At 60.3% G+C, this 57,289-nt stretch carries 52 protein-coding genes and 3 tRNA genes (1 of these 55 cut by a window edge); 11 read left to right on the top strand and 44 right to left on the bottom strand.

The annotated features are described in order from the left end of the window. The 4 genes from dnaE to proS form a co-directional block, all read right to left on the bottom strand. On the bottom strand, positions 1–500 hold the 5' portion of the coding sequence (gene dnaE, locus ACP154_RS11750) for a DNA polymerase III subunit alpha (protein ID WP_421858970.1). The gene continues 2,953 nt to the left of window position 1, outside the view; 500 of the gene's 3,453 nt are visible here — the first part of the coding sequence; its start codon is at positions 498–500; its stop codon lies off the left edge, out of view. 317 nt (positions 501–817) lie between these two features. Then, positions 818–1,507, bottom strand: a complete 690-nt coding sequence (locus ACP154_RS11745) for an ABC transporter ATP-binding protein (protein WP_421858973.1) — start codon at positions 1,505–1,507, stop codon at positions 818–820. Next, a complete protein-coding gene (locus ACP154_RS11740) occupies positions 1,500–2,843 on the bottom strand; it encodes a lipoprotein-releasing ABC transporter permease subunit (RefSeq protein WP_421858976.1) in 1,344 nt (447 codons plus the stop codon). The genes ACP154_RS11745 and ACP154_RS11740 overlap by 8 nt, the downstream gene beginning before the upstream one ends. After that, the gene (proS, locus tag ACP154_RS11735) at positions 2,840–4,168 is read right to left on the bottom strand and encodes a proline--tRNA ligase (protein ID WP_421858979.1); all 1,329 of its coding nucleotides are present in this window, start codon (positions 4,166–4,168) and stop codon (positions 2,840–2,842) included. The genes ACP154_RS11740 and proS overlap by 4 nt, the downstream gene beginning before the upstream one ends. Positions 4,169–4,297: 129 nt before the next feature. Between proS and ACP154_RS11730 the strand changes: the two genes are divergently transcribed. After that, entirely contained in the window at positions 4,298–5,248 is a 951-nt protein-coding gene (locus tag ACP154_RS11730; protein WP_421858981.1) for a DMT family transporter, read from the top strand. A 3-nt stretch (positions 5,249–5,251) separates the two neighbouring features. Here the strand turns inward: ACP154_RS11730 and ACP154_RS11725 are convergent, their stop codons facing one another. The 19 genes from ACP154_RS11725 to ACP154_RS11635 form a co-directional block, all read right to left on the bottom strand. Further along, positions 5,252–5,608, bottom strand: a complete 357-nt coding sequence (locus tag ACP154_RS11725; RefSeq protein WP_133723189.1) for a DUF1467 family protein — start codon at positions 5,606–5,608, stop codon at positions 5,252–5,254. After that, positions 5,605–6,045 carry a methylmalonyl-CoA epimerase gene (mce, locus tag ACP154_RS11720; protein WP_421858984.1) on the bottom strand — a complete coding sequence of 147 codons (441 nt, stop codon included), beginning with the start codon at positions 6,043–6,045 and terminating at the stop codon, positions 5,605–5,607. The genes ACP154_RS11725 and mce overlap by 4 nt, the downstream gene beginning before the upstream one ends. An 18-nt stretch (positions 6,046–6,063) precedes the next feature. Then, positions 6,064–7,737 (bottom strand): ribonuclease J, encoded by a 1,674-nt coding sequence (locus ACP154_RS11715; protein WP_421861468.1) that lies wholly within the window; start codon positions 7,735–7,737, stop codon positions 6,064–6,066. Then, positions 7,731–8,525 (bottom strand): type III pantothenate kinase, encoded by a 795-nt coding sequence (locus ACP154_RS11710; RefSeq protein WP_133723186.1) that lies wholly within the window; start codon positions 8,523–8,525, stop codon positions 7,731–7,733. The genes ACP154_RS11715 and ACP154_RS11710 overlap by 7 nt, the downstream gene beginning before the upstream one ends. Before the next feature lie 24 nt (positions 8,526–8,549). Then, a complete protein-coding gene (locus ACP154_RS11705; protein ID WP_421858987.1) occupies positions 8,550–9,311 on the bottom strand; it encodes a biotin--[acetyl-CoA-carboxylase] ligase in 762 nt (253 codons plus the stop codon). Beyond that, positions 9,286–10,737: an NADH-quinone oxidoreductase subunit NuoN gene (nuoN, locus tag ACP154_RS11700; RefSeq protein WP_421858990.1), complete on the bottom strand. Its 1,452-nt coding sequence runs from the start codon at positions 10,735–10,737 to the stop codon at positions 9,286–9,288. Before nuoN ends, ACP154_RS11705 begins: the two co-directional genes overlap by 26 nt. A gap of 12 nt (positions 10,738–10,749) precedes the next feature. Then, positions 10,750–12,297: an NADH-quinone oxidoreductase subunit M gene (locus tag ACP154_RS11695; RefSeq protein WP_421858993.1), complete on the bottom strand. Its 1,548-nt coding sequence runs from the start codon at positions 12,295–12,297 to the stop codon at positions 10,750–10,752. 6 nt (positions 12,298–12,303) lie between these two features. After that, positions 12,304–14,442: an NADH-quinone oxidoreductase subunit L gene (gene nuoL, locus ACP154_RS11690; RefSeq protein ID WP_421858995.1), complete on the bottom strand. Its 2,139-nt coding sequence runs from the start codon at positions 14,440–14,442 to the stop codon at positions 12,304–12,306. Between the two features lie 9 nt (positions 14,443–14,451). After that, positions 14,452–14,763 (bottom strand): NADH-quinone oxidoreductase subunit NuoK, encoded by a 312-nt coding sequence (nuoK, locus tag ACP154_RS11685; protein ID WP_009800975.1) that lies wholly within the window; start codon positions 14,761–14,763, stop codon positions 14,452–14,454. Next, entirely contained in the window at positions 14,763–15,371 is a 609-nt protein-coding gene (locus tag ACP154_RS11680) for an NADH-quinone oxidoreductase subunit J (protein WP_022699585.1), read from the bottom strand. Before ACP154_RS11680 ends, nuoK begins: the two co-directional genes overlap by 1 nt. A gap of 102 nt (positions 15,372–15,473) precedes the next feature. Then, complete coding sequence (gene nuoI / locus ACP154_RS11675; RefSeq protein ID WP_022699586.1) at positions 15,474–15,962, bottom strand: NADH-quinone oxidoreductase subunit NuoI; 489 nt, start codon at positions 15,960–15,962, stop codon at positions 15,474–15,476. A 16-nt stretch (positions 15,963–15,978) separates the two neighbouring features. Next, entirely contained in the window at positions 15,979–17,031 is a 1,053-nt protein-coding gene (nuoH, locus tag ACP154_RS11670; RefSeq protein ID WP_133723182.1) for an NADH-quinone oxidoreductase subunit NuoH, read from the bottom strand. Positions 17,032–17,036: 5 nt separating this feature from the next. Then, positions 17,037–19,148: an NADH-quinone oxidoreductase subunit NuoG gene (gene nuoG / locus ACP154_RS11665; protein WP_421858999.1), complete on the bottom strand. Its 2,112-nt coding sequence runs from the start codon at positions 19,146–19,148 to the stop codon at positions 17,037–17,039. Between the two features lie 9 nt (positions 19,149–19,157). Then, entirely contained in the window at positions 19,158–20,462 is a 1,305-nt protein-coding gene (gene nuoF / locus ACP154_RS11660) for an NADH-quinone oxidoreductase subunit NuoF (RefSeq protein ID WP_421859002.1), read from the bottom strand. 3 nt (positions 20,463–20,465) lie between these two features. Beyond that, on the bottom strand, positions 20,466–21,506 hold the full coding sequence (gene nuoE, locus ACP154_RS11655; protein WP_421859004.1) for an NADH-quinone oxidoreductase subunit NuoE: 1,041 nt from the start codon (positions 21,504–21,506) through the stop codon (positions 20,466–20,468). After that, positions 21,503–22,693 carry an NADH-quinone oxidoreductase subunit D gene (locus tag ACP154_RS11650; RefSeq protein WP_107713118.1) on the bottom strand — a complete coding sequence of 397 codons (1,191 nt, stop codon included), beginning with the start codon at positions 22,691–22,693 and terminating at the stop codon, positions 21,503–21,505. The genes nuoE and ACP154_RS11650 overlap by 4 nt, the downstream gene beginning before the upstream one ends. 5 nt (positions 22,694–22,698) lie before the next feature. Then, entirely contained in the window at positions 22,699–23,313 is a 615-nt protein-coding gene (locus ACP154_RS11645) for an NADH-quinone oxidoreductase subunit C (RefSeq protein WP_107713117.1), read from the bottom strand. Positions 23,314–23,337: 24 nt separating this feature from the next. Next, positions 23,338–23,901, bottom strand: a complete 564-nt coding sequence (locus ACP154_RS11640; protein WP_107713116.1) for a NuoB/complex I 20 kDa subunit family protein — start codon at positions 23,899–23,901, stop codon at positions 23,338–23,340. Between the two features lie 5 nt (positions 23,902–23,906). After that, entirely contained in the window at positions 23,907–24,272 is a 366-nt protein-coding gene (locus ACP154_RS11635) for an NADH-quinone oxidoreductase subunit A (protein ID WP_107713711.1), read from the bottom strand. Between the two features lie 331 nt (positions 24,273–24,603). Here ACP154_RS11635 and ACP154_RS11630 point away from each other — a divergent pair, with 331 nt between their 5' ends. The 4 genes from ACP154_RS11630 (at position 24,604) to ACP154_RS11615 (ending at position 28,830) form a co-directional block, all read left to right on the top strand. Beyond that, complete coding sequence (locus tag ACP154_RS11630; protein ID WP_421859008.1) at positions 24,604–26,076, top strand: efflux RND transporter periplasmic adaptor subunit; 1,473 nt, start codon at positions 24,604–24,606, stop codon at positions 26,074–26,076. Next, positions 26,073–26,756, top strand: a complete 684-nt coding sequence (locus tag ACP154_RS11625; protein ID WP_421859010.1) for an ABC transporter ATP-binding protein — start codon at positions 26,073–26,075, stop codon at positions 26,754–26,756. The genes ACP154_RS11630 and ACP154_RS11625 overlap by 4 nt, the downstream gene beginning before the upstream one ends. Beyond that, complete coding sequence (locus ACP154_RS11620; RefSeq protein ID WP_421859014.1) at positions 26,753–28,003, top strand: ABC transporter permease; 1,251 nt, start codon at positions 26,753–26,755, stop codon at positions 28,001–28,003. The genes ACP154_RS11625 and ACP154_RS11620 overlap by 4 nt, the downstream gene beginning before the upstream one ends. A 122-nt stretch (positions 28,004–28,125) precedes the next feature. Then, positions 28,126–28,830: a CPBP family intramembrane glutamic endopeptidase gene (locus tag ACP154_RS11615; protein WP_421859017.1), complete on the top strand. Its 705-nt coding sequence runs from the start codon at positions 28,126–28,128 to the stop codon at positions 28,828–28,830. A 150-nt stretch (positions 28,831–28,980) separates the two neighbouring features. On the opposite strand, the gene ACP154_RS11610 is transcribed toward ACP154_RS11615, so the two are convergent. The 3 genes from ACP154_RS11610 to ACP154_RS11600 all read right to left on the bottom strand — a co-directional run bounded on the left by ACP154_RS11610 (position 28,981) and on the right by ACP154_RS11600 (position 31,349). Further along, positions 28,981–30,969, bottom strand: a complete 1,989-nt coding sequence (locus ACP154_RS11610) for a methyl-accepting chemotaxis protein (protein ID WP_421859019.1) — start codon at positions 30,967–30,969, stop codon at positions 28,981–28,983. A 154-nt stretch (positions 30,970–31,123) separates the two neighbouring features. After that, positions 31,124–31,200, bottom strand: a tRNA-Asp gene (locus ACP154_RS11605). Between the two features lie 72 nt (positions 31,201–31,272). Continuing rightward, positions 31,273–31,349: transfer RNA gene (locus ACP154_RS11600), tRNA-Asp, on the bottom strand. Positions 31,350–31,513: 164 nt separating this feature from the next. Here ACP154_RS11600 and ACP154_RS11595 point away from each other — a divergent pair. Continuing rightward, positions 31,514–32,797 carry a hypothetical protein gene (locus tag ACP154_RS11595; protein ID WP_421859022.1) on the top strand — a complete coding sequence of 428 codons (1,284 nt, stop codon included), beginning with the start codon at positions 31,514–31,516 and terminating at the stop codon, positions 32,795–32,797. Between the two features lie 14 nt (positions 32,798–32,811). On the opposite strand, the gene ACP154_RS11590 is transcribed toward ACP154_RS11595, so the two are convergent. The 3 genes from ACP154_RS11590 to ACP154_RS11580 all read right to left on the bottom strand — a co-directional run bounded on the left by ACP154_RS11590 (position 32,812) and on the right by ACP154_RS11580 (position 34,426). Further along, the gene (locus ACP154_RS11590) at positions 32,812–33,030 is read right to left on the bottom strand and encodes a hypothetical protein (RefSeq protein ID WP_107713109.1); all 219 of its coding nucleotides are present in this window, start codon (positions 33,028–33,030) and stop codon (positions 32,812–32,814) included. A 128-nt stretch (positions 33,031–33,158) separates the two neighbouring features. Next, positions 33,159–33,234: transfer RNA gene (locus ACP154_RS11585), tRNA-Val, on the bottom strand. Positions 33,235–33,259: 25 nt separating this feature from the next. Continuing rightward, entirely contained in the window at positions 33,260–34,426 is a 1,167-nt protein-coding gene (locus tag ACP154_RS11580; RefSeq protein ID WP_421859025.1) for a bifunctional chorismate mutase/prephenate dehydratase, read from the bottom strand. Positions 34,427–34,668: 242 nt separating this feature from the next. Between ACP154_RS11580 and ACP154_RS11575 the strand changes: the two genes are divergently transcribed. Further along, on the top strand, positions 34,669–35,268 hold the full coding sequence (locus tag ACP154_RS11575; protein WP_421859027.1) for a peptidylprolyl isomerase: 600 nt from the start codon (positions 34,669–34,671) through the stop codon (positions 35,266–35,268). 3 nt (positions 35,269–35,271) lie between these two features. Here the strand turns inward: ACP154_RS11575 and ACP154_RS11570 are convergent, their stop codons facing one another. From ACP154_RS11570 to ACP154_RS11535, 8 genes are all read right to left on the bottom strand, one after another. After that, positions 35,272–35,700, bottom strand: coding sequence for a MarR family winged helix-turn-helix transcriptional regulator (locus tag ACP154_RS11570; protein WP_421859029.1), 429 nt, complete (start codon positions 35,698–35,700; stop codon positions 35,272–35,274). 174 nt (positions 35,701–35,874) lie between these two features. After that, complete coding sequence (gene lon / locus ACP154_RS11565; protein WP_421859032.1) at positions 35,875–38,280, bottom strand: endopeptidase La; 2,406 nt, start codon at positions 38,278–38,280, stop codon at positions 35,875–35,877. A gap of 391 nt (positions 38,281–38,671) precedes the next feature. Next, positions 38,672–39,943 (bottom strand): ATP-dependent Clp protease ATP-binding subunit ClpX, encoded by a 1,272-nt coding sequence (gene clpX / locus ACP154_RS11560; RefSeq protein WP_107713104.1) that lies wholly within the window; start codon positions 39,941–39,943, stop codon positions 38,672–38,674. 233 nt (positions 39,944–40,176) lie between these two features. Beyond that, positions 40,177–40,800 (bottom strand): ATP-dependent Clp protease proteolytic subunit, encoded by a 624-nt coding sequence (locus ACP154_RS11555; protein WP_022699608.1) that lies wholly within the window; start codon positions 40,798–40,800, stop codon positions 40,177–40,179. Between the two features lie 181 nt (positions 40,801–40,981). Continuing rightward, entirely contained in the window at positions 40,982–42,412 is a 1,431-nt protein-coding gene (gene tig, locus ACP154_RS11550; RefSeq protein WP_421859037.1) for a trigger factor, read from the bottom strand. Positions 42,413–42,629: 217 nt separating this feature from the next. Beyond that, positions 42,630–46,658, bottom strand: a complete 4,029-nt coding sequence (locus ACP154_RS11545) for a translocation/assembly module TamB domain-containing protein (RefSeq protein WP_421859039.1) — start codon at positions 46,656–46,658, stop codon at positions 42,630–42,632. Between the two features lie 2 nt (positions 46,659–46,660). Then, on the bottom strand, positions 46,661–48,364 hold the full coding sequence (locus ACP154_RS11540; protein ID WP_421859042.1) for an autotransporter assembly complex protein TamA: 1,704 nt from the start codon (positions 48,362–48,364) through the stop codon (positions 46,661–46,663). A 113-nt stretch (positions 48,365–48,477) separates the two neighbouring features. Then, positions 48,478–48,642, bottom strand: a complete 165-nt coding sequence (locus ACP154_RS11535; protein ID WP_421859044.1) for a hypothetical protein — start codon at positions 48,640–48,642, stop codon at positions 48,478–48,480. A gap of 141 nt (positions 48,643–48,783) precedes the next feature. Between ACP154_RS11535 and ACP154_RS11530 the strand changes: the two genes are divergently transcribed. After that, on the top strand, positions 48,784–50,040 hold the full coding sequence (locus ACP154_RS11530; RefSeq protein WP_421859046.1) for an ATP-grasp domain-containing protein: 1,257 nt from the start codon (positions 48,784–48,786) through the stop codon (positions 50,038–50,040). Continuing rightward, positions 50,037–50,711: a gamma-glutamyl-gamma-aminobutyrate hydrolase family protein gene (locus tag ACP154_RS11525; protein ID WP_421859049.1), complete on the top strand. Its 675-nt coding sequence runs from the start codon at positions 50,037–50,039 to the stop codon at positions 50,709–50,711. Before ACP154_RS11530 ends, ACP154_RS11525 begins: the two co-directional genes overlap by 4 nt. A gap of 46 nt (positions 50,712–50,757) precedes the next feature. Here the strand turns inward: ACP154_RS11525 and ACP154_RS11520 are convergent, their stop codons facing one another. From ACP154_RS11520 to ACP154_RS11505, 4 genes are all read right to left on the bottom strand, one after another. Beyond that, a complete protein-coding gene (locus ACP154_RS11520; protein WP_107713097.1) occupies positions 50,758–50,895 on the bottom strand; it encodes an entericidin A/B family lipoprotein in 138 nt (45 codons plus the stop codon). Between the two features lie 162 nt (positions 50,896–51,057). Beyond that, on the bottom strand, positions 51,058–52,632 hold the full coding sequence (locus ACP154_RS11515; RefSeq protein WP_421859053.1) for a sensor histidine kinase: 1,575 nt from the start codon (positions 52,630–52,632) through the stop codon (positions 51,058–51,060). Between the two features lie 26 nt (positions 52,633–52,658). After that, positions 52,659–53,237, bottom strand: coding sequence for a sigma-70 family RNA polymerase sigma factor (locus tag ACP154_RS11510; protein ID WP_421861470.1), 579 nt, complete (start codon positions 53,235–53,237; stop codon positions 52,659–52,661). A 40-nt stretch (positions 53,238–53,277) separates the two neighbouring features. Further along, entirely contained in the window at positions 53,278–53,490 is a 213-nt protein-coding gene (locus ACP154_RS11505) for a NepR family anti-sigma factor (RefSeq protein ID WP_421859055.1), read from the bottom strand. Between the two features lie 168 nt (positions 53,491–53,658). Between ACP154_RS11505 and ACP154_RS11500 the strand changes: the two genes are divergently transcribed. After that, positions 53,659–54,432 carry a response regulator gene (locus ACP154_RS11500; protein WP_107713093.1) on the top strand — a complete coding sequence of 258 codons (774 nt, stop codon included), beginning with the start codon at positions 53,659–53,661 and terminating at the stop codon, positions 54,430–54,432. A 202-nt stretch (positions 54,433–54,634) separates the two neighbouring features. Then, positions 54,635–55,360 carry a PRC-barrel domain-containing protein gene (locus tag ACP154_RS11495; RefSeq protein ID WP_421859058.1) on the top strand — a complete coding sequence of 242 codons (726 nt, stop codon included), beginning with the start codon at positions 54,635–54,637 and terminating at the stop codon, positions 55,358–55,360. A gap of 447 nt (positions 55,361–55,807) precedes the next feature. Here the strand turns inward: ACP154_RS11495 and ACP154_RS11490 are convergent, their stop codons facing one another. From ACP154_RS11490 to ACP154_RS11480, 3 genes are read right to left on the bottom strand one after another with little or no spacing between them, the layout of a single operon-like run. Beyond that, on the bottom strand, positions 55,808–56,611 hold the full coding sequence (locus ACP154_RS11490) for a formate/nitrite transporter family protein (RefSeq protein ID WP_421859060.1): 804 nt from the start codon (positions 56,609–56,611) through the stop codon (positions 55,808–55,810). An 11-nt stretch (positions 56,612–56,622) separates the two neighbouring features. Further along, positions 56,623–56,985 carry a hypothetical protein gene (locus ACP154_RS11485; RefSeq protein WP_421859063.1) on the bottom strand — a complete coding sequence of 121 codons (363 nt, stop codon included), beginning with the start codon at positions 56,983–56,985 and terminating at the stop codon, positions 56,623–56,625. 10 nt (positions 56,986–56,995) lie between these two features. Beyond that, on the bottom strand, positions 56,996–57,280 hold the full coding sequence (locus tag ACP154_RS11480; RefSeq protein ID WP_107713089.1) for a hypothetical protein: 285 nt from the start codon (positions 57,278–57,280) through the stop codon (positions 56,996–56,998). Positions 57,281–57,289: the final 9 nt, after the last annotated feature.

The raw sequence follows: 57,289 nt of genomic DNA, 5'->3' as shown, positions 1-57,289 counted from the left end.
AAATGCGCCCGCAGGCGCGTCAACACGTCCTGCGCCAAGCCTTCACGACCAGTGCAGACAAAACGGTTGAGCACGCCCTCAAATCCGCCCGTCAGGCAGATCAGCCCCTCACTGTGTTCGAGCACTTTTTCAATCGGCGCATGAGGCTCGTCTGTGGCGGCGACATCGAGATAGGCCGCTGAAGACAGCTTCATCAGATTGGCGTAACCCTCTTGAGATTGCGCCAGCAAAACCAGCGTGCCGTCCGGCTTCGCACGCTCCCCCGGACGCGGGGCCTCGACCTGAACTGATAGCGTCACCCCCGTAATCGGCTGGACGCTCTCGCCCGAGAGCACTTCGGAAAACTCAAGCGCGCCGAACAGATTGTTGGAGTCGGTGATCGCCGCCGCCGGCATGGAGAAGGTTTTGCACAGCGCCGCCGTCTCCTTGATCCGGATCGCCCCTTCCAGCAGGGAATAGGGCGACCGGACGCGTAAATGGACGAAGGGGGCATCGCTCACGACGGGCGCTCCAGATCTGGCGGACTCACCACTTCATTCTAACGCCCGCCCGGCGTCGAGGTCAGCCTGCGATTGCGGCGGAGAGGCTGAGCGCCACAGCGATGAAGCCGACGATGACGGCGGCGGATGTCATATCTTCAATGAGGTTACGCATGGGGACAACTCCTTGATCAGCTGCGCTTAACCACAGCCATTCCCGTTTTGTTCCATTGCATATTTTCTGCTTTTGTTCCGCCCGTCAAGCCGTTTTTGATTCGAATTGAAAAGCTGCGGAAAACCCGCAACTTGGAACATTCTATGAACGGAGTCGGAGAGCGTCAGGCGCTTTTGAACGGGACCACGTGACCGCGATCCAGCGTCACGACACGATCCATGCGCGAAGCCAGCTCGTGATTGTGCGTGGCGATCAACGCCGCCGCCCCTGCCCCACGGCAGGCGTGTGCGAGCGCTTCAAACACCTGATCAGAGGTCGCGGGATCAAGATTGCCCGTCGGCTCGTCTGCGAGAAGAATGCGAGGCGCGTTCACCAAGGCCCGTGCAATCGCAACGCGCTGCTGTTCGCCGCCCGACAATTGCCCCGGACGGTGGCGCAAGCGTCCGCCCAACCCCAGAGCAGTGAGTTGGCTCTCCGCGGCCTCGCGCGCAGCTTTATGGCTCGCTCCAGAGATCATGCGCGGCAAGGCGACGTTATCCAGAGCGTCCAGTTCAGGCAGCAGGTGGTGGAATTGATAGACGAATCCCACCTCACGACGGCGTAACGCCGTGCGCTCGCTCTCTGACAGCGCCAGCCCGTTCTGCCCGCCAATCCAGACCTCGCCGGCATTGGGCGCTTCAAGCAAAGCCGCCGCATGCAGCAGTGAGGACTTGCCCGACCCGGACGGGCCCACCAACCCCACCAGTTCGCCGGGCGTGAGGTCGAGATCGGCGTCAGTGAGCACCTCGAGCCGTTCGCCCTCGGTCTCATAAATGCGGGTGATCCCGCGCAGGGAGAGCGCTGGCTTACTCATAACGCAGCGCCTCCACAGGGTCGATGCGGCCCGCCCGCCAGGACGGCGCCAGGGTCGCCACCAAGGACGCGAACACGCCCCAGAAGGACACGAACGCCACCTCGCCCCAATCGAGCCGCGCAGGCAGGCGGTACAGCGAATAGACGCTGGGGTCGAACACATTCACCCCGCTAACCCAGGAGACGAAGTCCTGTATCGGGCCGATGCCCACGACCGCCAACAATCCCAGAGCAATCCCGGCCAGCGTACCGAGCACGCCCACCGCCGCCCCGGCGATAAGGAAAATGCGCATGATTGCGCCCTGACTGGCGCCCATGGTGCGTAAAATCGCGATGTCGCGGGTCTTGTTTTTCACCAGCATGACAAGGCCGGAGATGATGTTCATCGCCGCGATCAACACGATAGCCGACAGGATCAGCCGCATGGCGACCCGCTCGACCTGAAGCGCATTCCAGAACGCCTGGTTCTGTCGTCGCCAGTCAAACATGACGCTGCCCTCAGGCGCGATGGCGCGAATGGCCTCGATCACCGGTTCGGGCGCATCGGGATTGGCGATCCGCACATCAATATAATCGCCCTGGGCGGGCCGATTGAAAAACAGCGCCGCCTGATCAAGCGGCATGTAGATAAGGATCTGATCGAGATCCTGAACCCCGACACTCAGAAGTCCGCCAATGGTGTAGCGCTTGGAGCGCGGCGTCATGCCAAGCGCTGTAGACGCCCCTTGGGGCGACACCAGGGTCACCTGCTCACCTACGCCAACGCCCAGCTGAGCGGCCATGACCGTGCCCATTATGATGACGTCGCCGCCATTGCGTCCTTCGCCGAACTGTTCAATCGAGCCCGCCACCAAACCGCCGCCCGCATCGTCTGCGCCATGTGCGCCTGTGATGAGATCAAACCGGGCGAGATCGTCAGGACGCACGCCGGACACCTGCGCAAAGGCGGCGGATCGTCCTGATGTCACAAGCGCTTGCCCGGTGGCGACCGGCCCCGCCTGTCGCACGCCGTCAAGCTCCCGGATCCGGTCCGCCAGGGTCAACGCCGCCTCGCCCTGCTCGGACGGCACATAGACATAAATATGGGGCTGAACGCCCAGAAGCCGCGTCAAAAGCTCGTGCCGGAACCCGTTCATCACGCTCATCACGGTGATCAGCACTGCGACTGCCAGCATGATGCCCACAAACGAGATTACAGAGATCAGCGTGACGCCGCCATGCTTCTTGCGGGCGCGCAAATACTTGAACGCCAGCATGAATTCATAGCCGGAGAACGGCGCCGCGCCTGAAGACGGCGGAGTCTCGGGCGCTGCTGTCGATGCGGCGTCAGAGCTCACTTGAACGCGCCCTCCACAAGACGATTGACGGCGTCTTCAAGGCTGAGCTCATGACGCTCGCCGCTCGCGCGGATCTTGACCTCGACCTTGCCCTCTTTCAGGCCGCGCGGACCGATGACCACCTGATAGGGCACGCCGATCAGGTCCATGGTGGCGAATTTCGCGCCCGCCCGCTCATTGGTGTCGTCCAGAAGCGGCTCAAGCCCGGCTGCGTCGAGCTTGGCGTACACATCGTTGCTAGCGGCGTCACACGCCTCGTCACCGGCGCGCATATTGATGACGCCTGCACCGAAAGGTGCGACGGCTTCAGGCCAGATCACGCCGTTTTCATCATGGCTGGCCTCGATGATCGCGCCCAGAAGACGCGACACGCCAACGCCGTAAGAGCCCATATGGACCGCCGTATCCTTGCCGTCCGGGCCGGTGACCAGCGCCTTCATCGGGTCGGAATACTTGGTGCCGAAATTGAAGATATGGCCCACTTCGATGCCGCGGGCGGACAAGCGGCGTTCTTGCGGCACTTCGGCTTCAAAGCGCGCGGCGTCGTGCATTTCCTCGGTGGCGGCGTAGAGCGCGGTGCGCTGATCAACCAGCGGCTGAAGATCGCCGTCAAAATCCACCTCGCCCGGGGCGGGCATATCCACAAGCTGGCTATCGCAGAAGACTTCGCTTTCGCCGGTTTCGGCCAAGATGATAAATTCATGCGAGAGCTTGCCGCCAATGGGGCCCGTATCCGCGCGCATCGGCACGGATTTGAGCCCCATGCGCGCAAATGTATTAAGGTAGGCTACAAACATCTTGTTATAAGCCCTTGTGGCGCTTTCGAGATCGAGATCGAAGGAATACGCGTCCTTCATCAGGAATTCGCGCCCTCGCATCACGCCGAAACGCGGGCGGATCTCGTCGCGGAACTTCCACTGGATGTGATAGAGAATCTTCGGCAGGTCCTTGTAGGACCGGCAATAGCCGCGGAAGATCTCGGTGATCATCTCTTCATTGGTCGGACCGTACAGAAGATCACGCTCATGGCGGTCGACGATGCGCAGCATCTCCTTGCCGTAATCGTCGTAACGCCCACTCTCGCGCCACAGATCTGCAGGTTGCAGCGTCGGCATCAACAGCTCGATCGCGCCGGCGCGGTTTTGCTCCTCGCGCACAATGGTCTCGATCTTGCGCAGCACCCGCAGCCCCAGAGGCAACCAGGCGTAGATCCCCGCCGCTTCCTGGCGGATCATGCCGGCGCGCAACATGAGCTGGTGAGAGACGATCTGCGCGTCAGAAGGAGTTTCCTTCAGCACGGGCAGGAAAAAGCGGGACAGGCGCATGGGGCAAGAATCCGGCGACAATGAAAAACTGCGGGAACCCAACGATTAGACTTCGCGTTGGAGAAGGACAAGCCATCCATGCCCGCCCTGGCCTATGGAAGTCATGCAACTTGCGCTGGATCACTGCTGATGAGCGAAATCCTCGACGCGTCTGGAGGCCAAACCTCGAAAAAGGCGCTGACGATCACGCAACTGATCGCAGGCATGGCGATGTTCGGCTCTGCCACGCCCGTTAGCAAGATCGTGACCCAGGCTGCGCCTGTTTTCATCGCCTCACTGTTCCGGGTGGGCCTAGGCGCGTTGTTTCTGGCGCCCCTCGCCTGGCGGCGTCGCGAAGAAATGCGCGACATCGCGACAGGCGATTGGGTGCGGATCGGCTTCATCGCCCTTTTCGGCATGGTGGGCTTTTCCGCCTTCATGCTCTACGGCATGCGGCTGGCGTCCGGCGTGACAGGCGCTGTGGTGATGAGCACCACTCCAGCGGTGACGGCCGCAGCCTCCATCGCATTTCTGGGCGACAGATCAACCTGGCGCAAACTTGCCGCCATTGCCTGCGCGGTCATCGGCGTTCTGGTCTTGCAACTGGGCGGCTTTGGCGCTGAAGCTGGGGGTTCGCTCTGGGGCGTCGTTCTGGTGTTTGCCGCAGTTAGTTGTGAAAGCGCCTACACACTACTGGGCAAGACGGTGACGAAGACCCTGGATCCGGTTCTGGTGACATTTCTGGCCTCCGCGCTTTCTATTCCGCTCTTTGTTCCGCTGGCGATTTGGCAATGGTCAGAGTTCACGCCGTCAGAGTTTGACGCCCGTATCTGGACCGCACTGATCTGGTACGGACTGGGCACGCTCGCACTGGGCAGCTGGCTCTGGTATGCAGGCGTTCAAAAAGCTGAAGGCGCGACCGCTGCGGCGTTCATGGGCGTGATGCCGGTATCCGCACTGGTTCTGTCTTACATCCTGCTTGGCGAGCCGTTCGCCTGGGCGCACTTGGCCGGCTTCGCCGTCGTGTTCTCAGGCGTCATACTCATGAGCTGGGAGCACGCCAGCATGTCAAACGGCAGCGAGACGCCTGAAGAAAACTGATCGCTAATCGTACTCGATATAGCTCGGCCCCCAGGACAGGGAGTCCAGATCAACCAGGCCAAACTCGAGGATCGTGAACAAGACCAGCCAGACGCCGGCGGTGAGCACGGTCGCCAGCCACATTTTTTCACGTACGCGCGGGAGGACCGGTGCGCCCGGCTCTGAGCCCTCAACCACATCATTGTCTTCAAACTGGCCGCGCACATTCAGCGGCAACACGCCAAGAAAGAGCATCCACCACGAAATCAGGAAGATGACCACGCCGGTGACCAGACCGACACCCCGGTCCGGCAAAAAGCCCTGAGCAATCCAGATCACAAAGACCAGGCCCAGAAGGGCGTATTCTGCATAGCGCCTCACTGGCCCGCCTCACCTTTGTAAAACGCCGGATCCTGCATCAGTTCCACCAGAACGCCGCCTGTATCCTTGGGATGGACGAAGATAACCGGCACGCCGTGAGCGCCAATATAGGGCTCGCCGGTCCCGAGCACCGTCGCACCGCGTTCGACCATGGCGTCACGCGCTTTGACGATATCCTCCACCTCAAAGCACATATGGTGCTGGCCGCCTTTGGGGTTCTTTTCGAGGTATTTGTGGATCGGGCTCGTCTCGCCCAGAGGCTCGATCAGCTCGATTTGCATGTTGGGCAAGGTTACAAACACCACTCTCACGCCCAGATGCGGGAAATCCTTGGCCTCGGTCCGCTCCGTGGCGCCATAAAGCTCGGCGTAGACCGCTGCCGCGGCGTCCACATCCGGCGTTGCAACGCCCACATGGTTTAATCGTCCCAGCTTCATGACGGATCTCCGTGCTTATCAAACCGTGAGAATAAGGGCTTCCACATGGGGTTTCTTACCCCAGATCCGACTTGCCTCGCGGCGCACCCCGCGGCGGATCGCTTCTTCAACCGCGCCCGGATCCTTGCGCGCCCGGCGATCCAGACGCTTGAAGGCGCTGTCCGCCGCCTCCGCCAGGTCATCCAGGAAATCATCAAGATCATAGGCATAGGTGGACGCCACACCCATGGCGCGCACATCAATCTCTGACACCAGCTCGCCGTCCGCCAACACGGCGGCCACGGTCAGATGTCCGTTATAGGCCAGACGGCGGCGCTCCTTGATGGATTCCGCGTCCGCCTCGGTCAGGAAATTGCCATCCACATGCAGGCGACCTGCGGGCGCTTCATCCACGATGGACGCGCCCTCCTGGGTAATGCGAATGATGGAGCCATTGCGCGGCACTATGGCGTTGGGCACCTGAAGGTCACGGGCCAGCTGAGCATGTTCGACCAGATGGCGATACTCGCCATGCACCGGGATCGCGGTGGTGGGTTTGGCCCAGGCGTACATCTGGCGCAATTCGTCCCGGCAGGGATGGCCCGAGACATGGATGTGCTCGTCACGTTCAGTGATGATATCGACGCCGCGTTCGGCCAGACGGTTCATCAGATCAAAGATGCCGCGCTCATTGCCCGGAATAATCCGGGAGGAGAAAATCACGCTGTCACCCTTATTTAGCGTGACATTGCGATGTGATCCCTCAGCAATGCGCGACAGTGCGGCGCGCGGTTCACCCTGAGAGCCGGTACACAGCAGCAACACCTTGTCGGGCGGGAAATAGCCGATTTCCTCTTCCTCGATGAAGGGTTGGCAATCGGCCAGAAGGCCGACCGCTTTTGCGGCCTGAGTCATCCGGTGCATGGACCGCCCAACCAGGCAAACGCGACGTCCATTGGCTTCGCCAGCGCGGATCGCGGTTTCAAGGCGGGCCACATTGGAGGCGAACGCTGCGATGGCGACCCGGCCGGTCTGCTGGCCGACCAGCTCGATCAGATTGTCGCGCACATCGCTTTCAGAGCCGGATTCCCCTTCGGTGAAGACATTGGTGCTGTCACACACCATCGCCATCACGCCCTCTGCACCCGCGGCTTCCAGAGCGGCGACATCGGTCGAAGCGCCGATCAGCGGTTCAGGGTCGATCTTCCAATCGCCTGTGTGCAGAACCGTGCCCACCGGGGTGCGAATGATCACGCCATTGGGTTCAGGGATGGAGTGGGTCAGCGTCACCAGCTGCATGTCGAACGGGCCGAGCTCAAACCGAGTGTGAAGATCGATCTCGTGCAGCGCCACCTGATCCAAAAGGCCATGCTCAGCCAGACGGTCGCGCATCAGCCAGGCGGTGAACGGCGTAGCGTAGATCGGGCATTCCAGTTGGCGCCACAAATGCGCCACCGCGCCCATATGGTCTTCGTGAGCGTGGGTTAGCACGATGCCCAGAAGCTGGTGCTTGCGTTCCGCGATGAAGCGCGGATCAGGGGTGATGATGTCCACGCCCGGCGTGGTCAGATCACCAAAAGTCACCCCGCAATCAAGGATGATCCATTTGCGATCTTCTTCGGGACCATAGCCATAAAGGTTCAGGTTCATCCCGATCTCGCCAGAGCCGCCGAGCGGGACGAAATACAATGCGTTGTCAGTCTGGGTCACGATGCGTGAATCCCCTCGCCCTGAGGCGCGTTACGTTTCCAGATTTCCAGAAGGCCCCGCATGGTCAGATCAGGGTCGTAATGGTCGATTGTGCGCGCCGTACCTTCAAAGAGAGAGGCAACGCCGCCAGTTGCAATAACGGTCATGGGCTGGCCGTACTCGGCTTTGAGGCGCGTCACAAGCCCGTCGATGAGATCGACATAGCCCCAGAACACACCAGATTGCATGGCCCCGACGGTATCCTTGCCCATAACCCGTTGAGGTTTCTCGATGGCGATGCGTGGCAGACGCGCCGCCGCCTGATGCAGCGCCTGCATGGAGAGGTTGATCCCTGGCGCGATCACCCCGCCTTCGAAATTGCCTGCGTCGGAGACCACGTCAAACGTCGTGGCCGTGCCGGAATCCACAATGATCATCGCGCCGTCATAGCGCACCCGGCCGCCAAGCGCGTTCACCAGACGGTCTGCACCTGCTTCCTCAGGACGCGGCAGGTTCACGCCCACGCCCAGATCCACATGGGCGTCGCCCACGACCACAGGCTCTGCACCCACATAGCGCCGTGCCAGATTGCGCAGGTTGAACAGCGATTGCGGCACCACGGAAGAGATCACGCATCCCTTCAAGTCTTTCAGGTCAAGCCCCTGAAGTTGAAGGAGTTGCTGCAACCAGACAGCATACTCATCCGCCGTCCGCGTGGAATGGGTCGCTGTGCGCCATTGCGCGCGCCAGTCATCGCCGTCATGCACGGCGAACAACGTGTTGGTGTTGCCGCAATCAATCGCGAGAAGCATGGACCGGCTCCCTGAAACGGCGCATCAGCTTGACGCGCCGGGAAAAAATACGTCACCCGCCGAGATAAAGCGCCGACCGCCATCTTTCAAATCAAGTCGCAGCGAGCCGTCCGGCCCCAGATCTGCGAACACGCCCTCAAGCGTTTCATGATCAAGTTGCACAACGCAGCGTTCGCCGAGGCCATGGACGCGCGACAGCCAGGCCTCTCGGATCGGGGTGAACCCGTCCTGCGCCCACCGGTTGAGCCAGTGGTCAAAGCGCTCGGACAAGCGTTCTGCGGCGGCATCCACGCTCAGCTCAGCGCCTTGGGCGCGCAGATCCGTGGCGGGTCGCTCAGACCCATCAGGGTGATGTTCAAGATTGACGCCAATGCCGACCGCCAGCCACAGCCCGCCCTCCATGTGCTGGCCGGATTCCAGCAAGATACCGCTGATCTTGCGTCCGCCGACGAGGACGTCATTGGGCCATTTCAGGCGGACCTGTTCAGGGTCCAGAACGCTGGCGCACACATCCCCGACCGCGAGAGCCGCCGCAAAAGAGAGCTGAGCAGCCCGCGCGGGCTCACAATCCAGACGATACAGCCCGGTGGCGAAGAGATTGCCCGGTTTCGACGTCCAGACACGGCCCCGACGCCCGCGGCCGGAGCTCTGCCGCCGTGCGACGATCCAAAGCGGACCGCTCGCACCCGCCAGCGCCTGCCGCTTGGCTTCCTCGTTGGTGGAATCCAGCGTGTCGAAATAGCGAATCGGCAGGTCTGGCTTAGCCGCCAATGCCCGCCCCGGCATTGACCACCAGGGCGATGATAACGCCCACCACCGGCATGGACACCGCCACCAGAGCCGCCAGGCGCGACACGAGGGCCGGCCCCGCAGGCGCAGGCAGGAAATCGCCATTGGGCTCGTCAAACCAGATCACTTTGATGACGCGCAGATAGTACGCGATCGAAATCGTGGAGAAGAGCACCGCCAGGATCACCAGCCAGATCAAGCCAGCCTGCACTGCGGCGTAGAATACGAAGAGCTTGCCAAAGAAGCCGATCATGAACGGCATGCCGCCAATGGAGAACATCAGCGCCGTCATCGACCAGGCGAGCGCCGGGCGGGTCTGGGACAGACCGGCCAGATCCTCGATGCGTTCCACCATGCCCTCAGACCGACGCATGGAGAGGATGACGGCGAACGCGCCGGCAACCCCGATCACGTACAGCGTCATGTAGAACAGCACCGACCAGAGGCCGAGCGCGGTGCCCGCGGACAGGCCGACCAGCACATAGCCCATATTGCCGATGGAGGAGTACCCCATCAGGCGTTTGATATTGGACTGCATCAGAGCGCCGAACGAGCCGAACGCCATCGACAGCACCGCCATCACCATGGTGACTTGCTGCCATTGCTCGGTCATCGGGCCGAACGGCTCCATCAGAACGCGCGCCAGCAAGACCATGGCGGCGAGTTTCGGCGCCGTGGCGAAGAAAGCCGCGACCGGCGTCGGCGCGCCTTCGTACACATCCGGCGTCCACATGTGGAATGGCGCGGCTGAGATCTTGAAGGCCAGACCGGAGATCACGAAGACCAGACCGAACAGCAGCCCCATATTCTCGCCGCCTTCAGCCGCCGCAACAGCGATGGCGTCAAACGCGGTGGAGCCTGCGAAGCCGTACACAAGAGACGAGCCGTACAGCAGCAGGCCCGAGCTGAGCGCGCCCAGAACGAAGTATTTCAGGCCCGCTTCAGACGCGCGCAGGGAGTCTCGATTAAACGCGGCGAGCACGTAAAGCGCCAGAGACTGCAGCTCCAGCCCCAGATACAGCGTGATCAGGTCATTGGCCGACACCATCACGCTCATGCCCGTCACGGCGAGCGTCACCAGCACCGGATATTCAAAGCGGGCGAGCTGTTCAGCGCGCAGATAATGCCCGGCCAGAACCAAAGCCACAGCGCCGGCGAGATAGATGGCTGTCTTGGCGTACAGGGAGAAGGAATCCAGCACGAACGCGCCGTAAAAGGCGGTGCCCCCTGGGCTTTGCGCCATCCACACCGACACGCCAGCGGCGATGATCAACAGCGCCGTGGCCAGCGTCATGATGCGTTGGGCCGCCTTGGCCTCGCCCTTGGTGTAGACCCCGATGAGCAAGAGCGCCATGGCGCCGACAGAGAGCAGAAGCTCCGGCGTCAGCAGTTGAAGGTCGGCGAGCAGCGTCGAAACAGTCATGACCTGTCCTTGCTAGTACGCAGCGGTTTCAGCCGGCGCGACATCAGAGGCGGTCGCCTCGATTGTCAGCGCAGACTGGTATTGCTGGATAAGTTGGTCCACGGAGGCGCGTGTGGTGTCGGTGATCGGCGTTGAGAAGAAGCCGAAATACACCGCCAGCACGGCCAGAACGCCCAGATTGATCCACTCGCGGCCATTGAGGTCGGTGGCGGTCTCAAGCTTGGGATTGGTGATCACGCCGAAGACGACTTTCTTGTAGGCGACCAGCATGTAAACCGCCGAGAAGATCACGCCGAGCGCAGCCCCGGCAGCGACGCGGGGATCCACCTGGAAGGCGCCGGTCATGGTCATGATCTCGCCAATAAAGCCTGATGTGCCGGGAAGCCCGACATTGGCCATGGCGAACAGGCCGAACACCGCCGCAAACACCGGCATTTTGTGTACCAGTCCGCCATAAAACGAGATCTCGCGGGTGTGGAAGCGGTCATAGATCACGCCGATGCACAAGAAGAGCGCAGCGGAGATGACGCCGTGGCTGAGCATCTGGAAGATTGCGCCCTGCACCCCAAGTTCGGTCATCGTGAAGATCCCGAGGGTCACAAAGCCCATGTGTGCGACAGAGGAATAAGCGATCAGCTTTTTGATATCGGTCTGACGGAAGGCGATCAGCGAAGTGACGACGATGGCGATGATGGACAGCACGAACACCATCGGCGCAAAGAAGTCGCTCGCATTGGGGAACATCGGGATCGAGAAACGCAGGAAGCCGTAGCCCCCAAGCTTCAGCAAGATGCCCGCCAGGATCACAGAGCCTGCGGTCGGCGCCTGCACGTGAGCGTCCGGCAGCCAGGTGTGCACCGGCCACATGGGCATCTTCACCGCAAACGAGGCGAAGAAGGCCAGCCACAGCCAGATCTGCAGATCGCGCGAAAACGGATGGGTGAGCAGAACCTCGATATCGGTGGTGCCGACCTGGACGAACATCACGATCATCGCCGCCAGCATCAAAACCGAGCCGATGAAGGTGTAGAGGAAGAATTTGAACGCCGCGTAGATCCGGTTCTGACCGCCCCAGACGCCGATGATCAGGAACATCGGGATCAGAGAGCCTTCAAAGAAGATATAGAACAAGATCATGTCGAGCGCGCAGAACACGCCGATGACCAGGGTTTCCAGCAGCAAGAAAGCGGCCATGTAATCAGCGACGCGCTTTTCGAGCTTCCAGCTCGACAGGATGCAGATCGGCAGGAGGAACGCCGTCAGCACCACGAACAGCACCGAAATACCGTCCACGCCCATCTTGTAGGAGATGCCGAGCGCGGGCAGCCAAGGCAGGTTTTCCACGAACTGGAACCCGGCCTGGGACGAATCAAATTCAGCCACCAGCAACAGCGACAGCGCGAAGACAAAGAGCGACACGAACAGCGCAACACCCTTGGCGTTACGGTCCAGCACCGCGCTTTCCTCGCTGCGCATCAGGGCGCGCAGCAGCAAGATCGCGACCGCCCCAAGAGCGGGCAGGAAAGTGATGGCGGAGAGAATGGGAAGTTGACCCAGCATGAGACCCTACGCTCCAGCGCCAGCGATCAGCCACAGGGCCAGTCCGAGGACCCCGATGAGCATCACGAATGCATAGTGATAGAGATAGCCGCTCTGCAGCTTGGCGATCCGGCGAGCCGATGACATCGCCGTGGCGGCGACGCCGTTCGGCCCCAGACCATCGATGATTTTCTGATCGCCGAACTTCCAGAACAGATCGCCCAGACCGCGCGTCGCGCGGACGAATGTGGCGTCGTAGATCTCGTCCACATACCATTTGTTGAGCAAGAAGCGGTGCAAAGGCCCGCTCTTCTCGGCGATGCGGCGCGGCAGCTCCGGGTTGGCCATGTAGTAGTACCAGGCCAGTGCGAAGCCGAGCAGCGTCACGGTCACCGGCGCGAAGAGCACCCAGGTGGGCGGGTGATGACCGACATGCTCGCCATCATGGGCGTCGCCATAATCACCAGCGGCGCTGACAGCGTGATCCTGAGCCGACTGGGCTTCATCATCCGACATGGCCGCTTCCAGCGAGGCGGCTTCCGCGTCGCTCAGCTCCACACCATGCTCCTCGGCATGGCTCTGGCCATAACCTTCGACCAGATGGCCGTAATTGCCTTCAGCATACGGTCCGGCGGGCAGGCTTTCTTCCCAGAAGGTCAGAGCGCCCTTGCCGACGAAATCGGACTTGAACGCCATGCCCGCGAACAAGGCGCCAATGGCCAGCAGCACCAGCGGGATCACCATGACGGGACCGCTTTCATGGGCGTGCTTGAGCACCTCTTCCTCACCACGGTGCTTGCCGTGGAAGGTCATGAAGATCAGACGCCAGGAATAGAAGCTGGTCAGTCCCGCCGCGATCACGCCGACCCAGAAGGCGAACATGCCAAAGGCGACGCCGTCCTGGCCCATCATGAAGGCCTCTTCGATGATCATGTCTTTTGAGTAGAAGCCGGCAAAGCCCAGACCGCCGAACAGCATCGGAATCCCTACGCCCGTGAGCGCCAGCGTGCCGATGATCATCATGATCCAGGTGACCGGCAGCAATTTGTAGATGCCGCCCATATTGCGCATGTCCTGTTCGTCATGCAGGCCGTGAATGACCGAGCCTGCGCCAAGGAACAAGAGCGCCTTGAAGAAGGCGTGCGTGAACAGGTGGAACATGGCCGCCGAATAGAGGCCCAGACCGGCTGCGAAGAACATGTAGCCCAGCTGCGAACAGGTGGAATACGCGATCACGCGCTTGATGTCGTTCTGCGCCAGCCCCACGGTCGCCGCGAACAGAGCTGTCGACGCGCCGATGAAAGTGATGAAGGCGGAGGTGTTGGGCGCCAGTTCGAAGACCGGATAGGCGCGGCAGACCAGGAACACGCCCGCCGTCACCATGGTGGCGGCGTGGATCAGCGCGGACACTGGCGTCGGGCCTTCCATCGCATCGGGCAGCCAGACGTGCAGGAAGAACTGTGCGGACTTGCCCATGGCCCCGATGAACAGCAGGAAGGCGACAAGTTCGAGGACTTGGAAGTTCACGCCGAAGAACGCGATCGTCTCGTCCACCATGGCGGGAACCTGGGCGAAGACTTCGTCAAACTGCAGCGAACCGAACACCAGATAGATCGCCATAATGCCAAGCGCGAGGCCGAAATCGCCGACGCGGTTGGTCACGAACGCCTTGATGGCGGCGCTGGTGGCGCTGTCTTTCTGATACCAGAACCCGATCAGGAGGTAAGAGGCGAGCCCCACGCCTTCCCAGCCGAAGAACATCTGGATGAAGTTGTCCGCCGTCACCAGCGACAGCATGGCGAAGGTGAACAGCGACAGATAAGAGAAGAACCGCGCGCGGTGCGGATCATGGGACATGTAGCCCCACGAATAGACATGCACCAGCGAGGACACCGAGGTGATCACCACCAGCATGACCGCTGACAGCGTATCCAGGCGGATCGCCCAGCTGATCTCGAAATTACCGACCGCCATCCATTGCGCCAGCTCGATGGTGCGGGCATTGCCGTTCACTGCAACGTCGATGAACAGCACGACAGAGCCAAGCGCGGACGCGATCGTGGCGCCGGTGGTCAGGATCTGGGCCAGACGATCCCCGATCTGCTTTTGCAGCAGACCGGCGATGATGGCCGCCAGAAGCGGGGCGAAGACGACGATATAAGCCATGACCGTGCGCTAGCCCTTCATCAGGTTGACGTCGTCAACCGCGATATCGCCACGGTTGCGGAAGAAGACGACGAGAATGGCGAGGCCGACCGCGGCTTCGGCGGCTGCGACCGTCAGGATGAACATGGCGAAGACCTGGCCGGTCAGATCGCCGAGATGGGCGGAGAACGCGACCATGTTGATGTTCACAGACAGCAAAATGAGCTCGATCGACATCAGGAGAATGATGACGTTCTTCCGGTTCACGAAAATGCCGAACACGCCAATGGTGAACAGGATCGCCGCCAGGGCGAGATAATGACCCAATCCAATCTCAAGCATCAGCCAATCCCCTCGCCGCTCTTGATGTCGACGATCTCGACGGAGTCTTCGCGCTTGCGATTGACCTGGGCGTGCATGTCCTGACGCTTGACGCCGTCACGATGACGCAAGGTCAACACGATGGCGCCGACCATGGCGACCAGCAGCACGAGGCCCGCCAGCTGGAAGAAGAACACGTAGCGGTCATAAATGAGCGCGCCCAAAGCGGCGACATTGGTCATGTCGTCCGGCGTCGGCGACTGCAATGCCGAGCTCGCGCTGTCTGCACTGACCCAGCCCAGCCCTGTGGTCGCCAGGATGCCAGCGAGCGCGATGGCCACCAAACCGCCAAGCGGCGCATGACTGATGAAGCCTTCCTTCAATTGGGCGAAGTCGATGTCGAGCATCATCACCACAAAGAGGAAGAGCACCGCAACCGCGCCCACATAGACGATGACCAGGATCATCGCCAGGAACTCGGCCCCGAGAAGGACGAACAGCCCCGCCGCCGAGAAGAAGGCGAGGATCAAAAACAGCACCGCTCGAACCGGGTTCTTGGCGATCACCACCATCAAGGCGGAGAACACGGCGGTTGCTGAAAGAATGTAGAAGGCCGCTGCTGACAGCACTGTTGCCCCCCTTACGGGCGACGAGCAGGGGCTCGCCGGACTGAAATCAAATGGAGCGGGAGAGAATCCCCAGCCCCGGTATGGAGTCGCGCCGTGATAGCCTTAACGGTAGCGCGCGTCGAGTTCGAGGTTCCGCGCAATTTCACGTTCCCACCGGTCGCCGTTATCGAGGAGCTTGGCTTTGTCGTAGTACAGCTCTTCGCGGGTTTCGGTGGCGAATTCGAAATTCGGCCCCTCAACAATCGCATCCACAGGGCATGCCTCCTGGCAATAACCGCAATAAATGCACTTGGTCATATCGATGTCATAGCGCGTGGTGCGGCGCGAGCCGTCTTCACGCGGTTCGGCTTCAATGGTGATCGCCTGCGCCGGGCAGACCGCTTCACACAGCTTGCAAGCGATGCAGCGTTCTTCGCCATTGGCGTAACGACGCAGCGCGTGCTGACCGCGAAACCGCGGGCTCAGCCGTCCCTTTTCAAAGGGATAGTTGATGGTCGGCTTCTTGCGGAAGAAGTACCGCATGCCAAGTGCGAACGCGCCCCAAAAATCCATCAGGGCGGCGCCGCGCAGGGTTTGTGCAATCCGGCTCATGTCAGATCCTTAGCCCTTAACCAGCGTTCGAGTAGGCGACAATGCCGCCCATTAGCGCCACGGCGGCCAGCGAGGTGGGCAGGAAGATTTTCCAGCCCAGACGCATCAGCTGGTCATAGCGGTACCGGGGCACCAATGCTTTGACCATGGCGAACATGAAGAAGAAGAGAACCACTTTGATCGCGAACCAGAACACCGGGGGGACCCAGGTGAACGGAGCAATGTCAAACGGCGCATGCCAGCCGCCCATGAAGAGGACGGTCATCAGGGCGCACATCAGAACAATGTTGAGGTATTCGCCGATCATGAACAGCAGATACGGGGTGGAGGAATACTCCACCTGATAGCCCGCCACGAGTTCGGATTCCGCTTCCGGCAAGTCAAACGGCGGACGGTTGGTTTCCGCCAGCGCCGAGATGAAGAACATCACGAACATCGGGATGGTGATCACGAAAACGGGCACGGGGAACATGTCGAACGACAGCACATGCCAGTTCCAGAACCCGCCAGCCTGAGCCTCGACAATGTCTGTGAGGTTCATGCTGCCGACCATGAGAAGGATCGTCACCAGAATGAAGCCGATCGACACCTCGTAGGACACCATTTGCGCGGCCGAGCGCATGGCGCCCAGGAAGGGGTATTTCGAGTTGGACGCCCAACCGCCGATGATGATGCCGTAAACGCCCAGCGAGCTGATCGCAAAAATGTAGAGGATGCCGACATTAAGGTCGGAGATCACCCAGCCTGGCGCCACCGGGATCACAGCCCAGGTGATGAAGGCGAAAGTCAGAGTCAGAAGCGGCGCCAGAATGAACAGCGGCCGGTCCGCGCCAGCGGGCACAATAATTTCCTTCAGCACGAACTTGATGAAGTCCGCGAAGGATTGCAGCAGACCGAACGCGCCAACCGTGTTGGGGCCTTTGCGCATCTGAACCGCCGCCCAGACCTTGCGATCCATCAAAAGCAGGAAGGCCAGCGAGAGCAGCAAGACGACCATGAAGCCCAGGATCTGACCCACAGACGCCAGAGTACCCCAGAGCGGTCCCCATTGAGTGACGAAATCGTACATGCGCCCTACTCCGCCGCTTGCAGGGTTTGCCGCGCCGCCGTCGCCGCAGCTGAACACTCAGCCATGGTCTTGGACGCCCGCGCGATCGAATTGGTGAAGTAGAAGTCTTCCACCGGGCTCTTGAACGGCGCATCGGACACATCGCCCGCTTGCCCGAGCTCGGAAGGTTTGAAGTCGGCCGCGCTCAGAGCCCCTGGCGCATGGTCAATCTGGCCCAGAACCTCGTGATCGCCGATCAGCTTGGCGCGCAGGGCGTTCAGATCGTCATACGTCAAGGTCTTGCCAAGGCGCGCGGACAGGGCGCGGAAAATGGCCCAGTCCTCTTTCGCGTCGCCCTTGGGGAAGACGGCGCGTTCCGCCATCTGCACCCGGCCTTCAGTGTTGACGTAAAGCCCCGGCTTTTCGGTGTAAGCGGCGGACGGCAAAATCAGATCTGCGCGCTGCGCACCCTTGTCGCCGTGATGGCCCACATAGATCACGAAGGCGGAACCCAGCTTCGCTATGTCGATCTCGTCTGCGCCCAGAAGCACGATGGTGTCCACCTCGCCAGAAGACGCGCCGTCAAGGATGGCGTGGGTGTCGCGGCCGCCCTCGCCCGGCACGAAGCCCAGATCCAGCGCGCCCACACGGCTCGCCGCCGTGTGCAGCACGTTAAAGCCATTCCAGCCCTCTTTCACCGCACCGATCTTGTCAGCCAGCTCACCCGCTGCGCGCAGCACCTGCGGGCCGTCTTCACGGGCCAGGGCGCCAGCGCCGAGGATGATCATCGGACGCTCGGCGTCTTTCAGGGTCTTGATGAAGCCCGAGCGCTTGCCGCCGAGGGCTGCGAGGTCTTTTGCGCCCTCGCCCAAATGGGCATAGTCATAGGTCAGGTCATGGGCTTCGCCGATGACGCCAATTTCGCACTTGCCGGTCAGCCAGCGCTGGCGGATGCGGGCGTTCATCACAGCTGCTTCCACGCGCGGATTAGCGCCGACGATCAAAATGGCGTCGGCTTGGTCAATGCCCTTGATCGTGGAGTTGAACAGATAGCTCTCGCGCGGACCCGCGCCGAGTTTGGAGCCGTCCTGACGCGCGTCGATGGACGCAACGCCAAGCGCATCAAACAGCTCTTTCGCGGCGTAGAGCCCCTCGACATCGTTCAGATCGCCCGCAATCACGCCGATCTTGGACGCCTCGCCCGACAGCTTGTCTTCGGCGATGGTCAGGGCTTCATCCCAGTCAATCGGGGCGAGCTTGCCGTCTTTCTTGGCGAACGGACGGTCCAGACGCTGGCGGCCAAGGCCATCCCAGACAAAGCGGGATTTGTCAGAAATCCATTCCTCGTTCACGTCGTCATGCAGGCGCGGCATGATGCGCAGCACGGCGCCGCCGCGGCTGTCCACGCGGATATTGGACCCAAGCGCGTCCATCACGTCGATGGTCTCGGTCTTGGTCAGCTCCCACGGACGCGCATTAAAGGCGTAGGGGCGAGAGGTCAGCGCGCCCACCGGGCACAGATCGATGACATTGCCCGACAGTTCGGACGTCATGGACTGTTCGAGATAGGTGGTGATCTCCATGTTCTCGCCACGGCCGATCGCGCCCAGCTCGGGCACGCCGGCGATCTCGGTGGAGAAGCGGACGCAGCGCGTGCACTGGATGCAGCGGGTCATCTCCGTCTTGATCAGCGGACCCATGTATTTTTCTTCAACCGCGCGCTTGTTCTCGTCAAAGCGAGAGCCTGAGCGGCCATAGGCCAGTGACTGGTCCTGCAGGTCGCACTCGCCGCCCTGGTCACAGATCGGGCAGTCGAGCGGGTGGTTGATCAGGAGGAACTCCATTACCCCCTCGCGCGCCTTTTTCACCAGCGGGCTGAGCGTACGCATTTGCGGCGGCTCACCATTCGAGCCGCCGCGCATGTCGCGCACGAGAAAGGCGCAGGAAGCGACGGGTTTGGGCGCGCCCACCAGCTCCACCAGGCACATGCGGCAATTGCCGGCCACCGACAGGCGCTCATGATAGCAAAAGCGCGGGATTTCCCGGCCCGCCGCTTCGGACGCCTGAAGCAAGTTGTAATCGTTCGGGACGGTGACTTCCTCTCCGTCGATCACGATGGTGCGCAGATTGTCAGACATGTCTGGTTCCTACTCCGCAGCCGCTACAAACACCGGCTTGCCGGCGCGGTAGTTATTGATGCGATCCTCGATCTCGCCGCGGAAATGGCGGATCAGGCCCTGAACCGGCCAGGCCGCCGCATCGCCGAGCGCGCAGATGGTGTGGCCTTCCACCTGACCCGCAACGTCCAACAGATCGTCAATCTCGGAAATGTCCGCTTCGCCGCGGGACATGCGATCCAGCACGCGCCACATCCAGCCGGTGCCTTCGCGGCACGGCGTGCACTGGCCGCAGCTCTCATGCTTGTAGAAATACGAGATGCGCGCGATCGCTTTGACGAGATCGGTGGATTTATCCATCACGATCACCGCCGCCGTACCCAGACCCGATTTGTGCTCCTTCAGAGCATCGAAATCCATCAGCACGTCGTCGCAGATCTCTTTCGGCAGCAGAGGCACGGATGATCCGCCCGGAATGACGGCCTTGAGATTGTCCCAGCCGCCGCGAACGCCGCCGCAATGGGTCTCAATCAGGGTTCTGAGCGGAATGCTCATCGCCTCTTCAACATTACATGGCGCGTTCACATGGCCAGAAATGGAGAAGACCTTGGTGCCGGCATTGCCCTCGCGGCCAAAGCCCGCAAACCAGTCCGCGCCCCGACGCAGAATGGTCGGCGCCACAGCGATGGATTCCACGTTGTTCACAGTGGTCGGCGCGCCATAAAGGCCCGCATTCGCCGGGAAAGGCGGCTTCAGGCGTGGCTGGCCCTTCTTGCCTTCGAGGCTTTCCAGAAGCGCCGTTTCCTCGCCGCAGATATAGGCGCCTGCGCCGTGGTGGATGTAGAGATCGAAATCCCAGCCATGGACATTGTCCTTGCCGATCAGCTTGGCGTCATACGCCTCCTTGATGGCTGCTTCCATGCGCTCGAGTTCGAACTGGTATTCGCCCCGGATATAGATGTAGCAAGCATGCGCCTGCATGGCGAAAGACGCGATCAGGCAGCCTTCGATCAGGGTTTGGGGATCATTGCGCATGATCTCCCGGTCCTTACAGGTGCCCGGTTCGGATTCGTCAGCGTTCACGACCAGATAGTGCGGGCGCGCGCCCACTTCCTTGGGCATGAACGACCATTTCAGACCTGTTGGGAAACCCGCGCCGCCGCGACCGCGCAGACCGGATTTTTTCATCTCGTCGATGATCCAGTCCCGGCCCTGCTCTAGGATATCCTTGGTGGCGTTCCAGTGACCGCGTTGCTTCGCACCCTCAAGGCGCCAATCATGGCGGCCATAGAGATTGGTGAAAATACGGTCTTTATCCTGCAATAGCTGGGTCATGGATTACCCTTCCGCCTTGGCAGCCAGGTCTTTGGCCTGGTCGATCCAATTGTCTCGCTCGATCCGGCCGCGCAGTTTCAGCGACGCATCGACCCAGACCGCCTCCTCGGCGCTCCAGCTTGCGATCTGGCTGAAATGATAGACGCCGATCTCGTTCAGCGACGTTTCAAGTTTCGGTCCGAGACCGGTCAGCTTCTTGAGATCGTCAGCTTCGCCTTTGGGCTTTTTCAACAGCGCCGGCTTCTTGCCCGCGCCCGCATCAGCAGCGACATCTTTCGGCGCCGGTGATTTCACCTTCGCCTTGGGCTTGGCTTTTTCTTCCGCGCCCTTTTCCTGGGGCTTGGCCGGTTCCGCTTTCGGAGCCTCAGCCTTCTCAGCGCCCTTGGTGTTGGGCAGCTTGACCTTTTTGGCGCGCGAGCCGTCATAAAGGCTCTCATCGACCAAGGTCAGCGTCGTGGCCTGAGTCGGCTCCGAACAGGAGCGGCCCGAGATCGGCCCCGCCTTGACGTCCTTGCCGGCTCGCAGATCATCAAGCATCTGCTCAAGCGCGTCAGCGGTCAGATCTTCATAATAGAGATCGCCTTCGGTGTTGGAGATCTGAACCATCGGCGCATTGGCGCAAGCGCCCAGGCATTCGACTTCTTCCCATGCCAGAAGGCCGTCTGAAGAGACGTGCTCGCGTCCCTTCTTGCCGATTTTCTTCTCGCACACAGCTTTGAGGTCATCCGCGCCGCGCAGCCAGCACGGGGTCGTGCCGCACACCTGGATCAGGTGTTTGCCGGTCTGGGCGAGATTGAACATGGTGTAGAAAGTCGCCACTTCGTAGACGCGAATATACGGCATGTCGCAGCGTGCTGCGATTTCGCGCATGGCGGGCTCAGACACCCAATTGTCCTGCTTTTGCGCAATCCACAACAGCGGAATGACCGCCGACGCTTTGCGCTCTTCAGGATATTTGGCGAGCCAGAACTGGACCTTGGCTTCGCTCTTCTCATTGAACACGAAGCTGTCAGGCTGTTCGGCGGCGAGGCGACGCGCGCTCATCGATCAATCTCCCCGAACACGATGTCGAGTGAGCCCAGGATCGCGGACACGTCCGCAAGCATGTGGCCCTTATTCAGGTAATCCATGGCCTGAAGGTGCGCGAAACCGGGCGCGCGAATTTTCAGGCGATAGGGTTTATTGGTGCCGTCGCCAATCAGGTAAACGCCAAACTCGCCCTTGGGCGCTTCAACGCTGGCATAGGCCTGACCCTCAGGAACGTGCACGCCTTCTGTGTAAAGCTTGAAGTGCTGGATCAGCGCTTCCATGGACCGCTTCATCTCGGCGCGACGCGGCGGCGCGAACTTGGAATCCACCGGCAGCACGTCGCCCTGGTTCTCCTCGCGGGAGAGCCAGTCACAGCACTGCTTCATGATCTTCATGGATTCGCGCATCTCTTCCATGCGGCACAGATAGCGGTCGTAATTATCCCCGTTCTTGCCCAGCGGAATCTGGAATTCCAGTTCGTCATAGACTTCATAGGGCTGCGAACGGCGCAGATCCCAGGCCAGGCCTGAACCGCGCACCATGACGCCGGAGAAGCCCCAATCGAGCGCATCCTGCTTGGACACCACGCCGATATCGACATTGCGCGCTTTAAAGATGCGGTTCTCGGTCAGAAGGGTCTCAAGATCATCAACATGCTGGGTGAACTGGTCACACCAGGCGTCGATATCGTCGATCAGCTCTTGCGGCAGGTCCTGATGGACGCCGCCCGGACGGAAGTAATGCGCATGCAGACGAGCACCCGAAGCGCGCTCGTAAAATCCCATCAGCTTTTCACGCTCTTCAAAGCCCCACAACGGCGGCGTCAGCGCGCCCACATCCATCGCCTGGGTGGTGACGTTCAGCAAATGGTTCAGGATGCGGCCGATTTCAGAGTACAGCACGCGCACATAAGAGGCACGCTTGGGCACGGGAATGCCGGCAAGCTTCTCGATCGCCAGGCAGAACGCATGCTCCTGGTTCATCGGCGCCACATAGTCGAGGCGGTCAAAATAGCCGATACCCTGAAGATAGGTCTTATGCTCCAAAAGCTTCTCGGTGCCGCGGTGCAGAAGACCGATATGCGGGTCAACGCGCTCGACCACCTCGCCATCGAGCTCCAGCACCATGCGCAACACGCCGTGGGCGGCGGGGTGCACCGGGCCAAAGTTGATCGTGAAATTGCGGATGTCGGTTTCAGCCATGACGTTTACGCCTTCCCTTCCGCTTTCTCATCGCCGGGCAGCACGTATTTCGCGCCTTCCCAGGGGCTGAGGAAGTCAAAGTCACGGTAGTCCTGGACCAGCTCGACGGGTTCGTAGACCACACGCTTCTGCTCATCGTCATAAACGACCTGATTGAAGCCCGAGAGCGGGAAGTCCTTGCGCAGCGGGTGACCGTGGAAGCCATAATCGGTCAGGATGCGGCGCAGATCCGGATGGTGATCGAACAGGATGCCATACATGTCGAAGGCTTCGCGTTCATTCCAGTTCGCCGCCGGAAACAGCTCGACCACAGAGGCGACAGGGGTGTCTTCATCAGTGCTCAGCACCACGCGAATGCGCTGATTCAGATGCATGCTCAGAAGATGATAGACCACGTCGAACCGGTCCGCGCGGGACGGCCAGTCAACACCGCAAATATCAATCAGCGTCGTGAAACGGCACAGGGCGTCGTCACGCAGGAACCGCAACACCTTCACCACGCGGTCGCGATGAATGGTCAGCGTCAGTTCCTCATGGGCGACATCCACACTGCGGACATCATCGCTGAGCGCCGCGGTAATGTGCGCGCCCAGTTCTGTCAGCGTTTCGGTCTTGCTCATAAGAGCGTCTCCTGGACAGGCGCCTTAGCGCTCAATCGAGCCTTCGCGGCGAATTTTTTTCTGAAGCTGCAGGATGCCGTACACCAGCGCTTCAGCGGTCGGCGGGCAGCCCGGCACATAGATGTCGACCGGCACGATCCGGTCACAACCGCGCACCACCGAGTACGAATAGTGGTAATAACCGCCGCCATTGGCGCAGCTGCCCATGGAGATGACGTAGCGCGGCTCAGGCATCTGGTCGTAGACCTTGCGCAGGGCTGGAGCCATCTTGTTGGTCAGGGTGCCCGCGACGATCATCACATCAGACTGGCGGGGGGAGCCCCGCGGCGCAGCGCCCAGACGTTCCACGTCGTAACGCGGCATGGAGGCTTGCATCATCTCCACTGCGCAACACGCCAGACCAAAGGTCATCCACATCAGCGAGCCGGTGCGCGCCCAGGTTATCAGGTCATCGGCGCGCGCCACCAGAAAGCCTTTATCGGCCAGCTGATCACTGACGCCGTCAAAGAACGGATCGTGTTTCTTCGGGTCGTAATGCGGCGTCTTGGCCGTCGCAGCGGCGCCCGCCGGAACAATCAGGTCAGACATGTGCCTTACTCCCAGTCCAGCGCGCCTTTGCGCCATTCATAAAGAAAGCCAACCGTAAGAATTCCCAGGAAGACCATCATCGACCAGAAGGCCATGATGCTGCCGTCGAAGATCGGGAACAGCCAAGGGAAGAGGAAGGCGACTTCCAGGTCGAAGATGATGAACAGGATCGCCACCAGATAGAAGCGCACGTCAAATTTCATGCGTGCGTCGTCAAAGGCGTTGAAGCCGCATTCATAGGTGGAGACTTTTTCCGGATCCGGATCAGACGGCGCCAGCACGAAAGCAGCGAGAATGAACGCCAGGCCCAGCCCTGCGGCTATGCCCAGAAAGATCAGGATCGGCAGATATTCCAACAGGAGCGCGTTCATGAGAGGTCGCACCTTCCCCGCATCAAGATGGCCAGTGGGCCGAAGCATCACAGCTGTTCATTCGGTCAGATAAATCCAAACAAACGCTTGCACAGTGAGTCCCCGGCCGCGGTTGAGGCGGAAGCTAGTCCGGTGACTGCCCTCTCGCAAGCCGAAAGCACTGTCCAAATGCGGTCGAATATGGGGAAAAGACGACAATAATTGCGACTGCATATCAATTGCCGAACTAATCCTTTCAAGTGTTTCATTTTCTGCGACTGATCCAGCCATGATACGCCGTACGTATGGGGAGAAGACGCGACAGCGTCTACAAGTGGCCAGGGGCATAAACGTGAAACGCATTCTACTCGCAGGCGGAGTGATTCTCGCCGCCGCAGCATTGATTTGGTTCTTCTTTTTACGCGGCGGCGCGGCCGCGACAGGCGATCTCCTCATAGAAACCTCGCCCGTAGAGGCGCGTGACATCTCACGAATCGTTTCCTCCTCAGGCGCTATTGCGCCCTTGATTACAGTGGAGGTGGGCTCGCAGCTGTCCGGGCAGGTGCTTGAGCTTCATGCTGACTTCAATGATCAGGTGACCGCCGGCGACCTGCTCGCGCGGATAGATCCGCAGACCTTCCAGACCCGCGTCGAGGAAGCCCAGGCCACATTGCAGGTGGCCAGCGCCCAGGTGTCTGTCGCGGAAGCCAATCTGGAGCGCGCACGGGTGGATCGTGAGATTTCCCAACGCAACTTTGACCGGGCTCAAGAGCTGGTTCAGCGCGGCACCTATTCGGCGGCGCAATATGACGCCGCGGAATCAGGACTGGCGGCCGCCAACGCTGCGCTTCTGGTCGCCCAGGCCAATCTGCGCAATTCACGCGCCAGTGAACAGCAGCGGCGCGCCTCGCTTGAAAGCGCAGAGGTCGATCTGGAGCGCACTTACATTCGCTCCCCCATCGAAGGGGTGGTGATCGACCGTCAGATTGACGAAGGCCAGACTGTGGCCGCCTCCTTCAACGCCCCTGTGCTGTTCCTGATCGCCCAGGATCTGTCCCGCATTCAGATCGAAGCGGAAATCGACGAAGCTGATATTGGCCAGATCAATGAAGGTCAGACTGTCAGTTTTGACGTTGATGCTTATCCCGACCGGGAATTCGCCGGTGAAGTGACCCAGGTGCGCCTCGCCGCCACGAATGAAGGCAATGTGGTCACCTATACGGTCGTGATCCAGGCGGACAATCCCGGCCAGCGCCTGCTGCCGGGCATGACGGCGAATGTCTCCATCGTCACAGGTCAGGTCGAGGGTGCGATGTCGGTGCCAAACGCGGCGCTGCGCTTCGCACCGCGCGGCGCGGCGGAAAGCCTGGTGATCGCCGCGGAGGGCGAAGCGGAAGGCGGGCAACGTGGCGGTCGAGGCGGCGCTGGCATGATCGACCGTCTCGCTGAAGAGCTTGAGCTGACCGATGAGCAACGCAGCGAAGCCGAACGCGCCCTGCGCGAGACTTTCCAGCAAATGCGCGCCCAGTTCCGCAATCCCGGCCCTGGCGGCGCCCGCCCCAATCCGCAAGCGCTAATCCGGCGCGCCTTGTCTGACATTCTGACGACAGAACAATTGGCGCGGTATGACCAGATGAGCCAGGAGCGCTCAAACCAACGCGATCAGGTCCGCCGCGGTTCGATCTGGATTGAAACCGCCGAGGGCCGTCTTCAGGAGCGCCAGGTCGGCATCGGTCTCTCTGACGGACAGTACACCCAGATCCTCGGCCCTTCGATCACCGAGACGGATCGCGTCGTCACGCGTGTGCGAGAGTCAAACGGATGACCGACCCTCTCATTCAGGCGCGCGAACTGACGCGGGTCTACACTCTGGGCGGTAGTGATGTTTTCGCGCTCGCCGGAGTAGATTGCACCATAAACGCCGGCGAATACGTCGCGATCATGGGGCCGTCAGGCTCTGGCAAATCCACCTTCATGAATATGGTGGGGGCGCTGGACCGGCCGAGCTCCGGAGAGCTTGTGATCGCCGGTGAAGCCTTGTCGGGCATGACGCCGGACGAGCTCGCTGATTTTCGCAACCGCAAGGTCGGCTTCGTCTTCCAGCAGTTCAACCTGCTGCCGCGCACCACGGCGCTCGACAATGTCGCCCTGCCCTTGCTCTATCGCGGCCTGCCGCCCAAAGAGCGCAATGCCCGTGCGGCCGAATGCCTGACCATGGTGGGATTGGGTGACCGGATGGATCATCATCCCTCCCAACTCTCCGGCGGTCAGCAGCAACGCGTCGCTATTGCGCGCGCTTTGGCGGGCAAGCCTTCAATCTTGCTGGCGGACGAACCCACAGGCGCGCTGGACAGCCAGACCACGATTGAGGTGCTCGACATTCTCGACCAGCTCAACGCTGAAGGCATCACAATCGTGCTGGTGACCCACGAAAACGAGGTTGGCGCGCGCGCCAGACGTCGCATCTGGTTCCGCGACGGTTTGATCGTGGAGGATGATCAATGAATATGATGGCGGCAATCGGAGTTGCGCTGACAGCCTTGCGCGTCAACGCTCTGCGCAGCTTCCTGGCCATTTTGGGCGTGATCTTTGGCGTCATGGCTGTGATCACCACGGTGTCGCTGGCCGATGGCGCCAGCCAGGCCGTGCAGGACCAGATTTCCTCTCTGGGGTCGAACTCACTCAATATTCGCGCCGGGTCCAATGATCGCGGCGGTCGCCGCGGCGGCGCCGGAAGCGGCACGCCCTTCTCTTCTGACGATGTCAACGCCATGCGCAATCAGGTGGACGTGGTCGTTGCGGCCTCTGGCACGATTGACGGAGCGGTCACCGCGGTTGTGGACGGCGTGAACTGGCCGACACAAATCACAGGCGTTCATCCTGACTACCTCGAAATCCGCGACTGGAGGATATCAGACGGCCGCATGTTCTCTGTGGTCGATGTTGAGCGTAGCGCCCGCCTCGCTGTGCTGGGTCAGACGGTTGCGGATGAACTCTTTCCTTCCGGCGGCGCCATCGGCGCCTCGGTCCGGCTCAACAGCCAGCCGTTCGAGATCATCGGCATCCTGTCCGAGCGGGGCCAGTCGAGCTTTGGCCAGGACCAGGACGACATCATCATGGCGCCTATCTCCACCGTACGTTCGCGCGTGGTGGGGTATTCCCGCGCAGGTGTGCGCGATCCGGTCCAGCGGGTCTGGGTGAAGATCGCTGCTGGCGAAGATATGGACTACGCGACCGAAGAGCTCGAAACCTTCCTGCGCGTCCTGCGCGGCATCGATCCGGGTGAGGACGATGATTTTCAGGTCCGCAATTTCGCTGAATTCATCACCGCCTTCCGCGCGACCGAGACCGTCATGGGCTTGCTGCTGGCTGTGGCGGGGCTGATCACCCTGATCGTCGGCGGCATCGGCATCATGAACGTGATGCTGGTCTCGGTAACCGAACGCACCCGTGAGATCGGGCTGCGCCTCGCCATCGGCGCGCGCCGGGCGGACATCCGCAATCAGTTCCTGATTGAATCGGTCGTGCTGTGTTCAGTCGGCGGCGTACTCGGACTACTGTTCGGTCTGGGCCTGGCGCTCAGCATCGAGCAGTTCGCCCCGGCGCTGGGCGTCAGTCTGAATGTGGCTGTGAAGCCCACCATCGCTTTGGTGGCCATCGGCGCCTCGACGCTCGTCGGGGTCCTGTTCGGGTTCTATCCCGCCCATCAGGCCAGCCGTCTCGATCCGATCACGGCGCTGCGCCACGAATAAGGCCCTCAGCCGAAAGACAAACACATTAGAGGCCGCTCCCGAGTGAGCGGCCTCTTTTGCATCCATTTCGAACCAGGCAGGCATCTGACTTTGAACATTCATGATTTCAAAGTGAGCCCGCCATGCCCGCCACGCGTCGCCCCCTCCTGTTATTGGAGGTCCTGATCGCCGCCCTCGCAGCGATGACGATTAAAGCCCTGATCAGCCTGGTGCTGTGGCGCTATGCCGGGCCATTGACCCTGTTGATCGTTTTATCAGGGCTGACAGTTTACTTGCGCTGGCGGGGGCTAGGCTGGGGCCATTTCGGCTTGGTCAAACTGCCCAAGCTGAAATCCTGGCTCCTCTTACCTGTTCAGGCACTTTTCGCGATCATCGCGATTCTGGCGACCGGCGTAGGAACTGCAACGATCGGCGCGGCGCTGGGGTTTGAGTTCATGGGGGAAGAGCCCACCGGGGTCATGGATCGCTTCGGCGCGGTCGCAGACGGAAGCTTGCCTCATTACCTGCTCTGGCTCGCAATCTCGATCCTTGCGGCGGGCCTGGGCGAAGAGCTGTTCTTTCGTGGCTATATGATCAACCGGCTGCGAGACGGTCTGGGTTCAGGTGTTGTGATGACCGCGCTGACCGTGCTCTTGCCCGCGCTCTATTTCGGATACGGCCATTTTTATTATCAAGGATTGCGCGGCCTGATCACGACCGGTCTGATCGGGCTTGTCCTCGGCCTTTTGTTCCTGATCTACAAACGCAATCTGTGGCCTCTGGTGATCGCCCACGCCGCCGTGGACTGCCTTGTGTTCACAGCGTTGTTTTTCAATCTGGACATCTAATCGAACAGTCTCGAGGGACGCCTAGAACTGGGCGTTCGCTCTCGAGATAGCAGTCGGGGTCCGGAAACAATGATCTGAACTGGCGCAAGCGACCGGGCTCGAACCGGCGATCTGCGGCGTGACAGGGCGTCAAAAAATAGGCGCTAATGACTAAGACGCTTTCAACCGATCAAAGAAATCTTGAATATCCTCTTTAATATCAACAGCTTGCTTAGACATACGCTCAGCTGCGGAAAGGACGCTGCCAGCGGATGTATCTGTAGCTTTCACCGTAGTACGGAGTTTGGCCATATTGGCCGTGACCTCTGCCGCGTGAGAAGCGGCCTGCGATACATTCGTTACGATTTCAGAAGTTGCGCCACGCTGCTGATGCACCGCCGCGGCGATACTCTCAGCTACAGTTGAGCTTTCCGTAATTCGTTCGGAGACGACATTGATAGACGATACAACACGGTCAGCACTCAGTCGTATCGCTGAAATGCGTTCATCAATTTCGATTGTTGAGCGCGAAGTCTGGTCAGCAAGCGACTTTACTTCAGTTGCGACCACAGCAAAGCCTTTGCCCGCCTCACCTGCACGAGCCGCTTCAATCGTGGCATTCAGCGCGAGCAGATTTGTCTGATCAGCCACATCACGGATCATGGTCACAACGCTGCCTATTTCCTCCATAGACAGCGTTAGCGCCTGTACGGCTTCGCGACTTTGCTGGGTCTGGGACACCGCCTCATCACTGCTGGTGCGCGCGGTTTCCGCCTGACGACGGATTTCTTCAATAGACGCTGCAAGCTCATCCGTCGCCGTCGCGACTGACTGGGTGTTCTGGGAGGTGCGCTCTGCAGCCTGTCGTGCCTGCTGAGCCTGTTCGTCGCTCATATGGGCATCATTTTGCATGGTCTGGGACGCCTCGGTCATCTCTTCAGCCAATTTTGCAACCGTCTCGATCAAGGTCTGCACTCGAGTTTCCAGCTCCTGAACAAAATTCAGCCGTTCCTCGCGCGACGCATCCTCGACACGGGCCTGTTCAGCTACGCGTTGCGCCCGCAAACGGTCCGCCTCCCCGCTTTTCTCCTGGAAAACACCAAGCGCCCGCGCCATGTCGCCCAGCTCCGTCTTTTCGTCCTGGTGCGGAATAGCCGTATCGTCCCGGCCCTCAGCATGTAAAAGCATTAGCTGGGCGAAGCGTCTGATGGGGCGACTTATCTGGATAGCGATCACCCAGCTCAGGCCCAAGGTCAGCAGAGCGACGCAGACCAGCAATCCGATCAGAACGGTCTGGTTTTGCTGATTGAGCGCGTCAGCATTAGCATCCGTCTCAATCCGTGACTCAGAGACGACGGTTTCTATCGCACTCAGTTGCGACATAAGCTCAGCATAATGCCGCTCTACGGTTTGTTCCGCGTCCTCAAGTGCAAGTCGGGTCTCGGCCCAGGCATGAAAACCGGCCTGATATGACGCGAGCAGTTCTGAAACCTCATCCAGAACAGCTTCCTCATACGGGCGTGTGCGCCACAGCGATTCAAACTCGCTCACGCGCGCATCAAGACGGTCCACATAACGCGGCTCAACTCGCATCATGAAGTCTTTCTCATGACGGCGCATCATCAGCATCTTCACCGTCAGTTCGTCGTCTTGAAACGCCGAAAGCCGTTCCTCCACATTGTGAACGGCGTCTCGCAAGGAGCCTTCCAGGCCTTCATCCTGCGTTAGTCCCATTTGACGACGCAGGCCAAATACGGTCTGTGTCGCGGCTGCATAGTCGTTGATGCTCACCCGCAAATCCCCCAGAGACGTTTGGGTTGACGGGGCGTCATCATATGCAGGCAAGCGCTCTATCAAGGTTCTCAGGTGTGACAGCTCTGCAGCAAAAGCCTCTAGCGGGGCGCTGTGTCGGCTGAGCGCAAAATCCTTCTCATGCCGCCGCAGGTTCAGGACAGAACGCATCAGCTCCGCCACCCCTAACTGTTGCTGCTGCATGGTGTCGAGTTGGGCGTCTATGCGCGCGACTGCCTGATCCCTGTAGGTGTATGCGCCAGCCACGCTGACAACGGCGAGTATGGCGACGACGCCCAGGAGTCCGACCCGGGTGGATATCGTAAGTCTGTTTAGCATCGCGAGCTGGTCTCCTTTGATCGGGACCATGCAAGCAGAGTTTTAATTTCGAGTTTCAGATTTTGTCGTACGCCTTTGTATATATTATACTTTTACGACAGTTTTAACAACTCTACAGGGGCCTGACCTGTAGTGGACACCCCTTTGGAAAGGACTTTGAATTTAAAAGATTTACGATCTGAACTGGCGCGAGTGACCGGGCTCGAACCGGCGACCTCCGGCGTGACAGGCCGGCGCTCTAACCAACTGAGCTACACCCGCTCAGATCAATGCGTCGATGATATCGACGCGATGTAAACACCACCGTGGGCGGCGTATCCTGATGATCTGAACTGGCGCGAGTGACCGGGCTCGAACCGGCGACCTCCGGCGTGACAGGCCGGCGCTCTAACCAACTGAGCTACACCCGCTCAGATCATCTGCGGCGCTGGGCCGCGTCAGGAAGCGTGTGTCTAAAGGCGCACCCGCCAAGGGTCAAGCGGGTTTTGCCAGCAAATGCAGCGTCCGCCTGTGGGAAATTCACAGCGTTGTGAGCCCAGTCGCCGCGAGCCTGAGACAGCGCTAAGCTGCTCTGATGACCCAGCCCCGTTTCGTGCTCAGAACCGCCCTCCTCCTCGCGCTCATCACGCCCTTGATGCTTGGCCTCGCCGTCTCATGCAGCCCTGTTCGCTATATCCTGTTAACGGCCAGCCCCCATGGCGCAGGTCCCGCCGCCGAGCCGCCGCTGCCGGGGATCTCTGAGGGTTTGCGGGCTTGGGAGACCGCCAGGCCCGCAATCGCTCAAAGTCTGTCAGAGACGCTTTATGGCGCGGCCCCGCCTTCCGCAGCTGTTCAGGTGGTCGACCGTGAACTGATAGATTCGCAGGCCTATCGCCAATCCGGCGTGCTGGAGCGGGTGTCGCTGTCCATCGCGCTCACAAATGGCGGTCAGGGCGCCATTGATCTGGCGCTGATCACGCCACGCGATGCGCAAGGCCCTGTTCCCGTTATTCTCATACCAAGCGATTGCGGCTTGCGCGCCCAGCTGCGCCGTCCTGACTGGCCTCAATCCACAAATCCGGTTCCGGGCTATTGCGAACCTTCAGGTTCGGCGCTTGAAGACTTCGCCAGCAGTTTTTTCGGCGATTATGTCGTCAGCCCGCCGATTGAGCAGATTCTGCGACGCGGCTATGCAGTCGCCGCCTGGCATGAAAGCGATATCGCGCCCGACCGCGCCAGTGTTCATGACGCAACGCTCCGCGCGCTCAATCTTGATCCAGACGCGCCCGACAGGCCCGGCGTCATCGGAGTTTGGGCTTGGATGATGAGTCGTGTGGCCGATCATCTGCAAACCGACCCGCGCATCGCTTCCGACCAGCTGAGCGTCATGGGCCATTCGCGCCGCGCCAAAGCCGCTCTGCTGGCGGGCGCGCGGGATGAACGCTTTGGCGTCGTCATCGCGCACCAGTCCGGCACGGGCGGCGCCTCGCTTCATCGCGACAATCTGGGAGAGCCGATCGAGTCGATCACACAAAGCTATCCGCACTGGTTCGCGCCCGCCTATGCAAGCTATGCAGACCGCGAAGACGCCTTGCCGCTGGATGCGCATTTTCTTCTCGCGATGATCGCGCCGCGCAGCGTGCTTTTGGGCAATGCGCGGCGCGATGTCTGGTCTGACCCGGCAGGCGCCTGGCGCGCGGCGGAGGCGGCGAGCCCGGTCTGGTCGCTCTATGGCGAGGCCGGTCTGACGCAGGACAGACTTGAACAGATGACCGTTTCAGGCCGCATCGCGTTTCACATCCGCCCCGCCACACATGGGGTGCGCGGGGAAGACTGGGATGCATTCTTACGGTTTCTGGATGCGCAATTTGACGCGTGATCAGCGTCAGACGGCTAACGCCATTGCTTGATGCGGCCTTCGCGGACCTCCGTCAGCTGCTCGCCGCCTTCCGCGCCCAGCATCGCCCGGCTCCAGCCCAGCCTCCAGGCCGAATAGGCGCGTTGACGATCTTCGCCCTCAAGACCCGCCTCATCCATCGCTTTGAGGAAAGCGGCGTAAGTCTCAAAGTCGGTGTCGATATGCGCGGCGATAAACGCCTCATACGCGGTCATCGGGCTTGCTCCCCAAGCCAGCAGACGCACACATGCGCCTCAGAGCTGAAACACTGACTGAGCCGCATCACGACAGCAATGGGGAAAAATCCCGACACGTCCGGTCCTGTGAGAAAAGGTCAGTCGGATGGTGGGTGGTGACGGGGTCGAACCGCCGACCTACTGGGTGTAAACCAGTTGCTCTACCAGCTGAGCTAACCACCCGCTTCCGACTCGGAAGATCGTCCTTTTAGCCCTCAAGCGAGGTCGGCTTCAAGCGGTCTGAACCGTAAGAGCCGAAGCGTCGGACAGATTTCGCACAACCGGACAAATGCTCCAGCGCTTTGGCCACGGTTTTGTCCTCTTCATGCCCTTCCAGATCCAGAAAAAACATCTGCTCCCAGGGCGATCCGGGCACGGGCCGACTTTCCAGCTTGGTCATGTTCACACCGTGCTGGCGGAAGCCGTCCAGGGCATCCACGAGCGAGCCAGACGCATCCGACGTGATAAAGACCAGCGAGGTCTTGCACGGCAAGAGCGGTGACGCCGGGGCCGGGTCAACCGCCAGCGCGACGAAGCGGGTTTCATTGCCTTCAAAGTCGGAGATCATCGGCTCGATCAGGTTCAGACCGAACAGGCGCGCCGCGTCCGGCCCCGCCACGGCGGCCACTTCCGGCCCCTCATCAAGCGCACGTTCCAGCGCCCGCGTGGTGGAGGTGACCGGGACTTTCTTCAGATCCATACGTGAATTGAGCCATCGCTGCGCCTGCCTCAGCGCCTGAGGGTGGCCATAGACCGTCCGGACTGGCCCCAGATCGCTCGCCTTGCCCATCAGCGCGTGCTGGATCTTCATATGGTGCTCGCCAGCGATCTTGAGGTTGGTATCGCGGAGCAGATCGTAGACTTCATTGACCCCGCCCGTTGCCGTGTTCTCGATCGGCAGGAAGCCATAATCTGCTTCCCCCTCCTCAAGCGCTTTGAAAATCGCGGCATAGTCGCGCTTGATCACCGGCGCGACGCCAGAATACCGGCCCGAGAAGTGCGCATTCGCTGCAAACTGCGAATAGGAGCCGGGCCCGCCGAGATACGCGACCCGCGCCTCGGTCAGCATGGCGTCGCCCACGCGAGCGTCCAGACCGGCGCGCTGTCGGCGCAGGGAGTCGTCGATGATCGCCTGAAACAGGGTTTCCACAAAACTGTCAGAGAGCCCGTATTCGCGTCCCTTGGCGACGGCGCGCTCAATCACCGCGCGCTCACGATCCGTATCGCGCACGGGGCTGTACTCCCCGGCTTTCAGAGCGCCTAGCGCCTCGACCAGACGACGCCGCTCGGCCAGAATTTTCAAAATCTCTGAATCGGACGCATCGATCGCCTGTCGCAGAATTTGACGCTCATCGCGCAGCTCGGTCTGGCTCATGGCCGACTCCCATTAAAAAACCCCGCCGAAGGGCGGGGCTGGTGACTTCATCTTGCAAGCAAGCAGCGTCAACCGGCCCCGTAGGAACGATAGAAATAGCCGCCGAAGACGAAGAGGTTCATGTTCATCATGCATTGCAGCATGAAACCGTAAGCCTCAAATGGTCAAGCCCTTTTGGCCGGACAATTGACATTCCGCCTGAACCACCACCCGATATGTCATTCCAGTTAAAGGACACGTCCATGCTTGCATTCATCACCACGCTGTCAGTCGCCGCCCTAATGCTCAGCTTGCCCCAGGCTGTCATAGAAACCAGTCACGGCGCGATCGTGGTGGAGCTTGATGAGGCCGCCGCGCCATTGAGCGTCGCCAATTTCATCACCCACGCCCGGGCCGGGCATTTTGATGACGGGTCTTTTTATCGCTCTGTCCGTGACGATAATGAACGTGAAGGCGTCGCGCCGATGAACCTCATCCAGGGCGGACACAGTTTTGACGGGTTGGCCGGAGCTGAGGGCGTCGCTCATGAATCAACACTCGACACCGGCCTGAGCCACACACGCGGCGCCCTCTCCATGGCGCGCGACGAGCCTGGCTCCGCCACCACAGAGTTTTTCATTATGGTCTATGACTATCCCGGCCTCGACGCAGGACCGAACGGGCGCAACCCCGATGAAGCCGGCTATGCGGTGTTTGGCGCTGTGATCGAAGGTATGGATGTGGTGGAGCGCATCTGGATGAGCCCAACCAGTCTGGACCGCGCGCCGGACGACTTCCCCTACCCGCAATTCATGACCGACCCTGTGGTGATTGAGACAGTCCGCATCCGAAACGCGGACTAAGGCCTAGCTCTTCAGCTCAAGTCGCAGCGTATTCAAACGCTCGGCCACTTCGCTGGCGATATCCTCGCCCATCATTTTTTCCAGGCGCGCATTGACCGCTTCAAATGCGTCGCGAGCGCGCTCTGCCTTTGCGAGGCCATCCGCCGTGACCTTGAGACGCCAGCGGCGGCGATCGCTTTCATCGCGGGTGCGTTCAATGAGTCCTTCACGCTGAAGCCGCGCCACCATCTGGGTCACCGCCGGTTCCGACAATTCCAGGCGGACAGCGATATCGCTCTGGGTCGCGTCCGGATCATTCAGCACCACGCCCAAAAGCGCCGCTTGCGCAACCGTCAACCCCGCCGCTTCAATAACGACGGCATCCGCTTCCTGGCGAAGCCGTTCAGCGCTTTTGATCACGGCGGAATACAGACGGGGGCTACTGGCGCTCATTCATTCTCTCGATAAGCCGGGCTCGCCAGGAGACGAGACAAGAACATAGATTTATACCGCTATCCCAGTTCGGTGAGAAAAGCCAAGTCGCTAAACGTCTAAAGCAAATATCAGAACCATAAGAAAAGGCTCCGCAGTCGCCTGCGAAGCCTTTTCCCTCAGTCTCAAGCGGTGTTAGTGCGGGCGCTGCTCGCCGCCGCCGCTGACTTCAGTGGATCCGGGAAGCGCAGCCAGCGCCGCCGCATCCGCTTCAGTCCATTCCACCGGCTGGATCGGCTCCGTGAGGGCGACATTGAGGACTTCCTCAACGGTTTCGACCGGGATGATCTTGAGCCCGTCTTTGACGTTGTCCGGGATCTCGGCGAGATCCTTTTCATTGTCTTTGGGGATCAGAACCGTCTTCACGCCGCCGCGCAGCGCCGCCAGCATTTTCTCTTTCAGACCGCCGATGGGCAGCACGCGGCCACGCAGGGTGATCTCGCCTGTCATCGCCACATCCTTGCGCACCGGCACGCCTGTGAGCGTTGAGACGATAGCTGTGATCATGGCCCCGCCCGCAGACGGGCCATCCTTGGGTGTCGCGCCTTCGGGCACGTGCACGTGGATATCGGTGGTGCGGAAGACCGTGGGCTTGATGCCCAGGGCCGGCGCCCGGCTTTGAACGTAAGAGTTCGCCGCCGAGATCGATTCCTTCATCACCTCTTTGAGGTTGCCGGTCACCGTCATCTTGCCGCGGCCGGGCATCTGGACCGCTTCGATAGTCAGCAAATCGCCGCCGACCTCGGTCCAGGCGAGGCCCGTCACCAGGCCCACCTTGTCTTCGGATTCTGTCTCGCCAAAGCGGTGCTTGCGGACGCCCGCGAAATCATCGAGGTTTTCCGAAGTGATGATGATGTGGTCGCTCTCGCCCGCCACCAGCTTGCGCACGGTTTTGCGCGCCAGGCGTGCGATCTCGCGCTCCAGACTCCGCACACCGCTTTCGCGGGTGTAATAGCGGATCAGGTCGCGCAAGGCGCTATCCTCAACCGTCCATTCGCCCTCTTTCAGCGCGTGCACTTTGAGCTGTTTGGGGATCAGGTGACGACGTGCGATCTCCACCTTCTCATCCTCGGTGTAGCCTGCGATCCGGATGATCTCCATCCGATCGAGAAGCGGCTGCGGCAGGTTGAGCGTGTTCGCCGTGGTGATGAACATCACGTCAGACAGGTCGTAATCCACTTCCAGATAGTGATCGTTGAAGGTGGAGTTCTGTTCCGGATCCAGCACTTCAAGCAGCGCCGAGGCCGGATCGCCGCGATAGTCCGCGCCCAGCTTATCGATTTCATCGAGCAAGATGATCGGATTGGTCGACTTGGCCTTCTTCAAGGACTGGATAATGCGTCCGGGCATGGAGCCGATATAGGTGCGACGGTGACCGCGGATTTCCGCTTCGTCGCGCACACCGCCCAGAGACACGCGCACAAACTCACGGCCCGTCGCTTCCGCAATGGAGCGGCCCAGCGAGGTTTTGCCGACGCCCGGCGGCCCCACAAGGCACAGGATCGGGCCGCGCATCTTCTTCACGCGCGTTTGCACCGCCAGATGCTCGATAATGCGTTCCTTGACTTTCTCAAGCCCGAAATGGTCGCGATCAAGCACTTGTTCGGCGACGCCCAGATCCTTCTTAAGGCGTTTGCGCTTGCCCCAGGGCAGCGCCAGCATCCAGTCGAGATAATTGCGCACCACCGTGGCTTCCGCCGACATGGGGCTCATCTGACGCAGCTTTTTGAGCTCCGCCTCGGCTTTTTCGCGCGCTTCCTTGCTAAGCTTGGCTTCGGCGACTTTCTGCTCAAGCTCTGACAGTTCTTCGCGGCCGTCATCACCCTCGCCCAGCTCGCGCTGGATCGCCTTCATCTGCTCGTTGAGGTAATATTCGCGCTGGGTCTTCTCCATCTGCCGCTTCACGCGGTTGCGGATCTTCTTCTCGACCTGAAGCACGCTGATCTCGCCTTCCATCAGCGCGAACACCTTTTCCAGGCGCTCCACCACGTTGGAATTGGCCATCAGCGCCTGTTTCTCGGCGATCTTCACCGACAAATGCGCGGCGATCGTGTCCGCCATCTTGGCGGCGTCCGTGATCTCGCCCACAGCAGCCAGGGCTTCAGGCGGCACTTTCTTGTTCAGCTTGACGTAGTCTTCGAACTTTTCGGCCGCGGCGCGCATCAGCGCCTCGACTTCCGCCGGATCGGCCAGATCTTCCTCGACCAGTTCGGCTTCGGCTTCGAAGTAAGCCTGATTGTCCAGGAAGCGGGTAATGGTCATGCGGCGACCGCCCTCAACCAGCACTTTCACCGTGCCGTCGGGCAGTTTGAGAAGCTGCAATACAGACGCCACAACGCCGTCATTATAGACCGCCTCATGGGCGGGATCGTCGTCAGCGGCGTTCTTCTGAGTGGCCAGAAGGATTTGCTTGTCCGCGCGCATGACTTCCTCGAGAGCCCGCACAGACTTTTCGCGGCCCACAAACAGGGGCACGATCATGTGCGGGAAGACGACGATGTCGCGCAGCGGCAGCAGGGGAAGCGTTTTAGTTTCGCTCATAGTTATTCTCCAAGGGGCCGGGTCGCTCCCGAACCGGGGCGCAACTCAACCTCGCCGACCCTTGCGGCGCCGGCCTCACGACCTGGCCCGCTCATCAAGCCGAGCCTCGCCGTGTTTGCATGCTTAAACAAGTGGAGGCGGCGCCGTTCAGCTTCAAGCCTGAGGCTCAGCGCCGACTGCAGCGCATGGGCCTAGCGGGTGATGAAGGCCGGATTGGCGCGCACCTCAATGCAGGACGCGGGGCTTTCTCACCCGGATCATCTCATAAGGGGATGAAAAAACTGATACAGCAAAGGCGTAGGCCGCTTGATCCACGTAAAAAAGGCTGCACCCGGGGTGCAGCCTTTTGGTCAGGACGCAGCCTCAGTGGATCACCGAGCCTCAGTCAGGCTTAAGCCCCCTGCTTTGGCGCAGCCTCGCCTTTGGACTTGGCGTAGATGTAAAGCGGGGTCGCGTCGCCGGTGACGACTTCGGCGTTGACCACCACTTCCTCGACACCCTCCAGGCTTGGCAGGTCGAACATGGTGTCGAGCAGAATGCCCTCCATGATCGAGCGCAGGCCCCGGGCGCCCGTCTTGCGTTCAATCGCCTTGTTGGCGATGGCGGTCAGCGCATCCTCGGTGAAGGACAGGCCGACGCCTTCCATCTCGAACAGGCGCTGATACTGCTTGACCAGAGCGTTCTTCGGCTCGGTCAGGATCTGCACCAGGGCGTCCACATCCAGATCTTCCAGCGTTGCGATCACGGGCAGACGGCCGACGAATTCGGGGATCAGGCCAAACTTGGTCAGATCGTCCGGTTCGACTTCAGACAGAACTTCACCCTGACGGCGGGCGTCAGGATCGCGCACATCAGCGCCGAAGCCCACAGCCGAGCCTTTGCCCCGTTGGGAGATGATGTTTTCGAGGCCGGCGAAGGCGCCGCCCACGATGAACAGGATGTTGGTGGTGTCCACTTGCAGGAATTCCTGCTGGGGATGCTTGCGGCCGCCCTGGGGCGGGACTGAAGCCACCGTGCCTTCCATGATTTTCAGAAGCGCCTGTTGCACGCCCTCGCCCGACACGTCGCGGGTGATCGAGGGGTTGTCGGATTTACGGCTGATCTTGTCGATTTCATCGATGTAGACGATGCCGCGCTGAGCGCGTTCGACATTGTAGTCCGCAGATTGCAGCAGTTTGAGAACGATGTTCTCCACATCCTCGCCCACATACCCGGCTTCGGTCAGCGTCGTGGCGTCAGCCATGGTGAAGGGCACGTCCAAAATGCGCGCCAGCGTCTGCGCCAGCAAAGTCTTGCCGCAACCCGTCGGGCCGATCAGCAGGATGTTGGATTTCGACAGCTCCACCTCGCCGTTTTGGCCGGCATGGTTGAGGCGCTTGTAATGGTTGTGAACGGCGACCGAGAGCACGCGCTTGGCCTTGGCCTGGCCGATCACATAATCTTGCAGGACCTGGAAGATTTCCTGCGGGCTGGGCACGCCCTCATTGGACTTCACGAGCGAGGTCTTGTTCTCCTCGCGGATGATGTCCATGCAAAGTTCAACGCATTCATCGCAGATAAAAACCGTAGGCCCTGCGATGAGCTTGCGGACCTCATGCTGGCTCTTGCCGCAGAATGAGCAATACAGAGTGCTCTTTCCGTCGCCTGTGGTCGCCTTGGTCATGGCTGCTCCCGTCGGTCCCGCTGTGCGCTCTTGGCGCGGTTGGTTCGCTTTGGCCTAAATCGTCAAAAGTGACTCGGCCCACACCTGCAAGATCAAGGCCGGACCTTAGCGAAACGTTTCTAAAGCGCATGTGATCACAGCCAGAGGGGGGTGATCAAGCATGCAAAACCGCGCTGGCCTGATCTGGCGCAGCGCGGCTTGGGTGCTCAGAACCGAGACAGACCTGACTTGAATCAGGACGCTTCGGGTCCGCCGCGCTTCTCGTAAACATGGTCGATCAAACCAAAATCCTTGGCTTCCATCGCGTCCATGTAGAAGTCCCGGTCCAGCGTTTTCTCGACTTTTTCGAGTGGTTGGCCGGTGTGTTTGACGTAGATCTCGTTCATCCGGCGCTTGATCTTGAGGATATCCTCGCCATGGCGTTCGATATCCGCCGCCGTGCCGCGGAACCCGCCAGAGGGCTGGTGCAGCATGATGCGGGCGTTCGGCGTCGCAAAGCGCATGTCCTTGTCGCCCGCGGTCAGCAGCAGCGAGCCCATGGACGCCGCCATACCGACGCAAGCCGTGGCCACCGGGCAGCTGATGTACTGCATGGTGTCATAGATCGCGAGACCCGCGCTCACCGACCCGCCAGGCGAGTTGATGTACATGGCGATCTCTTTTTTCGGATTTTCCGATTCGAGGAACAGGAGCTGAGCCACCATGAGGCTCGCCATATGGTCTTCGATCGGCCCGGTGACGAACACAATGCGTTCCTTCAGCAGGCGCGAATAGATGTCATAGGCGCGTTCGCCCCGCGCACTTTGCTCGACCACCATGGGAACGAGGTTCATCATCACATCCTGCGGCTCACGCATAGCCAGCTCCTCAAGGAAAGCAGTGTTCGTCTAGATCGGCCCGATATGGCCATGGACCCGCACTGTGACAAGCCGCGCGGCTGCGCGCAAACCCTCAAATGCACAAGGCCCGGGCCTTTTTCCTCTCAGCAGAGAAGAAACCGACCCAGGCCTTGATGGTCCCGTCAGGGTTAAGACTGGATTAGTCCTCGTCGGACTTTGCAGCCTTTTTCTTCGGAGCCGCCTTCTTCTTGGCCGGAGCCTTCTTTTTGGCAGGCTTTTTCTTTTCAGCGACCGGCGCTTCGTCGTCTTCAGCGAACAGGGTTTCGCGATCGACTTCCTCGTCGGTCACCTCAGCCAGTTCGAGAATGTAGTCGACGACTTTCTCTTCGTAGATCGGAGCGCGCAAAGCCTGAATGGCGCCAGGGTTCTTTTGATAGAACTCGACCACTTCACGCTCACGACCCTGGAAGCGGACAGCTTCCTGGTTCACGGCGCGTGACAGCTCTTCCTGAGTGACGTCCACATTGGCTTTACGGCCGATTTCCGCCAACACCAGGCCCAGACGCACGCGGCGCGCGGCGATCTTGCGGTAGTCGTCCTTCAGCTCGTCCTCGGACTTGCCCTTGTCTTCATCGTCAAGCTGGTCGTTTTCGATCGCGTTCTGGACTTCGCGCCAGATCTGCTCGAACTCCTGCTCGACCATTTTCTCAGGCAGCTCGACAGAGCCGTGCTCGGCGTCCAGCGCGTCCAGCAAGGTGCGCTTGACCTTCATGCGGGAAGCCTGGCTGTGCTCGCCTTCGAAACGCTTGATCAGCGCGTCCTTGAGCGCTTCCAGATCTGACAGTCCCAGACGTTCGGCCAGCGAATCATCAATCGTGGTTTCGCCAGGCGCCTGAACAGTCTTCACCTCGGTGGCGAAGACAGCGTCTTTGCCGGCCAGGTGTTCTGCCTGATAGTCTTCGGGGAAGGTGACTTTGATCTCGACCTTGTCGCCCGACTTGGCGCCGATCAGCTGATCTTCAAAACCGGGGATGAACTGGCCAGAGCCGATGACCAGCTCAGCGCCTTCAGCGGCGCCGCCCTGGAATTCCTCGCCATCGATGGAGCCAACGAAGTCGATCACGACCTTGTCGCCGTCCGCCGCCTTGCCGTCCTTGTCTTCATAAGAGACAGACTGCTTGGCCAGCTCTTCGAGCGCCTCATCGACCTGTGCGTCAGCCACTTTGGCGACCGGGCGGGTCAGCTTGAGCGTTTTGGGATCGACAGTGTCGAATTCCGGCATGATCTCGAGGCTGATCTCGAACGCGAAATCAGCGCCGCTCTTCAGAACGTCTTCCGCATCGGATTTTACATCCACAGCCGGCTGAGAGGCCGGGCGGATCTTGCGCTCATCCAGAGTTTCCTGGGTGGCTTGCGGGACCAGCTCCTGAAGGATGTCGCCCATGATGGACGCACCGAACATCTTGCGGATGTGGTTGGCGGGCACCTTGCCGGGGCGGAAGCCCTTCAGGCGCACTTCAGGACGAATCTCTTCGATCTTGGCGGTCAGTTTCGCTTCGAGCTCCGACGCGGGCACGACAACCTCAAACGTGCGCGAGAGCCCTTCAGCGGATTTTTCAACTACGTTCATCTTGGCGAGGCCTTGTTAGAATGCGGTCGCCGCCTTGCTCAAACGTGCAGATGCACGCGGGGCGGCGGCCGGGAATGAGCGCGCGTTATGTCACGCAGAATTTGTAGACGCAACGCCCAGCGGCGGTGAATGTGTGCAGCCGGGGCTCCCACGCTGAGATATCGGGGGCGCCTGAAGGGTGCAGGAATGTCATAAACAGCATGCCCGCGCCCCGGACTCAATCAAAGCTTCGACGCCAGCTGAGCGAGATTTCATTGCTGGAATCACCACTGACTTCCGACGCCAGAACGAAAGACGGGGTCAGCCGCCATTCGATACGAGCGGCGCCCAGCGCCTGTCCCACGCCTGTCTCAAGCTCCAGATAGACATCTTCGGTCAGCTGCCGCGCGCCCAGAAGCGTGACGGCGCCATTGCCGTTCTGGCGAACATCCAGCCGGTCCATGCCCAACACGGCGCGAACCCCCGCCATGGCGTCCAGCCACCCCGCGCCCGACAGCTGGGCGGCGAGCTGAGACGCCTGCAAAGGGCTAAGGTCTGAAACGCCAGACCCGAAGAGAAGGCGTGACAGAATTTCGTCTTCCGGCAGGCTTGGCGTGCTTTCAAAGGAGACTTCAGGCGCGCGCACCGAGCCTTCAACACGTCCGATGACAAGCAATTCACTGGTTTCGTGCCGGGCTTCGATCGCAACGCGGCTTTGATTGACTGGGCCGTCAAAGGTCACTCGTCCCGAAGTCAGGTCAAAAGGCGCCGTGAGCAAGGACGCCTGTCCCGACATCAGCGTCGCCTGCCCTGACAGAGTTGGCCTGTTCGCCGTCCCGGTCACATGCACGTCAGCGGACCATTCGGAGGTAAACGCACGGCTGGAGACGAACAGCCGGTCATCCGCGCGCAGATGATAATCGAGCTCGATCCGGATAGGACGACGATAGGCGCGATCCAGTACATCGGGCCGGTTCAGCTCGACGACCTCGATCTGGGGGATGGAAGGACCATTGCCGCCCGATGTCGGCCGCACATCCAGCCGTTGCACATCCGCTTCGCCTGTCACCGTCAGAACCCGCTCGCTGAGAGTGAAATCGGCATGACCTGACGCCCCGCCTGATAATTCGGGACGATCCACCAGATACAAGCGGTTCAGCTCGATCCGTCCTTCCCCCTCCAGGCCATCGTCTGTCATGCGAAACTCGGCCTGCGCATTGGCGCCGCTTTTTTCATCTCCACCGACGCGAAGCGATTCGATGACGAGCGCGCCATTGCGCCAGCCGCCTTCGGCATTGATCGGCTCAAAGCTGCGCCCCGCGAGCGAGGAGTCGAGCGCGCCATCTCGAAAGCTGACGTTGCCAGACGTATCCTGGCCTTCGATGGTGGCGTTGACCGACAAAACACCGCGCAAGATCTCGCCTTCCGGCAGATAGAGCCCGGCGAGCACCGCCACATCACCATAGACGCTCAGATCCCCACGCCAATCGGGACGCGTCAGCGCTGCGAACCCTGTCACCGCGCCCGGCAAGTCCAGATCTATCGCGATATCTAAATCCGTGTCGGCGAGCTGCCCGTTCAATCGGGCCTGTTCAGCCTGCAACTCAAGACGGATCGCGCCATTCAGAGCGCCCAGCTCATGATCCGTCGCCGAGGACAGGTCTGACACAGTCAGATTGGAACGGCCTGTCCAGCGGTCGTTTGCGCGCGTGAAATCACCGTCCAGCTCAAGCTCGCCTTGCGCCTGCGGCAGGCTGAGCACCCCCATGACCAGATCAGCGGGAAGTGCGCTCAGGTCATAGGACAGCGCCGTGCGTTGCGCATCACGCCGCAGCGTAAACGCCATGCCCGCACCCTCCAGCGCCAACTGTGCGTCCACCGCCAATTCATCACTGTCATAGACAAATGAGAGCGGCCCCGGCGACGCCAAACGCCGCCCGGAAATCTCACCGGAAAAATCCAGAACGGCGTCCGCGCTACCGGATTCATACCCGACCGGCCCGGCGACTGAGAGAGTGAACGGCTCGGTGAACGCCCCGTCTGCATTCAACTCAAACGTCAGCGCTTCCAAAGGCCCCGACAAACGCGCACGAGCCGTATTCAAGGTCATGCCCGAGACGCGGTATCCCTCAAGCACACCGTTAAGGTCCAGCTCGCCCGCAAGCATGTCAGCGCGTGACGCGCGATACTCCAGCGACGCAGACCACAGCTCAATCGCGCCGTCCTGGGAGGCTGTAAAATCAAGTATCAAAGCCTCATCGCTTAGCCGCGCCTCGCCTTGGGCCAGGATATCGGCGTATCGTCCTGAGCGCACTCCCATACGCCCCGCACCATCCGCCCAGGCGATCTCGCCCTGCAGCAACATGGTCGTGTCACCGTTCATGGCGTCAAAGCGCCAATTGCCCGACAGCCCGGCGTTTGATGGCATGATCTCAACGCGCAGTACGGGCTGTTCAAGCGCGACGCCGCCCGCGGACAGGGTGTCGGCCTGCGCCTGAATGCGAGCGGACAGACCGCCTTCTTCCTGATCAAGCTCCGCAGCGCCAGCGATGACGCCGGTCAAGCCTGCAACGTTCAGCGCCTCGGCGTCGACCGCGTAATCCAGAGCGCCCCGCCAGCCCTGGCTTTCATCACTGCGCTCCATATCGCCGCTCAGACGGGCATACCGCCCTTCAATATCCAGATCAGAAACGGCGATCCCGTCACTAAAGTCCAGCCGCCCCTGCCCGCTCAGCCCCGTGGCGAGCGCGTAGGGCGCGCCGTCTCCGGCCAGGTCTTCGCCGAGAAGGGTCAGGGCGACACCATTGGCGTCACCAATGCCTTCCAGCTCCACTGGACCGGACAGCCCCTCCTGAATTCGCCCCGCATCATCAAGGGAAAGGGAAAACCGCCCTTGAAAATCCAGCGGTGTCAGGGACACCTCCCCCATACCGCTAGCGGACAGGCCTTCAGCGCTCAGTTGCGCGGTCTCAAACCGGATGTCCTGGCCGCCTTGTTCATAAACACCTATGGCGGAAAACTGGACTTGGTCTCCTAGCACCGCCCCGGCCCGCGCATTCGCCCAGCGCAAAGCCTGCAAAGAACCCGTCACATCGAACGCAAATGCGTCCTCCGCACGCCCCAGCACAAAACGGGCGCTCATCTCGTCCATGCGCATCTGGGGGTGCGCGACGCCTTGCGCCTGAAGATCTCCTGACAACCAGATTTCAGAATCGGCGCGATCAAGCTGCGCCTGAAACCGTGCGCTTTGCAGGGTCATAGTCTCTGGCAAAAACAGTGACATACCCTGAGCCGAGAGCTCACCTGAGAGGTTGATCAACGACGTTTCAGCCTTGCTCACCGACATTTCGCCAGCTTCGCTCGAGAAGACCATTCGCCCGGTCAGCGGGTCAAGCGCGCCCTCGCCTGACAGCTCGCCTCCCGCCAGAAGCGCACGAATGTCAGCCGGCAAATCGGGCCAGGCTTCGGCGTCCGTCACCCCTTCAATTCGCCACGCGCCATCAGCCCAAGACCCGCGCCCTTCAAGGCCGACCGTCTCACCAACCTCAAAACTGTAATTCGCGCGCCCGGTCTCCGGCGTTCCGCTCACGGTCGCTTCCAGCACAAAACCACGTCCGCTGGCGTAGACCAGCCCTGCGAGCGGACTGCTCGCCTCAGCCTGCGCAGACACTCGTCCCTCGATCACGCCCTGACGATTGCGAGTCAGATTCGCAACAAGGCGGTCAGACGCGCCGTCAATGCGCACGATCTCAGCGGACAGGCTCTGTCCCTGTTGCGGGTCGGCGCTGATCTGGGCGTTCGCCTGTAGTGCAACGCGTTCGCCCAGAACAGGCGCATCAAGCAAGAGCTGCGCAATGGATAGACGATTGAGCCTGACTCCGCGTGAGCCGCCCCCGCCCGAAGCGGGTTCGCGCTCGAGCGCGGGACGGCGGAACACTTCGACACGGTCCGCCTGTATGGCGTTGATTGTCACTGCGGAGCCGAGCAAGGACCGCGCACGCCACTCCAGATGTACATTGTCCGCTTCTAGCCATACGCCCTGATCGTCTGACAGCGTCAAACGCTCAAGAGTGAAATCTGACAACACGTCGCCTTGCAGACCTGACACATTCACAACGCCCACTGCGTTGATCCGCCGCCCGTCCACGAGCTGCGAGACCAGAGCACGGCCTGGCGCATGACTGAGACTGACCAAAGCCACGAGGCCCAGAACGGCCACCCCCGTGACCAGCGCGGCGAGAGCTTTCAGGAGCGTTGAAGCGCGCATCGTCAGAACGCCTCCCCAAGCCCGATGTAAAGCTGGATTTGAGGATCGCCGGAAATGGGGTCGAGTGGCGTTGCGATGTCAAAGCGCAGCGGCGCGAAATCGAGATAATATCGAAGCCCGGCGCCGATCGCGCTGCGGGCCGCCCCAAAATCAGGAGTTTCATCGCGTCCCGCCGCCGCAGAATCCACGAACATCACGGCGCCCCAGCGCCGTGATTGGCGCCATCTGAGCTCAATGCTGGATTCAATTATGGAGCGTCCGCCGACCAAATCCCCTTCATCATCGCGGGGCGAAAGCGACTGATAATCATAGCCCCGAGCCGACCCGCCGCCGCCCGCGAAGAAACGTTGTTCGGGCGGCAAGGACTGTAACGGCGCCCCGATCAACGCACCGGCGCGCAAACGCCCCGCGAGGATCAAGGATGAAGACAGGCGCTGATAGGTGCGGGCTTCCCCCACAGTCCTGAGATAGGACGAAGATGCGTCGCCGCTCAACAGGGTGGGCGAGACATCCACCGAAAACAATTCACCATCAGTGGGGATGATCGCGCTGTCGCGGCTATCCCAAACGGCGCCCAGCGAAACCGAACTTGTGTAGACATTGAGATCAAGGGTTTCGGTCTCGCTATTGGCAATGCTGAGATCACCACCTATCGACACATTAAGCTTATCGTTTATGGGGCGCGATACCCGCGCGCCAACACCGGCCTCAGCCAGATCGTAGGCGTCTGTTTCTTCACGCTCGGCGCGCGCTTCCAACGTCAACGCCTGCCCAAGCCTCCGCCAATGCGGGGCGGTCAGCTCCAAGTGCAGACCACTCTGCACGGTCGCCAGATTCAGTGTGACGTTGAGGGTTTCGTCACCCCCGAACAGATTGCGCCGTTTATACCCGCCGCTCACGCCGCCGCCTTCGCTGGTGGATAGGCTGAACCCAGCCTCAGCAACATGCCGGGGCGACGGCATCGCCGAAACGTTGACATCGCGGCTTTGCGGGCCTTCCACCTCATTCGGCGGCGACAAAGTCACAGCCGCGCCCGATATGCTTTCAAGCGCCTCAAGTCGGCTTTCAAAACTCCGTAGCTTGGCCAGACTGACCCGCTCACCGGGAGTGAACGGCGCCAAGCGGCGCACGAAACTGGCGCGCCACCGATCGGTATCGAGTAAGATGTCGCCGTAAAGGCTTTCTGCGCCAGGATCATACGTGAAAACAGCATCACCGCTGGCGTCTGCGTGATCGACCGTGACCACGCGGTTCTCCAGACGCGCATCCGGCCATCCCGAAACACGCAGAGCGCGTAGCCCGCTTGTCTCTGCAGCCAGCACGTCCGCTGCTCGAACCGGATCCCCTTCATCTAGCGCGATGGCGTTGCGCGCGACTGACCGCGCGCCTTCATGCCCATGCGCCACAACGTCCAGGGTGGAAAAGCGAAACTTTTCTCCCGGCGTCACCTGAAAGCTTGGGGCCTCATCGCTTTGATCAATGATCACGCGGGCTGTGTAATAGCCCTCGGACCGAAGATACCGCAGCAGGGTGTTCGCGCTCGCCTGGGCATCTGACGAGCCGCTCTTCGCCCGCTCCTCAAGGAGGGACTGCAGTGCAGCGGACAACTCGGCGCTGTCCTCTCCAATTACCGACACAGTTTGCCCACGGGCTTCAGCGGTCAGGGCGATGCACGCAATCAAGGCAAGTGCGCGAAGCACAGTCATCAGCACGGGTTCCGCAATCGTCCGTCAAAAAAGAAAGGCGGGGCCTCAGCCTCGCCAGTCATGCATCCTATCGGAAACAAGTGTGGCCAAAAAGCAGCCGGAAGGGCCGAAAATTACTCCAGCCCGCCGGTTTCAAAGCGAACGCTTCCATCCCCGAACTGGATTTCGACCGTGTCGTCTTGAGATTCCTGCCAGACCAACGTGCCAAGCGTGCCAATCAGCACAAGAACGAGGGCGACGGCGACCAGAACGACAGGACTCGGTTTTTGGTTTTTCATCACCTGCTCCATGGTTGTAGGCCTCTGAAACGCACGTAACCGAGAAAGCGTTCCAAAAGAACTGCCGGGAACGACATGTGCGGTCCGCGCGTTACGACAATCATGAAGACATGCGCATTGATCACCTATGGACGCAGCCTGATGGCTTTGACCATTGCAGAGTCGGTCCGGCCTATGGTCGACCATGTTATCGGCCTGGACACGATCGGGCTGACCGCCCTGTCCTTCTCGAAATATTGCGATGAAACGCGGACGGTGAGCGAGCCTTCAGATGAGGAGGCCTACACTCGGGACATCGCGGATATCTGTGAGGAGTTTGCAGACGATACGGTCCTGATCCTGCCAGGGTTTGAAGATATGGAAGCGCTGGCGCGCCACAAATCCCTGCTGCCGACCAACGCCAGACTGGCCGCCCCGGATTGCTCATCCATCGAAAAAGTCACGCCCAAACACCATTTTGCGGCTTTGATCTGGGACAACGATATCAACGCCCCGAAAACCCAGATCTTTGAGACCGAGACAGAAGCGCAAGAAGGACCGGAGACGCCGTTCCCGATCTTGATGAAGCCGAGCCGGGGCGCAGGCGGTCGCGGGATTTCCAAGATCGCCTCACAGGATGAATACGAGGCCTATCTCAAAGCTCACGAAAACGACTATCCGCTGCTGGCGCAATCACTGGCGGATGGCGATGATTACTGTGTCAGCGCGTTGGTGCATGAAGGAGACGTCTTGGTGATGTCAGCCTACACCAATCTCGAAAACCAACCGCGCGAAGCGGGCGCCGGCGTTGTGCGTGAAACCGTCAGCACCGCTCCCTTCGAAGCGGATGTGCGCAAGATCGCCAAGGCCACCAATTGGACAGGTGTCTTCGAAGCCGATTTCATGTGGACCGGAGAGGAAGACGACGCCCCTTCTGCCATTGAGGTGAATGCGCGGTTCTGGGCTGGATTGCGTCACTCCACGCTGAGCGGCGTCGACTATGCGCGCTTGCTGGCGGAGCTGACCTTGCACGGCGCCTTGCGCTCTGAGCCGGGCACGCCGGAGATCGGCTTTCGGTCCCAAGTCCCGCTCGCCTGGCTTCCCTCCGCGATAGACGGGGCTTTCAGCGCGAGCGAGTACGCCAATCAGCTGTCTGAGAGCTGGAAGCGACTTAAGAATTCCAAAGGCTTCAGTCTGAAAAAGTTTGGACGCGTGCTCGCGTCTCTATCAGATGCGAAAGCCGCGAAAGAAGCCCTTGAGGATGTGACGCTTCGCGTGATGGACCGGTCTCATCTGGATGTGGACCTTTTGGCCAAGGATGACCCAGCCGCGGCGCTCGGCGCTCTGTTCATTGTGTCGCATCTGGCCAAGTACGGCGAGCTGCCGCCAGAAATCAGCTTTGACTCGGTTGGATCATGACACGTCCTGTCATTGGCTATGTGACCGCCCCCAAGGGCGACATATTGTTGTCTGTACTTGTGGACGCCGTGATCCGCCTGTCCGGCGGCAAGCCGGTGCGGGTGAAGAACGCGCCCACTTCGGGGAAGCGCCGGTTAGACGGCCTGATCCTGATGGGCGGCCTGGACATCCATCCGAGCCAGTATGACGCCTCCGTTGAAGTTGAGAGCCAGTTTGATCCCGATCGGGACGCACTTGAAATCAGCTGGCTTCAACATGCGAAAGATCACGATCTGCCGGTCATGGGCGTTTGTCGCGGCCTGCAAATGCTCAACGTCTTTTATGGTGGAGATCTGCACCAGACGCTGGACCCCGACATGACGCGCGACTGGCCGAACGGCCCGATCGGCTACACCTTTTTCAGAAAGCCGATCACGCTGATCGGGGAAAGCCTTCTGGCTGACTGTGTTGCGCCTCACGAGAGCGTTCGGGTGAACAGTCTTCACCGCCGGGCCGTGCGCAAGGTTGCACCAGGATTTCACGCGGTCGCCTGCGGAGAGCGAGGCGGCGTTCAGGCCATTCAGGCAGACACTGCACCCTTGCGGCTAGGCGTTCAATTCCACCCCGAATTACTTGTATACAGACGTGATATGAGACGTCTATTCAGGACTTTCATCAAGCAATGCCAATGAAAAAGGCCCCGTCAAATGACGGGGCCTTTTCAAAACAGGACTGAGCCTAGTTTCGGTTTTCTTCTGCCGTGTCTTCAATAGCATCGCCAGCTTCTTCGATATCGCGACCTGCACCTGCAATAGTGTTGCATCCGGTCAACAAAAGCGTAGCGACAGCAAAAGCACAAAGAACAACGTATTTCATAGAAACCTCCTGGGTTATGGCCTCAATAAAACGCGCCAGCACACAAGGCGTTCCCTTAATGTCAGTCGTTTTCTTCGCCCACCTGCAGAACAAAATCCATGCCGCCATCTGCATTGGGTTCAGACCAGGTCCGGCCGTCCAGCTGCATGGCGAACGCCTCCATCAATGACGAGCCCGTGCCCTGTGATGCATGCTCCCCATGCCCTCGCCGTCATCAGAGACCCGCAAGATCAGGGCTTCAGGCTCGGTGGCGCTCAAGGAGATCAGAATGCGCCCCTGGGTGCGCTGGGTGAAGGCGTGCTTGTAGGCGTTGGTGACAGCCTCCGCCACGAAGAGTGCGATCGGCACTGCTGTATCCGGTTCAAAGGACACTTCATCGCACTCCGCCTGCACGCTGACAGCACGCGATCCGTCATCGCTGGCCTGCTGGAGATTTAGCGCAAGCTCCCTGAGGAAACCCGGCATGTAAACCGCTCTCAGATCATCCGCCTCATACAGGCTGCGGTGGACGAGCGACAAAGCGTTGATGCGGCGGCGCGCCTCCATTAACGCCATGCGGGCCTCCCCGTCTGTCATCCGCCCCGCCTGAAGATTGAGCAGGCTAACGATGATCTGCAGGTTGTTTTTGACCCGGTGGTGAATTTCGCGAAGCAATGCGCCACGCTGCTCGACCGACGCTTCAAGCTCGCTTTGCTGCTTGTCCAGGGACGACGCCATCTCGCCCATGGTGTTCGCCAGCTCCCGGATTTCGCTCGGTGCATTGCGCGCCCGGACCGGCACGACGTCCAGACGTCCGCCGCCATACACCGCAGCGATCCGGCGTAAATATCCCAACCAGCGCAGGACGTAATGGTCGACGGCCAACCATACACTCACAAGCGCCAAAGCGTACATCAACAAAGGCACCAGAAAGGTCACGGCGACTGACACCAGCCCCCATTGCGTCGTCGGTGTGGGTGAGATCAGCAGCAAGGCGAGCTGTCCCCCGACAAGGGGGGCGAGCACAGCGGGTCTGTCTTCGCCTTCAAACCGAATACGTGTCGGTTGGGGCTCATCGATCAGTTGGACGCTTTGAAGCAAATCGTCCTGAATTTCGATGCTCGCTGGCATGAGCGTACGCGAACGGTCCACTTCGCGCGCCTCAGTCGGCGTGACGAGCAGGACCTGACTGCCATCCGCCATGGCGTTGTCGATGAGGATTCTTGAGGCGCGCAGCACATCAATGGCAGCTGCCGCCGTGCCTCTGAAATCAGGCCCGTCTCCAAGACGGTTCGCGACCACGAGAATGGGGGTTCTGGAGACCGGTCCCATCAAAACACCGGACACGGTTTGCTGCTCACCGCTACTCAGCGCCGCGTGCCACTCCTCTGACGCCATATTCAGGTCCTGGGCTTCTTCAAGACCGGTGCAAATGATTTCGCCATTCGCATCCGTCAGAGCAATGTTGGTCAGGACGGAATCGCCGCGGGCGATTTGCGCCATGGCCCGGCTGCATCCCCCCGGCGCGCTCATGAAAGCGAACCCCCGCGTGGAGACAGCATCGACTACGCCTTGCGCCCGCGCGATGGATTCATTGAGCTCGGACGCCGCCAAAGCGCCCAGAATGATCATGCGATCACTCTGCACGCGTTGCTCTTCACGCGCTTCGCTCCAGGTTTGCGCCATGGCGATTAACAAGAGCGGGAACAGCGCAACAGCAAGGACCAGGGCGAGTACGAAACGTAATCGCCCGGTCATGGCGCCCCCAGGGTTGAAAGGCATGGTCAGCGCGCCTGCTCTGCCAGGTCGCTGACATGACCAAGCAGCGTGTCCACCGCGTCAGAGGCGGCGACGCCATCTGCGTTTGCCTTAGCGGCCGGTCCGGCTTTCATGATGCCTTCCAAAGCCAGACGCGCCCGCGAAACACGACTTTTCACGGTTCCTGTCGCGCAACCGCAAATCTCCGCCGCTTCATCATAGGAATAGCCGCCCGCTCCGACCAGTATGAGCGCTTCACGCTGATCTTCGGGCAATTCAGCAAGACCACGTCTTAATTCGTCCAGAGCTACAACCTGTTCCTGGTTGTCGACAGCCGGCAAAGTTCGCTCCGCAAGCTCCTGATCCCAATCCGCCTGGCGCCAGGATCGACGTTTGTTGGAGTAGAACTGATTGCGCACGATGGTCAGGACCCAAGCGCGAAAGTTCGTTCCAGCTTTGAATTTGTCGCGTGCAGACCAGGCTTTCATCATGGCGTCTTGAGCCAGATCGTCCGCGCTTGCTGCATCGCCTGTCAGACTTCGTGAAAAGGCGCGCATGTGAGGAATGGCTTCGGTTAGTTCTTTTCGAAACTCCGCCTGAGGCATGAGTTCGGAGGCCGTTAGGCCAGCGCCGTCTGAACCGGACTTACTCATGAGAGTCATCCTTGCCGTCGGCGCGCTCGGACTCGCCTTGTTCCAGCCGGTCAAGAAGGTCTTCAAAAGCGTCCGGCACGCCCTCTTCGACCACGGAATCAAACATCTTGCGCAATCCAGCGCCAAGGTTTTCCTGCTGCTTGCGAGTCCGCTGCAGCAGCGCAGGGTCTAGCTTGGCGGCAGCCCTGTTTTTATCCTCAGACATTGCCATTAATATTCGCCATTCTCACATAGATAGATCTTACAGAATACATCTGCCGTATAAGAGGAACGAGCAAACTGGGATCGGGTTCCCAAAAAACTGAATTTTTTTGGAACCGTTTGGATCGTTGTTCGTTTGTTGCTTGGTATTTTTTGTGGGGAGAGCCCGACTATGAGTTTTGTTACAGCGATACGGTCACATATTCCCTACCTGCGCCGGTATGCGCGCATCCTGACGGGATCACAACAAAGCGGTGACGCCCATGTGCGCGCCTGTCTGGAGGCGGCTGTTGAAGGCAATGAGGAACTGGGACGGGATTTACCGCCTCATGTCGCACTCTTCCAGTTGTTCCACGCGTGCTGGAACAGCCAGCTTGACGTCACCGATCCCTCAGACAGCCAAAACCCGCTGTCGCATGTCACACCCAAAGCCCGACAAGTCATGCTGCTCACGTCCGTCGAAGGGTTCTCCATCGAGGATGTGGCCTCCATTCTGCGCATCGGCGACGATGAGGCTCAGGCTCTGCTGGTCTCAGCACAACAAGAGCTGAACGCCGGGCTCGCCACTCGCGTGATGATCATTGAGGACGAACCTGTGATCGCCCTTGATCTGCGAGCTATCGTGGAGAATGCCGGCCATACGGTCACCGGCGTGGCTCGAACCCGCGACCAGGCCGTGGAGCTGGCCCAAAAATCCCCGCCCGGGCTCGTTCTCGCTGATATTCAGTTGGCGGACGACAGCTCGGGCATCGACGCCGTGAAAGATATACTGGGCGAGATGAACCTGCCGGTGATCTTCATCACCGCCTATCCCGAACGCTTGCTGACCGGCGAGAAACCGGAACCGACCTATCTGGTGACCAAGCCCTTCATGCCCGAAACCGTCACAGCCACAATGAGCCAGGCGCTGTTCTTCTTCGACAAGGAAGCTGTTGCGGCTGAATAAAAAGCAAGCACAAGCAAGATACGCATATAAAAACGCCGGGATAAAAATCCCGGCGTTTTTATATGCGTCAGACAATGTGTCAGAATCAAGAGGATTCGACACAATAGTTTCGCGAAATCGCCCAACTGTATTATGGAACCAGCGCAAGCTCACGACGTTTCCTAATTGCGTTCGAATTGATCGCTAGCAAAAGGAGACAGTTATGTTGAACAAGCTGATGCTGACCACCTCGATCGCTCTGGTTTCCACCACCGCTCTCGCAACGGCGCAAGCCCAGGATGCGACAGCACACATGGAAACGGAGTCCCATGTCGAAGCCGCCATGATGGCGGACACCATCAAGGCGTCCGACGTTGTCGGCGCGGATCTCGAATACGCAGACGGCGCCTCCGCCATCACGGACATCCGGATGAGCGATGCAGGCGACCCCGAAGCGCTGATTATCTCCCGCGGCGGCTTCCTGGGACTGTTTGACGAGGAAGTTGCAGTGTCCACAATCGCTGCAAACCTGTCTTATGGTGCGGAAGGCGAGCTAGTCGTGACCGCGTCCATCACAGACGATCAGCTGGATGACGCCGAGGTCATTGAGAACAGCCCGTTTACCGTCTCTGTCGAAGACCAACGTGAAGACGGCGATCTGTTTTACAGCGATCTGACCGGATCTGCCATCGTGAACGCCCAGGGCGAAACCATCGCCCATATCGAAGACGTGGAGTTCACTGCGCAAGGCGACACCGAGTACGCCATCATCCGTGATGGCGGGTTCATCGGCTTCGGCGGCAATGTCGGCCGCGTTGACTTTGACGCTCTTGAGCTTGGTTACACCACTGAAGCTGGCTGGACTGTCTCAGCCGATCTGACGTCGGAAGATGTCGAGATGCTCGAAGAGACTCCGGTCAACGCCGGCGCCTATCTTGACGGCCGCTAAGTCTCTAAGGTCTGACCAACCTTTTATCTGGGGGCGCGCTTCGGCGCGCCCCTTTTTTTGTGTGCTCACCGCCATGATCTGCAACAGTTGCTGAGTGACGCCGCCAGGAGCCATCGGCCTCCTTGCTCTTGCAAGATGAATTGGGTCGCTGTGAGAGCGATCGATGCTTTGACGCTTGCGAGGCTTGAGCAAGGGTGAGCGAGTTAGATCCCCTGGCCAACCCTGAAGCCAAGCTGAACACCGCATCTGAGCGCATCAGCGCGAGAACACAGTTGGCGCTATCAGCAGAAACGCAAAAGCCGCCCTCAAGAAGAGGACGGCTCTATTTGCGTTGTGCGAGGTTCGGTCAGGGGGAGGATCAACCTCGCAACACACTCTTGGCGTCCCTTTAGGCCAGGGACATCGAAACAACGCCTCAGGTCGCAATACGTTCCGACCTGAACCCGTCTATTCGATTTCTTCGTGCACCTGGCCGTACGCCAAGCCTGCAAACAGCGCCGCACCGCCCAAAGTATTGCCGATGAGAACGGGAATGATGAAGCTGATTGCGTCGCCAACGCCCCAACTGCCCGCGACGATCAGGACGGTCGCTTCCACGGTGCCGGCTACGATGTGCGGAAAGCCGCCAGCGCCCACCAGATAAGTCACAATGAACACCGTCCCGAGCTTTTCATAGGGCAGGCCGGGTAATGACCAGGCCATCAGCCCGATCAGGAAGCCGGCTGGCAACGCAGCAATGAAATTGCCCGCTATGTCGCGATGCATGATGTGAGAGGATGCCGTGACCATCGCGTCAAACAGCTCTGGGTCGGTCACATGACTGAGCACTGAACCGATCACGACGGCCCCCACCAGATTGCCGAACAAGACAATTGCCCAAAGCCGCATCAACAAGCGTACAGATCTCCAGCGCCGATGCTTGGTCACAGGCAGAACCGCCGTCAGCGTGTTTTCCGTGAACAATTGCATGCGCGCCATTGCGATCAGCAAAAAGCCCGCCGGGTATCCGGCAGCAATCGCCAGATAGCTCCAGTCAGCATCTCCGACAGCGCGCTCGATTGCGCCCATCAGCAAAACGGACGCGCCCATGGCGAGTCCGGCTGTCAACGCGGAATACAATAAAGAGCTGGAGGGGCGCAGAAGCTCCTCTTTGCCCGTCTCAGCAATGATGGAATAAAGCGTTTTAGACGCAATTTCGCTGCGCGCCGCTAATCGCTTGGCGCGCAGCTCCTGATCATTCTTTTTTGACAAGGGAAGACCCTTCAGCTGGAGGCCGCAAACTTTGAGAGGGCTGTTAGAGCCAGTTTTGGCTTTCGAGCCAAAAGCGCGCCCAAACCCATCAAGGCTGCCGTGGTTTGCAGCGGTTTACGTTTCATAGCGGTCTCAACCAGCGTCAGAGGCGACGCGGCGCCCGAGGGCGCTTGAGCCGGTGGTTTGCTCGCCTTGGCTCTCCACAACAGTGTCGCCGCGGCGATTGAACCCAGGCATGCATAAATAGAGCCGACCAGGGCGCTGGCCACCCATGGGGAGTACTGGTTTGACGCCCAGCTCCATCCCGCATGGGTGGCGAATACTGCGCCGAGTACAGGCCCGATGAGCGCGATAGCTATCAGAAGCGCGTTCACAGTGCGTCTCCTAGCGACGCATCAACAGGGCGCCGAGAAACCCTGCGCCAATCGCGGCGCCGCAGGCGCCAAGCGGGTTCTCACGAATGAGCTCACGCAATTGGTCAGGCGCTTCTTCTGCAGCGTCCAAGCCGTCCTCGATTGCGGAACGTCCGGCTTTGACACCCGATTCCCCGCTTTGCTGGACGATCTTGGACAAGTCGCCGACCAACTGATCCATATCCGCACGCAGCGCATCCAGATCAGATTTCAGCTCTTCAGTCGTAACATCGGACTTAGCAGTGGCGCGTGCCATGTCGCTCTC

Source organism: Oceanicaulis sp., from assembly GCF_965249665.1.
Lineage (GTDB): Bacteria > Pseudomonadota > Alphaproteobacteria > Caulobacterales > Maricaulaceae > Oceanicaulis.
This window is presented reverse-complemented; position numbering and strand designations above follow the sequence as displayed.

What these genes read in the sequence shown, in the direction of transcription:
- ACP154_RS11745 (WP_421858973.1), bottom strand. Translation starts at nt 1,507, where the DNA reads ATGAGTAAGCCAGCGCTCTCCCTGCGCGGGATCACCCGCATTTATGAG.
- proS (WP_421858979.1), bottom strand. Translation starts at nt 4,168, where the DNA reads ATGCGCCTGTCCCGCTTTTTCCTGCCCGTGCTGAAGGAAACTCCTTCT.
- ACP154_RS11730 (WP_421858981.1), top strand. Translation starts at nt 4,298, where the DNA reads ATGAGCGAAATCCTCGACGCGTCTGGAGGCCAAACCTCGAAAAAGGCG.
- mce (WP_421858984.1), bottom strand. Translation starts at nt 6,045, where the DNA reads ATGAAGCTGGGACGATTAAACCATGTGGGCGTTGCAACGCCGGATGTG.
- ACP154_RS11710 (WP_133723186.1), bottom strand. Translation starts at nt 8,525, where the DNA reads ATGCTTCTCGCGATTGATTGCGGCAACACCAACACGTTGTTCGCCGTG.
- ACP154_RS11705 (WP_421858987.1), bottom strand. Translation starts at nt 9,311, where the DNA reads ATGCCGGGGCGGGCATTGGCGGCTAAGCCAGACCTGCCGATTCGCTAT.
- nuoN (WP_421858990.1), bottom strand. Translation starts at nt 10,737, where the DNA reads ATGACTGTTTCGACGCTGCTCGCCGACCTTCAACTGCTGACGCCGGAG.
- ACP154_RS11695 (WP_421858993.1), bottom strand. Translation starts at nt 12,297, where the DNA reads ATGCTGGGTCAACTTCCCATTCTCTCCGCCATCACTTTCCTGCCCGCT.
- nuoL (WP_421858995.1), bottom strand. Translation starts at nt 14,442, where the DNA reads ATGGCTTATATCGTCGTCTTCGCCCCGCTTCTGGCGGCCATCATCGCC.
- nuoK (WP_009800975.1), bottom strand. Translation starts at nt 14,763, where the DNA reads ATGCTTGAGATTGGATTGGGTCATTATCTCGCCCTGGCGGCGATCCTG.
- nuoI (WP_022699586.1), bottom strand. Translation starts at nt 15,962, where the DNA reads ATGAGCCGGATTGCACAAACCCTGCGCGGCGCCGCCCTGATGGATTTT.
- nuoH (WP_133723182.1), bottom strand. Translation starts at nt 17,031, where the DNA reads ATGTACGATTTCGTCACTCAATGGGGACCGCTCTGGGGTACTCTGGCG.
- nuoG (WP_421858999.1), bottom strand. Translation starts at nt 19,148, where the DNA reads ATGTCTGACAATCTGCGCACCATCGTGATCGACGGAGAGGAAGTCACC.
- nuoF (WP_421859002.1), bottom strand. Translation starts at nt 20,462, where the DNA reads ATGACCCAGCTATTGCAGGATAAAGACCGTATTTTCACCAATCTCTAT.
- nuoE (WP_421859004.1), bottom strand. Translation starts at nt 21,506, where the DNA reads ATGAGCGCGCGTCGCCTCGCCGCCGAACAGCCTGACAGCTTCGTGTTC.
- ACP154_RS11650 (WP_107713118.1), bottom strand. Translation starts at nt 22,693, where the DNA reads ATGGCTGAAACCGACATCCGCAATTTCACGATCAACTTTGGCCCGGTG.
- ACP154_RS11645 (WP_107713117.1), bottom strand. Translation starts at nt 23,313, where the DNA reads ATGAGCAAGACCGAAACGCTGACAGAACTGGGCGCGCACATTACCGCG.
- ACP154_RS11640 (WP_107713116.1), bottom strand. Translation starts at nt 23,901, where the DNA reads ATGTCTGACCTGATTGTTCCGGCGGGCGCCGCTGCGACGGCCAAGACG.
- ACP154_RS11635 (WP_107713711.1), bottom strand. Translation starts at nt 24,272, where the DNA reads ATGAACGCGCTCCTGTTGGAATATCTGCCGATCCTGATCTTTCTGGGC.
- ACP154_RS11625 (WP_421859010.1), top strand. Translation starts at nt 26,073, where the DNA reads ATGACCGACCCTCTCATTCAGGCGCGCGAACTGACGCGGGTCTACACT.
- ACP154_RS11620 (WP_421859014.1), top strand. Translation starts at nt 26,753, where the DNA reads ATGAATATGATGGCGGCAATCGGAGTTGCGCTGACAGCCTTGCGCGTC.
- ACP154_RS11615 (WP_421859017.1), top strand. Translation starts at nt 28,126, where the DNA reads ATGCCCGCCACGCGTCGCCCCCTCCTGTTATTGGAGGTCCTGATCGCC.
- ACP154_RS11610 (WP_421859019.1), bottom strand. Translation starts at nt 30,969, where the DNA reads ATGGTCCCGATCAAAGGAGACCAGCTCGCGATGCTAAACAGACTTACG.
- ACP154_RS11595 (WP_421859022.1), top strand. Translation starts at nt 31,514, where the DNA reads ATGACCCAGCCCCGTTTCGTGCTCAGAACCGCCCTCCTCCTCGCGCTC.
- ACP154_RS11590 (WP_107713109.1), bottom strand. Translation starts at nt 33,030, where the DNA reads ATGACCGCGTATGAGGCGTTTATCGCCGCGCATATCGACACCGACTTT.
- ACP154_RS11580 (WP_421859025.1), bottom strand. Translation starts at nt 34,426, where the DNA reads ATGAGCCAGACCGAGCTGCGCGATGAGCGTCAAATTCTGCGACAGGCG.
- ACP154_RS11575 (WP_421859027.1), top strand. Translation starts at nt 34,669, where the DNA reads ATGCTTGCATTCATCACCACGCTGTCAGTCGCCGCCCTAATGCTCAGC.
- ACP154_RS11570 (WP_421859029.1), bottom strand. Translation starts at nt 35,700, where the DNA reads ATGAGCGCCAGTAGCCCCCGTCTGTATTCCGCCGTGATCAAAAGCGCT.
- lon (WP_421859032.1), bottom strand. Translation starts at nt 38,280, where the DNA reads ATGAGCGAAACTAAAACGCTTCCCCTGCTGCCGCTGCGCGACATCGTC.
- clpX (WP_107713104.1), bottom strand. Translation starts at nt 39,943, where the DNA reads ATGACCAAGGCGACCACAGGCGACGGAAAGAGCACTCTGTATTGCTCA.
- ACP154_RS11555 (WP_022699608.1), bottom strand. Translation starts at nt 40,800, where the DNA reads ATGCGTGAGCCGCAGGATGTGATGATGAACCTCGTTCCCATGGTGGTC.
- tig (WP_421859037.1), bottom strand. Translation starts at nt 42,412, where the DNA reads ATGAACGTAGTTGAAAAATCCGCTGAAGGGCTCTCGCGCACGTTTGAG.
- ACP154_RS11545 (WP_421859039.1), bottom strand. Translation starts at nt 46,658, where the DNA reads ATGCGCGCTTCAACGCTCCTGAAAGCTCTCGCCGCGCTGGTCACGGGG.
- ACP154_RS11540 (WP_421859042.1), bottom strand. Translation starts at nt 48,364, where the DNA reads ATGACTGTGCTTCGCGCACTTGCCTTGATTGCGTGCATCGCCCTGACC.
- ACP154_RS11535 (WP_421859044.1), bottom strand. Translation starts at nt 48,642, where the DNA reads ATGAAAAACCAAAAACCGAGTCCTGTCGTTCTGGTCGCCGTCGCCCTC.
- ACP154_RS11530 (WP_421859046.1), top strand. Translation starts at nt 48,784, where the DNA reads ATGGCTTTGACCATTGCAGAGTCGGTCCGGCCTATGGTCGACCATGTT.
- ACP154_RS11525 (WP_421859049.1), top strand. Translation starts at nt 50,037, where the DNA reads ATGACACGTCCTGTCATTGGCTATGTGACCGCCCCCAAGGGCGACATA.
- ACP154_RS11520 (WP_107713097.1), bottom strand. Translation starts at nt 50,895, where the DNA reads ATGAAATACGTTGTTCTTTGTGCTTTTGCTGTCGCTACGCTTTTGTTG.
- ACP154_RS11515 (WP_421859053.1), bottom strand. Translation starts at nt 52,632, where the DNA reads ATGACCGGGCGATTACGTTTCGTACTCGCCCTGGTCCTTGCTGTTGCG.
- ACP154_RS11510 (WP_421861470.1), bottom strand. Translation starts at nt 53,237, where the DNA reads ATGCCTCAGGCGGAGTTTCGAAAAGAACTAACCGAAGCCATTCCTCAC.
- ACP154_RS11505 (WP_421859055.1), bottom strand. Translation starts at nt 53,490, where the DNA reads ATGTCTGAGGATAAAAACAGGGCTGCCGCCAAGCTAGACCCTGCGCTG.
- ACP154_RS11500 (WP_107713093.1), top strand. Translation starts at nt 53,659, where the DNA reads ATGAGTTTTGTTACAGCGATACGGTCACATATTCCCTACCTGCGCCGG.
- ACP154_RS11495 (WP_421859058.1), top strand. Translation starts at nt 54,635, where the DNA reads ATGTTGAACAAGCTGATGCTGACCACCTCGATCGCTCTGGTTTCCACC.
- ACP154_RS11480 (WP_107713089.1), bottom strand. Translation starts at nt 57,280, where the DNA reads ATGGCACGCGCCACTGCTAAGTCCGATGTTACGACTGAAGAGCTGAAA.